This is a genomic window from Pseudomonas sp. CF161, assembly GCF_000416215.1.
Lineage (GTDB): Bacteria > Pseudomonadota > Gammaproteobacteria > Pseudomonadales > Pseudomonadaceae > Aquipseudomonas.
In genome coordinates this window covers 229,606-285,077 of the sequence record NZ_ATLP01000089.1, presented here as the reverse complement: position 1 = coordinate 285,077, position 55,472 = coordinate 229,606, and the positions used below count along the sequence as shown (strand labels likewise).

Below are 55,472 nucleotides of genomic sequence, written 5' to 3'. Positions count from 1 at the left end.
CAGGTACACCTGCTCGTCGGCCTGTTCGGAGAACGTGGTGAGCATGGTGTTGCGCTTGGTCATGGTCTGCTGGTTGGTGATCCAGTAGGTCTTGTAGCCAGCCTGTTTCATCACGCTGACCACCGACGGCGTGGTCAGGTACAGCTCGGGGTTCTCTTCGTCGGCGAAGGTCAGCACCTGTTGCAAGGCTTCAATGGTGTACGGCCGGGGCGTGATCACGTTGTCGAACACCGCCAGCTGATCCTTGAGCTTGTCCAGCTCCGGAGTGGTCTGGCGCGGGTAGCCGTAGAGACTCATGCGTTGGCGGTTGGTCGACTCACCGATGACCAGCACCAGGGTCGCGGGCAGGTCGGCCGAGGCGTCCTTGAGGTTTTTCAGTGGCGCGATCTTGCTGGCGCTGGCGAGCATGCCTTGCATGTTGTCCAGTTGTTCCAGGTAACGGCGATAGGCAACCACCATCTGCCACGGCACGGCGGGTTCGATGCGGGTTTCGAATCGCTCCAGGCCGCCGCGCAGGCTGTCGGAACGGGCGATCTGCTTGACCAGCGGGTAGCCGACCACCGCCACCAGCAGCGCCGTGGTCGCGACCAGGGCCCGGCCACGGGGCATGTACACCGGGCGCAGGCGGGTCCAGAGGAAGATGGAGAACGCGGTGTGGGCGATAAAGGCGAGGACGATCCACCAGGCAAAGTATTGCGTCATGTACTCGCCGGCTTCCGACGGGTTGGACTCGAACATGATGAAAATGACGCTTTGCGAGAATTCCTGCTGGTAGATGAAGAAGTAGCCGAGGCTGGCCATGGAGCAGGCCCAGAGCACGATGCCGATCAGGGCGGCGAGCAGGCGGGTGCGTGCGGGGAACAGCAGCACCGGCGCCAGCCAGATCGAGCTCATGATGAAAGCCTGGCGGAAGCCGGCGAACCCGGAGGTGTCGGTCAGCAGGATCAGCAGTTGGGTGATGCCGGAAAAGTACCAGAAGAACAGGAAGAGCCAACCCAGACCGGCCCAATCAAAACCTTTCGCAGACGTGTCGCCGCGTTTAAACAATGCCATGGAGCGCTCCAACCGGTTGATCACTGCTATCGCGGACGCGCGGGGAGCGGTCCGTGAGCGAGGGCGGCTCTGAACCGAGCGGCCACAATGGCCGGAGTATCGCCACTCAGGTGTGAAAAGTTTGTGAGCTGAAAGCGTGCCGCGCTCCGATGAACGGTCGGGCTGGAAGGGCTGAGGCGGGGGATGCAGTCATTGCCGGCATCATCCCCGCAAGGGATAACGCCGGCGATGTGGCGCGCAGGGCTGCGCCAGGTTGAATGCTGGGTCCGCTGGCGGGACTCAGTTCGGCGAGGGGGCGTGCAGGCTGGTGATCTGGGCGGTCTGGCCCTGGCCTTGAAGCAATAGACGCAGTTGCGAGAGTTCCTGCTGCAGTTGATCGCGTTCTGCTTTCAATTGACGCAATTCATCACGACGGATCGTGACATACAGGGTTTGTGCAGGTCGTGCCGGTAGTACTGTGCCCATTGCTCACCTCGCAAATGGCGTGTCTCAACTGTGTTTGTGCCGCTCGATTTCGAGGGTCAAAACACTATCGGCGCCGATTTTGATTTCTTTTACCGGCAAAGGGAACTTTTTTATTTTTCAATGTCGTTGTGTCTTCGAGGCGATTTGCGTCGTTATCCACTGTCTGCATGGGAAACTAAGTCCGGGCGCTCTGGACTAACCCTCATTGGCCCCATTGGGCTATAACCTTTTGACACAAATCTATTCGTAGTAAGGAGCATCAGCACATGCAACTGGGGATTATCGGACTGGGCCGCATGGGCGGCAACATTGCACGGCGCCTGATGCTCAACGGGCATGAAACCGTGGTGTATGACCGCAACGCCGAGTTTGTCAGCACCCTGAGCGGTGAAGGCGCCAAGGGCGTGGCCGATCTGCCGGCCCTGGTGGCAGGCCTGGAAAAACCGCGCGCGGTCTGGGTCATGCTGCCGGCCGGCGCACCCACCGAAGACACCATCGAGACCTTGAGCCAACTGCTGGAAGCGGGCGATGTGATCATCGATGGCGGCAACACCTACTATAAGGACGACATCCGCCGCGCCCACAGCCTGGCGCAAAAAGGCCTGACCTATATCGATGTCGGCACCTCCGGCGGCGTCTGGGGCCTGGAGCGTGGCTACTGCATGATGATCGGCGGCGATGCCGACGAGGTTAAGCGCCTGGACCCGCTGTTCGCCGCCCTGGCGCCGGGTTATGGCGACATCCCGCGGACCAAGGACCGGGTTGCCGAAGATGACCGCGCCGAACGTGGCTACATTCATGCCGGCCCTGCGGGCTCTGGGCATTTCGTCAAGATGATCCACAACGGCATCGAGTACGGAATGATGCAGGCCTTTGCCGAAGGCTTCGACATTCTCAAGACCAAGGCTTCGGAAAACCTGCCTGAAGATCAGCGTTTCGACCTCAACGTCGCCGATATCGCGGAAGTCTGGCGTCGCGGCAGCGTGGTTTCCTCGTGGCTGCTGGACCTGACTGCCGACGCCCTGGCCACCGATCCCAAGCTCGACGGTTACTCCGGTTCGGTCGCGGACAGTGGAGAGGGGCGCTGGACCATCGAGGCGGCCATGGAGCAGTCGGTGCCGGTACCGGTGCTGTCCAACTCGCTGTTCGCCCGATTCCGTTCGCGTCAGCAGAGCACCTACGGCGACAAACTGTTGTCGGCCATGCGCTTCGGCTTCGGCGGCCACGTGGAGACTTCGAAAAAATGACCACTGTGCGCAGGAAGTCCAAGGCTGAACCCGCACCGCCCACCACCCTGTTTCTGTTTGGCGCCCATGGCGACCTGGTCAAGCGCCTGTTGATGCCGGCGCTGTACAACCTCAGTCGCGATGGCTTGCTGAACGAGGGCTTGCGGATTGTCGGGGTCGATCACAACGCCATCAGCGATGTGGACTTTGCCAAGAAGCTGGAAGACTTCCTGCGCACCGAAGTGGCGAACAAGGTCGGCGACGGCGCGACCCTGGACCCGCAGCTCTGGGCCAAGCTGGCCCGGGGTATCAGCTACGTCCAGGGCGACTTCCTCGACGATTCGACCTACAGCGCCCTGGCCGCCAAGATCGCAGCCAGCGGCACCGGCAATGCGGTGTTCTACCTGGCCACCGCGCCGCGCTTCTTCAGTGAAGTGGTGCAGCGCCTGGGTGCGGCCGGGTTGCTGGAGGAGAACCCCGAGGCCTTTCGCCGGGTGGTGATCGAGAAGCCCTTCGGCTCCGACCTGCAATCTGCCGAAGCCCTGAACGGTTGCCTGCTCAAGGTCATGAGCGAAAAGCAGATCTACCGCATCGACCATTACCTGGGCAAGGAGACGGTGCAGAACATTCTGGTCAGCCGCTTCTCCAACAGCCTGTTCGAAGCGTTCTGGAACAACCATTACATCGACCACGTGCAGATCACCGCGGCAGAAACCGTCGGTGTGGAAACCCGTGGCAGCTTTTATGAACACACCGGTGCCTTGCGCGACATGGTGCCCAACCACCTGTTCCAGCTCCTGGCCATGGTGGCCATGGAGCCGCCCGCGGCCTTCGGCGCCGATGCCGTGCGCGGCGAAAAGGCCAAGGTGGTCGGCGCCATCCGGCCCTGGACGACAGAGGAGGCTCGCGCCAACTCGGTCCGTGGCCAGTACGTGGCCGGAGAGGCCGGTGGCAAGGCGCTGCCGGGTTATCGCGAGGAGCCCAATGTGGCGCCGGACAGCAACACCGAAACCTACGTGGCGCTCAAGGTCATGATCGACAACTGGCGCTGGGTCGGGGTGCCGTTCTACCTGCGCACCGGCAAGCGCATGAGCGTGCGCGACACCGAGATCGTCATCTGCTTCAAGCCGGCACCCTATGCCCAGTTCCGTGACACCGAGGTCGACAAGTTGCAACCGACCTACCTGCGGATCCAGATCCAGCCCAATGAGGGCATGTGGTTCGACCTGCTGGCGAAAAAGCCCGGGCCGACCCTGGACATGGCCAATATCGAGTTGGGGTTCGCCTACAAGGACTTCTTCGAAATGCAGCCGTCCACCGGGTACGAAACCCTGATCTACGATTGCCTGACCGGCGACCAGACCCTGTTCCAGCGTGCCGACAATATCGAGAATGGCTGGCGTGCGGTGCAGCCGTTCCTCGACGCCTGGAAGGAAGACGCCAGCGTGCAGGCCTACCAGGCCGGTGCAGATGGCCCAGAAGCTGGAGCCCAGCTGCTGGCCCGCGACGGTCGCGAATGGCACAGCCTCGGATGAGTGACGCCACGCAACAGCCCATCCGCTTCCTGCTCAGCGACATGGACGGCACCTTGTTGCTGCCCGATCACAGCCTCAGCACGCGCACCGTCGAGGCCGTACGCGCGCTGCGCGAGGCGGGGGTTTACTTCAGCCTCGCCACCGGGCGCCCACCCAGGGCCATGCTGGCGCAGATCAAGACCCTGGGCGTCGACCTGCCCACGGCGGCCTTCAATGGCGGCACCATCGTCCACCCCGATGGCCGCTTTCTGGCTCGCCATCACCTGCCGGTAGACGTGGCGGTGACCACCATTGAGCTGTTTTCGACGCAGCCCGAGGTGGAAGTCTGGGTGTTTGCCGACGGTGACTGGTTGTTACGCGACCCCCACGGGCCGATGGTGCCGCGCGAGCAACACGGGCTTGGCTACCCGCCGGTGGTGGTCAAGGGCTTCGAGGAGTACCTGCCGCGCATCGACAAGATTGTGGCCGCGAGCAACAACGCCTCGTTGCTGGTGGCGCTGGAGGCGCAATTGCAGGCCCGGGTCGAAGGTCAGGCCCAGGTGTCGCGCTCGCAGCCGGTGTACCTGGATGTCACGGCGATGGAGGCCAACAAGGGCCAGGCCCTGGTGACCCTGGCCGCCTTTCTCGGGGTGGACCTGGCGCACACGGCGGCACTGGGCGATGGCGGCAATGACCCGGCGATGTTTCACCGGGCCGGGTTGTCGATTGCCATGGGCCAGGCGCAGGAGGAGGTCAGGCGCCAGGCGGACCGGGTCACGGCGAGCAACCTTGATGACGGTGCGGCGCAGGCCATCGAGCGCTATATCCTGGCGCGCTGATCGCTCGCGCCAGCCGGCTGCCGGCGCCAGGCCCTCGAGCCCGGTGCCGGCCCATCGCTACAGCCAGTAACTCACTGCGTACCAGCCCAGCAGCCCCATCACCACGGTGTAGGGCAGGGCCATCCACACCATGCGCCCGTACGACAGGCGCACCAGCGGGGCAATCGCCGAGGTCAGCAAAAACAGGAATGCCGCCTGGCCATTGGGCGTGGCGACGCTGGGCAGGTTGGTGCCGGTGTTGATGGCGATGGCCAGGGTTTCGAAGTGTTCGCGGCTCATGTGCCCGTTGAGGAAGGCCTGCTTCACCTCGGTGATGTAAATGGTGGCCACGAACACGTTATCGCTGATGGCCGACAGCAGGCCGTTGGCGATAAACAGCATGCCCGGCTGTTGCTCCGGCGGCAGGGCCAGCACCCACTGGATCAGCGGCGTGAACAGCTGCTGATCGTGAATCACCGCCACCACCGCAAAAAACACCACCAGCAATGCGGTGAACGGCATGGCGTCCTTGAACGCATTGCCGATGCGGTGCTCTTCGGTAATGCCGGTGAAGGCGGTGATCAGCACGATCACCATCAGCCCGATCAACCCCACTTCGGCGATATGCAAGGCCAGGCCGGCAATCAGAATCAGCGCTGCCAGGCCCTGCACCAGCAATGCCGCGCGCTGGCGCGGGGTGCGCTCGGCATCATCGACCGCGGCGTAATCGGCCAGTACGGCGCGCACATTGTCCGGCAACAGGGTGCCGTAGCCGAACCAGCGCAGTTTCTCCAGGAGCACGCAGGTCAGCAGCCCGGCGGCCAGCACCGGCAGCGACACCGGGGCGATCTTCAGCAGGAACTCGGCGAAGTGCCAGCCCATTTCATGGCCGATCAGCAGGTTCTGCGGTTCGCCCACCAGGGTGCACACGCCGCCCAGGGCAGTGCCGACCGCGCCGTGCATCAGCAGGCTGCGCAGGAAGGCGCGGAACTGCTCCAGGTCTTCGTGGTGCAGCTTGGGCAGCCGCTGGTCGTCGCTGAAATCGCCTTCCTGACGTGGGTCGTTGCCCGAGGCCACGCGGTGATACACCGAATAGAAACCCACGGCGGCGCTGATAATCACCGCCGTCACGGTCAAGGCATCGAGGAACGCCGAAAGAAAGGCCGAGAGGAAACAGAACAGCAGGCTCAGCAGCACCTTGGAGCGCACCCCCAGCAACAGCCGGGAGAACAGGAACAGCAGCAGCTCCTTCATGAAGTAGATGCCGGCCACCATAAACATCAGCAGCAGGATCACCGGGAAGTTGTGCAGCAGCTCTTCATACAGCGCTTGAGGCGTGGTCATGCCCAGCAGCAGGGCTTGCACCAGCAACAGGCCGCCGGGCATCAGCGGGTAGCACTTGAGCGCCATGGCCAGGGTGAAGATGAATTCCAGCACCAGCAGCCAGCCCGCCGCTGCCGGGCTGACCAGCCAGAACAGCAACGGATTGAGGATCAGGAACGCGACAATACTGGCCTTGTACCAGCGGGGTGATTGACCGAGAAAGTTATGGGCAAACGCCTGGGCCATTGAACCGGACATCGGCGGCTCCTTTTATTGAGAAGCGCGCAAAGTGCCGCATGCCGCATTGAAGAGCAAGGATCGATGAAATCTTTTGTCACAATCCGTAGCCGCTGCTGCCAGGCTCGGGCCGCGTTCGGACGCTGGCCCTGAAGTACCACCTATTCCTCTGGGTGCACTCCAGGGCCCATCCCGGCCAGCGCAGCCTCGCCCAGCTCGGCAGCGGCTACAGGGTCGCGGCGGATTAGCCTTCGCGTTTGACGACGAGGGTCAGGATGTCGTAGCTGGCCACCAGTTCGCCCAGTTGGTTGGTCACTTCCACGTCCCAGGCCACCACGCCTTGGGGGATGCCCTGGGGGCTGAGTTTGCCCTGGTCGATCTTGCGTTTGCAGGTCAGGCGCGCCTGGATGGTGTCGCCGATGCCCACCGGGTTGATAAAGCGCAGGGTGTCCAGGCCGTAGTTGGCCAGTACCGGGCCCGGTGCCGGGGAGACGAACAGCCCGGCCGCCGCCGACAGCACGAAGTAGCCATGGGCGATGCGCTTGCCGAATTGCGATTCCTTGGCGGCGATCTCGTCGAAGTGCATATAGAAATGGTCGCCGGACAAGCAGCCAAAGTTCACCAGATCCGCCTCGGTCACCGTGCGGCGATGGGTCAGCAGCGACTCGCCGATCTGCAGGTCCTGGAAGAAGCGGCGGAACGGGTGCACCTCGGTCTCGATCACCTTGGCCCCGCGCACGTATTCACCGGTGACCGCCGCCAGCATGCTCGGCGAGCCCTGGACGGCGGCCCGTTGCAGGTAATGCTTCACGGCCCGCAGGCCCCCCAGTTCTTCGCCACCGCCAGCGCGGCCCGGGCCGCCGTGTTTCAGTTGGGGCAAGGGTGAGCCGTGGCCGGTGGATTCGCCGGCGCATTCGCGGTCCAGCACCAGCAAGCGGCCGTGCCAGGCAGCCGCCACCGGAATCGCCTTGGCGGCAATCTGCGGATCGCGGGTCACCAGGCTGCCCACCAGGCTGCCTTTGCCGCGCGCCGCCAGGGCCAGGGCTTCGTCCAGGTCGTCATAGGCCATCAGCGTGCTGACCGGGCCGAAGGCTTCGATATCGTGGGCACCCGCCGCATGCGGGTCGCGGGCCAGCAGCAGGGTCGGGGCGAAGAATGCCCCCTGGCTGACGTTTTCGCCGCGGGGCTCGAAGCCGTCGCGGGCACCGAACAGCAGGTCGCTGCTGTGCAACAGACTTGCCACACGCTCGGCCACATCCCGTTGCTGGTCGTGGGAGGCCAGGGCGCCCATGCGCACGCCTTCCACTGACGGATCACCGACCACCACCTTGGCCAGGCGCTCGCGCAAACGGCTGGCCACGGCGTCGATGTGCTTGGCCGGGACGATGGCACGGCGGATGGCGGTGCACTTCTGTCCAGCCTTGGTGGTCATTTCCCGGGCGACTTCCTTGATGAACAGTTCGAACTCTTCATCGTCCGGGGTTACGTCCGGGGCCAGGATCGCGCAGTTCAGCGAGTCGGCTTCGGCGTTGAACGGCACCGAATTGCGGATCAGGTTCGGGTTGACCCGCAGCTTGGCCGCGGTGTCGGCGGAGCCGGTAAAGGTCACCACATCCTGGCCTTCGAGGCGGTCCAGCAGGTCGCCGGTGCTGCCGATCACCAGTTGCAGGCTGCCGCTGGGCAGCAGGCCCGACTCGTCCATCAGGCGCACCACGGCCTCGGTCAGGTAGCTGGTGGCGCTGGCTGGCTTGACGATGCACGGCATGCCAGCGAGGAAGCATGGGGCGAATTTTTCCAACATGCCCCAGATCGGAAAGTTGAAGGCATTGATGTGCACCGCCAGGCCGCCACGGGGCACCAGGATATGGGTGCCGGCAAAGCTCCCGAGCTTGCTCAGTTGCAGCGCCGGGCCTTCATGCACGACGTTGCCCGAGGGCAGTTCGCGGGCGCCGAGGCTGGCATAGGTGAACAGCGTGCTGTTGCCGCCTTCGATGTCGATCCAGCTGTCGGCGCGGGTGGCGCCGCTGTGGTGGGACAGGGCGTACAGCTGTTCCTTGCGTTCGCTGAGGTACAGCGCCAGGGCCTTGAGGCGCTGGGCCCGTTGCTGGAAATCCAGGGCCATCAGCGCGGCGTTGCCCGCGCGGCGACCATGCTCGACGGCTTCGGCGAAGTCCGGGCGTTCTTCATGGGTGCGTGCCAGTTCATGGCCGTCAAGGGCGCTGCGCAGCACCTGGGCACCGTGTTGGCCGATCCAGCGGCCGGCGATGAAGCTTTGCAGGGTAGGGGCGTGAGGCATCACGATTGCTCCGGGTGAAAAATGAGGCCGACGCGGCGAACCGCGCCGGAGGGGGGTTACCAAAGCGCCAGGGTGTAACCGAGGATCAGTCGGTTTTCATCGATGGCGGTGCTCAAGCCATTGCCGGAGCGGAATGTCAGGTTGCGCCAGCGAATGCTCACGTCCTTGAACACGCCGCTCTGGATGACGTAGGTGATATCGGTGTCGCGTTCCCACTCGCGGCCGTTGTCGACGGCGCCGGCCTTGACGTGGCGGCCATCGGTGTAGCGGCTCATGAAGGTCAGGCCGGGAATGCCCTGGGCGGCGAAGTCGTAGTCGTAGCGCAGTTGCCAGGAGTCTTCTTCGGCGCGGGTGTAGGTGTTGTAGGTCACCAGGTTGACCACGTACGGATCGCCGCCGTTGAGGAACGGGAAGGCGCTGTCACCCGACAGCTGCTGCCAGGTGGCGCTGACTTTGTGCGCGCCGTGGGCCAGGGTGAACATGCTGTTGAAGTTGCGGTTGTCGATGCGCCCGGCGCGTTCGGCGCCGTCGCCGCGACTGTCGAAGTAGCGCAGGTCGCTGCGCAGGCTGAAGCCGTTGCCCAGGGGCTGGCTGTGCACCAGGCCGAGGAATTGCTGGTGATAGATCTGATCGAGCTTGCCGTAGTAATAGCTCAGGCTCAGTTGCGGGTTGAAGGCATAGCTGCCGCCTGCGAAGTCGAAGTGGTCGCTGCGGACGGCGCCGTAGCCGATGTCGTCGTTGCTGGAGGAATCCCGCAGGTTGGTCTTGGTCAGGCGCCCGGTATTGAGGGTCAGGCCGCTGATTTCCTGGCTGGTGAGCAGGCCGCCCTGGAAGGTCGAGCCCAGCAGCCGGGTGTCGTTGTAGGTGGCCACCGGTAGCAACGGCTGCAAGGTGCCGAGCTTGAGCACGCTTTTGGACAGGCGCAGCTTGCCGGTCAGCCCCAGTTCGCTGAACTCGTCCGCCGGCTCATGGCTGTTGGGGCCATAGGGCAGCAGGCCGGTGCCACGGCGGTCGGGGCTGGAGTCGAGCTTCAATCCCAGCTCGCCCAGGGCATCCAGGCCAAAGCCCAGGGTGCCCTCGGTAAAGCCGGACTCGATGCGGGCGGTAAAGCCCTGAGCCCATTCCTCGGCCTTGGATTGCGCGGCGTTGTCCTGGCGGAAATCACGGTTCAGGTAATGGTTGCGCAGCTCCAGCCGCGCCTTGCTGTCGCCGATGAAGTCGGCCAGGGCACTGGGGGCGAACAGCGGTAGGCTGAGGGCCGCCATGATCGACAGCAAAGCCTTGGGTGGAGCGATGTGAGCGGGGTTCATTGTTGTTATTCCCTGTCATCCGATCGGTCGTGGTGGGTTCAGTGGTTGCTGGCGCTGGAGGCGCCGATGCCGGTCATCGAGCGGATGAACTGCGCCAGGTAGCGCCCGCGCTCCAGTTCGGCCCGGGGCGAGCGATCGGTCACCGAGAACAGCCACGCGCTGAGAAACGCCAGGCTCATGGAGAACAGCGCCGGGTTGGAGTAGGGGAACAGCGCCTGCTCGTGGTGCAGGACGTTGACCCAGACCGCCGGGCTCAACACCAGCAGGACAATCGCCGAGATCAGGCCAGCCAGGCTGCCGGTGACCGCGCCACGGGTGGTCAGGCCTTTCCAGTACATGGAGAGGAACAGCACCGGGAAGTTGACCGAGGCCGCAATCGCCAGCACCAGGCCGGAAAGGAAGGCGATGTTCTGCGACTCGAACAACAGGCCAAGGATGATCGCCAGCACGCCGATGCACAGGGTGGCGATGCGCGACACGCGGATTTCCTGCTTCTCGGTGGCCTGGCCCTTGCGGATCACGCAGGCATACAGGTCATGGGACACCGCCGAGGCACCGGACAGCGCCAGCCCGGCCACCACCGCGAGAATGGTGGCGAAGGCCACCGCCGAAATGAAACCGAGGAACAGGTTGCCGCCCACGGCCTGGGCCAGGTGCACGGCGATCATGTTGCCGCCGCCGATGATCGCGCCGTTGGCATCGCGGAAGGCCGGGTCGGTGCCGACCATGACGATGGCGCCGAAGCCGACGATGATCAGCAGCAGGTAGAAATAGCCGATGAAGCCGGTGGCGTAGAACACGCTTTTACGCGCTTCCTTGGCGTCACTGACGGTGAAGAAACGCATCAGGATATGGGGCAGGCCGGCGGTGCCGAACATCATGCCCAGGCCCAGGGAGATGGCGTCGATCGGGTTCGACAGCAGGCCGCCCGGGGCCATGATCGCGCTGCCCTTGGCGTGCACCGCACTGGCGCCGGCGAACATGGCTTCGGTGCTGAAACCGAAATGCTTGAGCACCATAAAGGCCATGAAACTGGTGCCGAACAGCAGCATCACCGCCTTGATGATCTGCACCCAGGTGGTGGCGAGCATGCCGCCGAAGGTCACGTAAAACACCATCAGCACGCCCACCAGCATCACCGCGTACAGGTAGCTGATGCCAAACAGCAGTTCGATCAGCTTGCCGGCACCGACCATCTGCGCCACCAGGTACATCAGGGCCACGGTCAGGGTGCCGAAGGCCGAGGTCAGGCGCACCGGGGTTTGTTCCAGGCGATAGGACACCACATCGGCAAAGGTGTACTTGCCCAGGTTGCGCAGGCGCTCGGCGATCAGGAACAGGATGATCGGCCAGCCGGCCAGTACCCCCAGGGCGTACAACAGGCCGTCGTAGCCGTTGAGGAACATCATGGCCGAGATGCCGAGGAAGGACGCCGCGGAGATCATGTCGCCGGCAATCGCCAGGCCGTTCTGGAAACCGGTCATGCCGCCACCGGCGGTGTAGAAGTCACTGGCCGAACGGGTGCGCAGGGCCGCCCAACGGGTGACGCCGAGGGTGAACAGGACGAACACCAGGAACATGCCGATGGCGTTCCAGTTCAGCGGCCGGGCGCTGCCCTCGGCGGCCAGCGCAACGTCGGTGGCGAAGGCACAGGGCAGCAGGAACAGGGTCAGGAGGCGCTTCATTGGGCGCACTCCTGCTTGAGTTTTTCGTTCAGCGGGTCGATCACGTGGTTGGCGCGGTACACATAGAAACCGGTCAGGGCAAAGGCCAGCAGCACGATCACCACGCCCACCAGCATGCCGACCGTGGTCACGCCGCCGCTCAGGGATTGGCCCAAGGTGCTGGGGGAAAACGCCACCAGCAGCACAAAGCCGTAATAGATCACCAGCATCGCCAGGCTCAGCGACCAGTAGAGGTTCTGCTTGCGGCGCACCAGCTGGATAAAGTCCGGGTGCTGACTGATCTGTTGTATCTCTTGCGGGGTCATGGCGGCGCTCTCTGGGTTGTTGTTTTTGTTTTGGGTGAAACAGGTTGCGGGCACGGCGTCAGGCATCGCGCCTGGACGGTGGCAGGCGCTGCTGGGGTGACGGCTGGGATCAGAGCTGGTCGAAGTCCAGCACCACCTTGGCGCTGACCGGGAACGACTGGCACGACAGCACGTAGCCGGCCGCCACTTCGTAGTCCTCGAGGGCGTGGTTGCTGTCCATTTCCACCTCGCCTTCGATCACCTTGCATTTGCAGGTGGAGCAGACCCCGGCCTTGCACGAATAAGGCAGCTCGGCGCCCTGGATGTTGCCGGCGTCGAGGATGCTCAAGGTGTTGCGCGGCAGGTCGAAGGCCAGGGCGCGGCCATCGCTGATCACGGTGATCTGGCTGGTGGCGGCGTCGATCTGCCGTGCAGCTTCGCGGGCCTCGCGTTTTTGCTGGCTGCCGGCGGCGGCGAACAGTTCGAAGTGAATGCGCTCGGCCGGCATGCCCTTGGCCTTGAGGCTGTCGCGCACGGTTTCGGTCATCTCCTGGGGGCCGCAGATAAACGCCGCGTCCAGGGCCTTGACGTCGAGCCAGCGGGAAAACAGCTGCTCGCATTTTTCAGCGTTGATCCGGCCGTTATAGAGGTCGACATCCTGCTGCTCGCGGCTGAAGACGAAGATCAGGTTCAGGCGCTGCAGGTAGCGGTTCTTCAGGTCCTCGAGCTGTTCACGAAACAGCGCCCCGGAGCTGGAACGGTTGCCGTAGAGCAGGGTGACCTGGCTGTGGGGTTCGGTTTCCAGGGTGCTCTTGATGATCGACAGGATCGGTGTGATACCGCTGCCGGCAGCCACCGCCAGGTAGCGCCCGTGTCGCGCCGGGTCCAGTTCGACATGAAAATGCCCGGCGGGCGGCATCACTTCCAGGCGGTGCCCGGCCTTGAGCTGTTCGTTGGCAAAGGCCGAGAAACGTCCGCCGGCCACGCGCTTGATAGCGATGCGCAGTTCGCCGTCATTGACCCCGGTGCAAATCGAATAGGAGCGGCGTACTTCTTCACCGTCCAGTTGGGTGCGCATCACCAGGTGCTGGCCCTGGGTGAAATGAAAGCTGTCCTGCAGGTGCTGTGGAATCTCGAAGGCGATGGACACGGCGTCACGGGTTTCGCTGCGCACATCCTTGATCACCAGGCTGTGGAATTTGCTCATTGTGGGTCTCCCACTGACACGGCAAGCGGCCGCTCAGATGCACTTGAAGTAGTCGAACGGTTCCAGGCAGTCACGGCAGCGATACAGCGCCTTGCAGGCGGTCGAGCCGAACTCGCTGAGCAGCTCGGTATGGGCGCTGCCGCATTGCGGGCAGAGAATGTCCTGGCGTTCCCCCAGCAGGCTGCGCTTGCTGGTGCTGCCCGGGCGCGGCGGCGCGATGCCGTAGGCCCGCAGGCGTTCGCGGCCGTCGTCGGTGATCCAGTCGCTGCTCCAGGCCGGGGTCAACTTGCGTTGCAGTTGCGGCGCCCGGAAACCGGCGAGTTCCAGGGCGTCGCGGATGTCGCTTTCGATCACCTCGGTGGCCGGGCAGCCGGAGTAGGTCGGGGTCACTACCACGTGCAGGTGGCCGTCGCGCCAGTCGAGGTCGCGGACGATCCCCAGGTCGACCACGCTGACCACCGGCACTTCCGGGTCCATGACCTGGGTCAGGGTCGCCCAGGCCGCGTCCAGGTCGCCCGGCTGTACCGCCCGGGCGCCCTGGTCGCTGGTGATCAGCTCACCAGGTCGCATCGGGGTACGCTCGGGGCAGGAACTGCATTTCCGCCAGCAGGGTGCCCAGGTGTTCGCTGTGCAGGCCGCGACGGGCATCGAGGTAGAAGTAGCTCGGCGCCGCCGGCAGGGGCAGGGTGGCGCGGGTGAAGACCTGCTCGACCCGGGCCTGCCAGGCGCTGGCGATCTGCGCGGCATCCGGCACCAGGCCGGCGGCGTGCAGGCGGGTTTCGCTGTCGTCACCGCTGATCAGCTCGATGGTGAAGCGCCACAGCAGGGGGATGGCATCGAGCATGCGCTGATGGCTCTCTTCAGTGCCATCGCCCAGCCGCTCGACCCATTCGCTGGAGCGGCGCAGGTGATAAGTGGCTTCCTTGACCGCCTTGGCGGCGATCCCGGCGATGCGCTCGTCGCTGGACTGGCTCAGGCCCTGGAGCACTTCCAGGTGCCAGGCGTCATAGAAAAACTGCTTGAGCATGGTCACCGCGTAGTCGCCGTTGGGCTGCTCCACCAGCAACAGGTTGCGGTAGGCGCGCTCGTCACGGCGGAACGCCAGGTGGTCGGCGTCGCGGCCGTCGTCCAGCAGCTCGGCGGCGTAGTCCAGCCAGTTGCGGGCCTGGCCCACCAGGTCGAGGCCAACGTTCATCAGCGCCAGCTCTTCTTCCAGCGCCGGCGCGCGGCCGCACCATTGGCACAGGCGCTGGCCCTGGATCAGGGCGCTGTCGCCGAGGCGCAGCAGGTATTGGATCAGATCGGTTTGAGTGGTCATGGTCGGCCTCACATGTGTCCGACTTCAGGCGGCAGCTCGTAGAAGCTGGCGTGGCGATAGACCTTGTCGTCGGCCGGGTCGAACAGCGGGTCCTTCTCGTCCGGGGACGAGGCGACGATCAGATTGGATGGCACCACCCACAGGCTCACGCCCTCGCTGCGGCGGGTGTACAGCTCGCGGGCGTTCTCGATGGCCATGACGCTGTCGGCGGCATGCACGCTGCCGACGTGCTTGTGGTTGAGGCCGTGCTTGCTGCGCACGAAAACTTCGAAGAGGGTCCATTCAGACATCGGGGTGACTCCACATCAGGCGGTTGATCGACGGGCGATCAGGCGGCGTTTTTATTGGTTTTCTTGCGGGCGTGGGCGACAGCGGCCTGGCGCACCCAGGCGCCGTCTTCAATGGCCTTGCGCCGGGTCGCGACGCGTTCCTGGTTGCACGGGCCATTGCCCTTGAGCACTTCGTAGAATTCGTCCCACTGGATCTCGCCGAAATCGTAGTGGCCGCGTTCGGCGTTCCACGCAAGGTCCGGGTCGGGGCAGGTGCAGCCCAGCAGTTCCAGTTGCGGGATGGTCTGGTCGATAAAGCGCTGGCGCAGTTCGTCGTTGCTCTGGCGCTTGATCTTCCAGGCCATGGACTGGGCGCTGTTGGGCGAGTGTTCGTCGCTGGGGCCGAACATCATCAGCGCCGGCCACCAGAGGCGGTTGATGGCGTCCTGGACCATGTCTTTCTGCGCCTGGTTGCCCTCGCGCATCATGGTCAGCAGCACCTCGTAGCCCTGGCGCTGGTGGAAGCTCTCTTCCTTGCAGATGCGCACCATGGCCCGGGAATAGGGGCCGTAGGAGGTGCGTTGCAACACCACCTGATTGACGATGGCCGCGCCGTCCACCAGCCAGCCCACCGCGCCCATGTCGGCCCAGTTCAGGGTCGGGTAATTGAAGATGCTCGAGTACTTGGCGCGGCCGCTGTGCAGCTTGGCGATCTCCTCGTCGCGGTCGGCGCCCAGGGTCTCCATGGCGCTGTACAGGTACAGGCCGTGACCGGCTTCGTCCTGGATCTTGGCCATCAGTTGCAGCTTGCGCTTGAGGGTCGGTGCGCGAGCCACCCAGTTGCCCTCGGGCAACATGCCGACGATTTCCGAGTGGGCGTGTTGGGAAATCTGCCGGATCAGCGTCTGGCGATAGGCATCGGGCATCCAGTTCTTGGCTTCGATCTTGATTTCCGAATCGATTTTTTCCTGGAACGCGCGCTCCTGTTCGGACATCTCCGACAGGCTCTTGATGCTCTTGACCCCGGTTTCTACCAGCTGTGCATACATGACGTGTCTCCCGCCGTGAAGGTGTGCGTGGGCATGGAGAACTTTATATGTGATACATAAATAAATATCAAACACAAAATAACGTGTCGTATATTTTTTTGTATCGCATTGGGATGGATATGGCTCCGGATCAGCGCAAGGAGGCAGGGGAAGCAGGTGCTTTTTTGTGGCGAGGGAGCTTGCTCCCGCTGGGGTGCGTAGCGGCCCCTGAACTGGGCGTTGCGGTGTATCAGGGAGATGGAGTTGGGGTGATTGCGGCTGCTGTGCAGCCGAGCGGGAGCGAGCTCCCTCGCCACAGGGGGATCGGGGGTGTGCAGAAATGTTTCTGGCTGCAACAAAGGTTTTTCAGGTTTGTCAGGCGAGCGGTGTCGGGCCTTTGTGGCGAGGGAGCTTGCTCCCGCTGGGGCGCGTAGCGGCCCATGAACCTGGCACTGCGGTGCATCAGGGAGATGGAATTGGGGCGATTGCGGCTGCTGCGCAGCCGAGCGGGAGCGAGCTGCCTCGCCACAGGGGGATCGGGGGGGCTGGGATGTTTCTGGCTGCAACGAAGGGTTTTTTCAGGGCTGTCAGGTGGGCGGTGTCGGGCCTTTGTGGTGAGGGAGCTTGCTCCCGCTGGGGCGCGTAGCGGCCCATGAACCTGGCACTGCGGTGCATCAGGGAGATGGAATTGGGGCGATTGCGGCTGCTGCGCAGCCGAGCGGGAGCGAGCTCCCTCGCCACAGGGGGATCGGGGGTGTGCAGAAATGTTTCTGGCTGCAACAAAGGTTTTTCAGGTTTGTCAGGCGAGCGGTGTCGGGCCTTTGTGGCGAGGGAGCTTGCTCCCGCTGGGGCGCATAGCGACCCGTGAACCGGGCACTGCGGTGCATCAGGGAGATGGAATTGGGGCGATTGCGGCTGCTGCGCAGCCGAGCGGGAGCGAGCTGCCTCGCCACAGGGGGATCGGGGGGGCTGGGATGTTTCTGGCTGCAACGAAGGGTTTTTTCAGGGCTGTCAGGTGGGCGGTGTCGGGCCTTTGTGGTGAGGGAGCTTGCTCCCGCTGGGGCGCATAGCGACCCGTGAACCGGGCACTGCGGTGCATCAGGGAGATGGAATTGGGGCGATTGCGGCTGCTGCGCAGCCGAGCGGGAGCGAGCTCCCTCGCCACAGGGAATCAGGGGTGTGCTGGGATGTTTCTGGCTGCAACGAAGGGGTTTTCAGGGTTGTCAGGCGAGGGGTGTCGGGCCTTTGTGGTGAGGGAGCTTGCTCCCGCTGGGGCGCGTAGCGGCCCCTGAACTGGGCGTTGCGGTGTATCAGGGAGATGGCGTTCGGATGATTGCGGCTGCTGTGCAGCCGAGCGGGAGCGAGCTCCCTCGCCACAGGGGATCGGGGGTGTGCTGGGATGTTTCTGGCTGCAACGAAGGGTTTTTTCAGGGCTGTCAGGCGAGGGGTGTCAGGTCTTTGTGGCGAGGGAGCTTGCTCCCGCTGGGGCGCGTAGCGGCCCCTGAGCCGGGCGTTGCGGTGTATCAGGGAGATGGACTTGGGGCGATTGCGGCTGCTGTGCAGCCGAGCGGGAGCGAGCTCCCTCGCCACAGGGGATCGGGGGTGTGCTGGGATGTTTCTGGCTGCAACGAAGGGTTTTTTCAGGGCTGTCAGGCGAGGGGTGTCAGGTCTTTGTGGCGAGGGAGCTTGCTCCCGCTGGGGCGCGTAGCGGCCCCTGAGCCGGGCGTTGCGGTGTATCAGGGAGATGGACTTGGGGCGATTGCGGCTGCTGTGCAGCCGAGCGGGAGCGAGCTCCCTCGCCACAGGGGCGGTTACCATTCAGGGGCTTGAAGCTGAGAGGCGCCCCGGCATCGGGTGATGCGGGGCGGGGCGGGGCAGGGGTGGTTATTTGCGGTTGTCGATCACATGGCAGGCCTTGCCTTCGGAGCGCTTGATGGAGAACGCCGGTTGCAAAACGATACGGGAACTGATGCCAATGTTGGTTTTGATGTGCCGGCTCAGTTCGCTGCAGATGGTTTTCTGCTGCTCTTCAGGCAGGTGCTGGTGCTCGCTCTTGAGTTCGACGTGTACGTCGACGCTGTCGAGGTTGCCATTGCGATAGAGATGGATCTCATAGCTCTCGCACAGCTGCCGGACCTTGAGCACCTGTTCCTCGACCTGGGTCGGGAACACATTGACGCCGCGAATGATCAGCATGTCATCGCTGCGCCCGGTGATCTTGTCGATACGGCGCATGGGGCGGGCGGTGCCGGGCAGGAGCCGGGTCAGGTCGCGGGTGCGGTAACGGATCATCGGCAAGGCTTCCTTGCTCAACGAGGTGAAGACCAGTTCCCCCATCTGCCCGTCGGGCAGCACCTCGCCGGTGATGGGGTCGATGATCTCGGGGTAGAAGTGGTCTTCCCAGAGGGTCGGGCCGTCCTTGGTTTCAGCGCACTCCATGGCCACCCCCGGCCCCATGATTTCCGAAAGACCATAGATATCGAGGGCGGTGATCCCCAGCCGTTGCTCGATGGCGCTGCGCAGTTCGGCGGTCCAGGGTTCGGCGCCGAAGATGCCCAGGCGCAGCGCGAGCTTTTGCGGGTCGATGCCCTGGCGCTCGATTTCATCGGCGATGTTGAGCATGTAGGAGGGCGTGACCATGATGATGTCCGGCTGGAAATCCTTGATCAGTTGCACCTGCTTCTCGGTCTGCCCACCAGACATCGGGATCACGGTGCAGCCCAGGCGCTCGGCGCCGTAGTGCGCCCCCAGGCCGCCGGTAAACAGACCGTAGCCGTAGGAGATATGCACCTTGTCGCCACGCCGCCCGCCACCGGCGCGGATCGAGCGCGCCACCACGTTGGCCCAGGTGTCGATGTCGTTCTGGGTGTACCCGACCACCGTCGGTTTGCCGGTGGTGCCGCTGGAGGCGTGCAGGCGCACCACGTCCTGCATCGGTACGGCGAACATGCCGTAGGGGTAGTTGTCCCGCAGGTCGGACTTGGTGGTAAAGGGGAATTTTGCCAGGTCATCGAGGCTGCGCACGTCGTCGGGGTGCACCCCCAGTTCGTCGAAACGCTGGCGATAGAGCGGTACGTTGTTGTAGGCGTGGTTCAGGCTCCAGCGCAGCCGGTCAAGCTGATGCTGGCGCAGTTGGTCGATGCTGGCGGTCTCCAGCGGGTCCAGCACGGGGTCAAGCACGGCTTTGGCAATTGGCATGTTCATGACTTCACTCGAATTGTTTTTGTGTTGCGACCCGCCGGCAAGCGGGTCTTGAGTGCATGCGCCAAGGATACCTGGCGGCACCCTGGGTCTTGCGTTGTTTCTACTAGAGCTTTTCGATAATCAGGGCGATGCCCTGGCCGACGCCGATGCACATGGTGCACAAGGCATAGCGGCCCTGGCGTTGTTCCAGTTCGTGCAGGGCCGTGGTCACCAGGCGCGCGCCGCTCATGCCCAGTGGGTGGCCCAGGGCGATCGCACCGCCATTGGGGTTGACCCGTGGATCGTCATCCCCCAGCCCCAGTTCGCGCAGCACGGCCAGACCCTGGGCAGCGAAGGCTTCGTTGAGTTCGATCACGTCCATGTCTGCCAGGCTGAGGTTGGCCAGCTCCAGGACCTTGCGCGTCGCCGGCACCGGGCCGATGCCCATGATCCGCGGCTCGACCCCGGCGGTGGCCATGGCCACCACCCGGCCCCGGGCCTTGAGCCCGTAACGCTGGGCGGTGGTGGCATTGGCCAGCAGCAGCGCACAGGCGCCGTCATTGACCCCGGAGGCGTTGCCGGCGGTGACGGTGCCGTCCTTGCGAAAGGGCGTGCCGAGCTTTTGCAGTTGTTCCAGGGTGGTGTCGCCCCGTGGGTGCTCGTCGTGTTCGACGACGATGGCCGGGCCTTTGCGCTGGGGGATCTGCACCGCGACTATTTCCCGGGCCAGGCGCCCGCTGGCCTGGGCGGCAGAGGCACGTTGCTGACTGCGCAGGGCAAAGGCGTCCTGGTCGGCGCGGGAGATATTGAACTGCGCGGCGACGTTTTCGGCGGTCTCCGGCATCGAGTCGATGCCATATTGCTGCTCCATCAGCGGGTTGACGAAGCGCCAGCCGATGGTGGTGTCGAACAGCTGCGCCTGGCGTGAAAACGCGGTCTCGGCCTTGCCCATCACCAGCGGTGCGCGGGACATCGACTCGACGCCTCCCACCAGCATCAGCGAAGCCTCGCCGCAGCGAATGGCACGCGCCGCGCTGCCGATGGCGTCCAGGCCGGAGCCGCACAGGCGGTTGAGGGTGGTCCCGGGTACGCTGACCGGCAGCCCGGCCAGCAGGGCCGACATGCGCGCCACGTTGCGGTTGTCTTCGCCGGCCTGGTTGGCGCAACCGTAGAGCACGTCGTCGACCGTGCTCCAGTCCACTTGCGGGTGGCGGCGCAGCAATTCGCGCAGGGGGATCGCGCCAAGGTCGTCGGCGCGCACGCTGCTCAGGGCGCCGGCATAGCGGCCGATGGGGGTGCGGACTGCATCGATGATCAGGGCATCATTCATTGGGGGTCTCCTGCGTCAGCACCGGGCCGCGCACTTTGTAGGATTTGCCATGGAACAGGGCAATCAACTGCCCGTTCTGGTTTTCAATGCGGACGTCGTAGTTGCCGGTGCGCCCGCTGCGGCTTTGCTCGGTGCAGTCGGCGGTCAGGGTATCGCCCAGGTGGGCCGGGGCGATGTAGTCGATGCTGCAGCCGATGGCCACGGTGGCCTCGTTGTAACTGTTGCAGGCAAAGGCAAAGGCCGAATCCGCCAGGGCGAACAGGTAGCCGCCGTGGCAGGTGCCGTGGCCCTGAAGCATATGGGCGCCGACGCTCATGCCCAGCCGCGCGACCCCCGGCGCTACCGACAGCAGGCGCATGCCCATGGCCTGGCTGGCCTGGTCGCGTTCGAACAGGCTTTGTGCGCATTGGCTGGCCAGGTTCATGGCGTGGTGGTTAGTCATGGAAGTTGCTCCCTTCGGCGACCTTGCGCCGCAGCAGCAGGGACGGCCGGTAACGTTCTTCGCCATAGGCGGCTTGCAGGTTTTCCAGGACCTGCAGCAGCGGCGCCAGGCCGATGCGGTCGGCCCAGGCCAGCGGGCCCTGGGGGTAATTGACCCCGGCGCGCATCGCCAGGTCGATGTCGGCGGCGCTGGCCACTCCGTGCAGCAGGGCATCGGCGGCCTCGTTGGCGAGCATCGCCACGCTGCGCAGCACCACCAGTGCCGGGCTGTCAGTGACTTGGCTGACCTTGAGCCCGGCGCGCTGCAACAGCGCTACGGCCTGCTCCAGGGCCTGGGGCGAGGTGTCGGCGCTGCAACTGATGGCGATGCGCCCGGCGCTGGAAAAATCCCCCACCAGGTCCAGCAGGATCAGGTTGCGCAGGCCGCTGGTACGGGCGCGTTGGCTGGCCGAGCGCCCATCGCTGAGGGCCAGCACCGCGTCGCCGACCCGCAGCAGGCCGCTGCCGTCGCGAAGGGTGAGGTGAATACCAGCCTGGCGCAGGCGCGGCAGCAGCTCGCGGGCGATGCCGAGGTCGCCCTCGACTTCGCAGCAGTCAATGCTGGCCTGGCTTTCGAGCTGGGCAGGGGCTGGGCGTGCGGCGCCTTCGGCATAGCTGTAGAAGCCCTGGCCGCTCTTGCGGCCCAAATGGCCGGCGTCCACCAGTTCTTTCTGGATCAGCGACGGTTGGTAGCGCATGTCGCCGTAGTAGGCATGGAACACCGAGCAGGTCACGGCGTAGTTGACGTCGTGGCCAATCAGGTCGGTGAGTTCGAAGGCGCCCATGGCGAAGCCGCCGCCCTCGCGCAGCAAGGCATCGAGGGTGGCGCAGTCGGCGGCGCCTTCCTGTAGCAGGCGCAGGCTTTCGGCATAAAACGGCCGGGCCACGCGGTTGACGATAAAGCCCGGAGTGGAGCGGGCGTGCACCGGTTTTTTTCCCCAGGCGGCCGCCGTGTCATACAGGCAGCGGGCCAGGGCGGGGTCGCTGGCCAGGCCCGAGATCACCTCGACCAGGGCCATTACCGGCGCCGGGTTGAAGAAGTGCAGCCCCAACAGGCGCTCGGGCCGTGTCAGGCCGGCGGCGATGCTGGTGATCGACAGCGATGAGGTGTTGCTGGCGAGGATGCAGCTGTCCTGGCACAGGCTTTCAAGCTGACGAAACAGCTGCTGCTTGACCTCGAGGTTTTCGACAATGGCTTCGATGATCAGGTCGCTGTCGGCCAGGCTGTCGATGGATTCGGCCACGTGCAGGCGGTCCAGGGTGGCGTGATGGGCCTGGGCCTCGAGCTTGCCGTTCTGCACTCGCTTGCCGAGCTGGCGGTCGATGCCGGCGATGGCCTGGGCGGCCGCGCCGGGACGGCTGTCGAGCAGTTGCACCCGGTGCCCGGCCTGGGCCGCGACCTGGGCGATGCCGGCTCCCATGGCGCCGGCGCCGATCACTGCGATGCGGGCGTTTGTAGTCAATGCGCTCATGGTCAGCGGCCCTTGAAGGTCGGTGTGCGTTTTTCCATAAAGGCGCTGACGCCTTCGCGGTAATCCTCGCTGCGCCCGGCCAGGCGTTGCAGGTCTTTTTCCAGCTCCAGTTGCTCGTCGAAGCTGTTGTGCAGACTGGCGTTGAGGCTGCGCTTGATCAGGGCCAGGCCGTAGGTGGGCTGGGTCGCCAGGTGCCGCGCGAGCTTCAAGGCTTCGTCGCGCAGATCGGCATCGTCGACGCAGCGGTAGATCAGCCCCCATTGCTCGGCTTGCTCGGCGCCCAGGCGGTTGCCCAGCAGCGCCAGGGCCTTGGCCCGGGCCATGCCGACCAGGCGCGGCAGGGTCCAGGTGCCGCCGGAGTCGGGTATCAGGCCGATCTTGCAGAACGCCTGGATAAAGCTCGCCGAGCGCGCCGCCAGGACCAGGTCACAGGCCAGCGGGATATTGGCCCCGGCCCCGGCTGCGACACCGTTGACCGCGCAGATCACCGGCAGCGGCAGGTCGCGCAGTTGGCGGATCAGCGGGTTGTAGAACTTCTCGATGGATTCGCCCAGGTCCGGCACCGCGCTGCCGGGTGCCACGTTGCGGTCGCTGAGGTCTTGGCCGGCGCAGAAGCCGCGGCCTTCGCCGGTCAGCAACAGCACCCGGACTTGCGGGTCATTGCGCAGCAACTTCAGCGCCTGTTTGACTTCACTGTGCATCTGCGCGTTGAAGCTGTTGAGTTGCTCGGGGCGGTTGAGGCTGAGCAGGGCGACGCCGGCCTCGATGGAAAACAGGATGTGTTCGAAGTTCATGGTCATGGCGCTCTCTGCGAGGTCGTTCGAATAAGGGGGCCTGGGCCGGGTCATTGCCCGCTGAAGTGCGCCGGGCGCTTGTCCTGGAAGGCGCGTATGCCTTCGTCGCGGTCACGGGTGCCGGCCAGCAGGGTGAAGGCCTGGCGCTCGAAGCGCAGGCCCGTGGCGAGGTCGGTGTCCATGGCCTTGAGCAGCGCTTCCTTGGCCAGGCGCAGCGCCAGCGGGGCCTTGCCAGCAATCAGCGTAGCCAGTTGCAGGGCGCGCTCGACGGTGAATTCGGGCTGGGTGACTTCGCTCACCAGGCCGGCGCGCAGGGCGTGCCGGGCGTCGATCGACTCGCCGCCAAGGACCATCTGCATCGCCATGGACTTGCCGACAGCGCGCAACAGGCGTTGGGTGCCGCCGGCGCCGGGCATGATCCCGAGGTTGATTTCCGGCTGGCCGAAGCGGGCGTCTTCGCCGGCAATAATGATGTCGGCGTGCATCGCCAGTTCGCAGCCACCGCCCAGGGCGAAGCCGTTGACGGCGGCGATCAATGGTTTGCTGAAGCGGGTGATGGCGTGCCACGACGCCTGGCGCGGGTCATTGAGGATGCCCACCAGGTCGCGCTCGGCCATTTCCTTGATGTCGGCGCCAGCGGCGAACGCCTTGGCGCTGCCGGTCAGGACCACCACCCGGGCATCGGGGTCGGCTTCAGCCTCGGCCAGGGCGCTGGCCAGTTCCGCCAGCAGCTCGGTGTTCAGGGCGTTCAAGGCCTGGGGGCGTTGCAGGGTAATCAGGCGTACGCCGTGCTCGAAGCATTCGACGGCAAGGGTTTGAGGCATGGCGGATGCCCTCGGGTGCACGCTCGGCCTGGGGCCGGCTCATTATTGGATCGGCTGGGGAGCCGGTTTTCGCCGAGTATATCGCCAATGCGATACACGATTGCAATACTAAAATTGATTTAATGTGTCTTATTGTTAGTCGTTAAATGGCCAATGGCTACAGGTTCAAGGGTGTATTCAATCCTATTACCCCCTGTTTCATTGGTTATAAAGCCTGTTTGTTAGTCGGCGCAGGGCTGTCTTGTGCCTTCATCATGAAGCGATACGCTTTTAATCGCTTTGTTCGATTAAAGCGATGTGATACAAGATGCAAACATTACGGCATCGCTTTGCGCAGTGCTTCCTGCAGCGCCTTATCAGGAGTGTTTCATGACCTGCTACAGCCTCGATGGCCTGACCCCGGTGGTCGATCCCAGCGCTTATGTGCATCCGTCCGCCGTGCTGATCGGCGATGTGATTATCGGGCCTCATTGTTATGTCGGGCCGCTGGCCAGTTTGCGCGGTGATTTCGGCCGGATCGTGCTGGAGGAGGGGGCCAACCTGCAGGACACCTGTGTGATGCATGGTTTTCCCGACAGCGACACGGTGGTCGAGCGCAACGGGCACATTGGTCATGGCGCGGTGTTGCACGGCTGCCGGATCGGCGCCGATGTGCTGGTGGGGATGAATGCGGTGGTGATGGATAACGCCCGCATCGGGCCGCGTTCGTTTGTGTCCGCCGCCGCCTTCGTGCGGGCCGGGTTCGAATGCCCGGAGCAATCGCTGGTGATGGGCACGCCGGCCAGCGTCAAGCGCCGCCTGAGTGACGACGAAGTGGCCTGGAAGCAGGCCGGAACCCGCGAATACCAGGTGTTGACCCGGCGTTGTCTGGAAAACATGCAGGTCTGCGAGCCCCTGGCCGCGCCCGAAACCGATCGTCCTCGTCACAGCGACAGCGGCTTTCGAACCAAAGGCGCGGAATAATGCCGCAGCCGGGTCGAGCGTTATGAAACCCGGTATATTTATTCCTTTTTTCTCGGTACGCCCATGTCGTCCCTCGCACCTTTGAATCAACTTATTACCCGTTTCCAGGAGCAGACGCCGATTCGCGCCAGCTCGCTGATCATTACCCTGTACGGCGACGCCATCGAGCCCCACGGCGGTACGGTGTGGCTGGGCAGCCTGATTCAATTGCTGGAGCCGATCGGCATCAATGAGCGGCTGATCCGCACCTCGATCTTCCGCTTGAGCAAGGAAGGTTGGCTGACCGCGGAAAAGGTCGGTCGCCGCAGTTATTACAGCCTGACCGGCACGGGTCGTCGTCGTTTCGACAAGGCCTTCAAGCGTGTGTACAACGCCAGCGTGCCGGCCTGGGACGGTTCCTGGAGCCTGGTGATGCTGTCCCAGCTCAATCAGGACAAGCGCAAGCAGGTGCGCGAAGAATTGGAGTGGCAAGGGTTTGGTGCGATCTCGCCGGTGGTACTGGCTTGCCCACGCAGCGATCGCGCCGACATCAACGCCACGCTGCTCGACCTGGGGGTGCAGGAAGACACCATCGTCTTTGAAACCACCGCCCAGGATGTGATGGCCTCCAAGGCCTTGCGCCTGCAGGTGCGCGAGAGCTGGAACATCGACGAGCTGGCGGCTCACTACAGCGAGTTTATCCAGCTGTTCCGACCGCTCTGGCAGGCGCTTCGCGAGCAGGAGCACCTGCAGCCGGCGGATTGTTTCCTGGCGCGTCTCCTGCTTATTCACGAGTACCGCAAGTTGCTGCTGCGCGACCCGCAGCTGCCGGACGAATTGCTTCCCGGCGACTGGGAAGGCCGGGCGGCGCGCCAGTTGTGCCGCAACATCTATCGACTGATCTATGCCCGGGCCGAGGAGTGGCTGAACCATGCCCTGGAAAATGCCGATGGGCCGCTGCCGGATGTCGGGGAAAGTTTTTATCGGCGTTTTGGCGGGTTGAAGTAAGCAGCACCACGGAGCAGCAGCGTTCAGGAGAACAGCCATCACCCCGGTCGCCACAGACGGCCGGGCAGAATAAAAATAATGCCTGGTGAGGTTCGACATGAAAGCGTGCAACGCACAACAGCGTGAAGGGTTTGATCAGTGGCTGAACCAGATCAACCAGATCTGTGGCGCCTTCGATGCCCAGGCCCTGGGGCCGGCGTTTTCCGGGGCTATCCGCGAGTTCCGGAGCGGGGCGCTCAAGCTCAGTTTCGTCGATGCCTGCCAGGCGCGCCTGTACCGCACGGCGCGCGAGGTGGCGGCCAATGAGGGCAACAAGTATTTCGCGGTGTTCCAACTGGAAGGCACGGCCGGCATGGCCCAGGGCGATAGCCGGGTCACGCTGTCAGCGGGCGATATCACCTTGATCGACGCGTCACGCCCCAGTGATTTCACCTACAGCGACAACTCGCGGCAGTTGTCGCTGATCTTGCCCCACCAACAGGTGGAGCAAGCCTTGCGCTTCAACCAGGTCCAGTGCGGGCGGCGGATCCCGGCGACTTCGCCGATTGCCATGCTGTCCCATCGGCTGATTCTCGAAACCACCTGCCAGCCCCAGCTCAACCAGGTGGAAAGCGAAGCGACCCTGGACGCGATGATCAGCCTGCTGCGACCGGCCATCAGCGCCAGCGAAGACAGCGTCGACCCGCACCAGCGCATCCTGTGCAAGAGCTTTGCCTTTATTGACGAGCATATTCGTTGCGAGGAATTGTGCCCCGAGTGGCTGGCTCGCGAGGTGGGGGTTTCGGTGCGTGGGCTGTACCGGCTGTTCGCCAAGAAAGGCCTGGTGGTGGCGCAGTACATCAAGAACCGGCGTCTGGATTTCTGCGCCGAATCATTGCGCCAGCCCGGGGCGGAGCAGAAGCTGTCGGCGCTGGGGTATTCCTGGGGCTTCAGCGATTCCAGCCATTTTTCCACCGCGTTCAAGGCGCGGTTCGGTGTGTCCCCCGGCGAGTACCGCAAGCGTTACGCCTGATTCTCGTCGCCGCTGGCCCTTGAAAGTCCCCTTGATCTGGCTGAAGCACTCGCAGTGTTCATACCGGCCAGCGCAGCCATCGGCAGCGGCGACAGGGACCCTGTTGATACAGCCTGGCAGTCTCACCAATACGTCTGGCATACAAAGCAAACCCCGCAGGTTTCCCAGCAGCAACACTTCAATCTCTCTCACCACGGGCCGCAAGGCCGTTCCTTATCAGGAGTCCGCATGAGCAAGGTTGAAGTTCTGCCCCAGGTCACCGCGTTTCTACAGCGCCAGCATGGTTGTTTTATCGATGGCCGCTGGCACCTCGACGACGGCCCGAGCACCCCGGTCCTGAACCCGGCCACCGGCCAGGAGATTGCCCGGGTAGCGGATGTCGGGCTGGAGGTCCTCGATCAGGCCGTGACCTCGGCTCACCGGGCCTACACCTCCGGCATCTGGTCTGGCCTGCGACCGGCTGATCGCGAGCGCATCCTGTTGAACTTCACCGCGCTGGTGGAGCAGCACGCCGAGGAGCTGGCCCAGTTGGAAACCCTCAGCCAGGGCAAGTCGATCAACATCGCGCGGATGCTCGATGTCGGCGCCACGGTGGAGTTCATGCGCTACATGTCTGGCTGGGCGACCAAGATCGAAGGCCAGACCCTGGACGTATCGATCCCGATTCCCGAAGGCACGCGCTTTACCGCCTTTGCCCGGCGTGAACCGGTGGGCGTGGTGGCGGGCATTGTGCCGTGGAATTTCCCGTTGATGATCAGCGCCTGGAAGCTGATGCCGGCCCTGGCCTGTGGCTGCACGGTGGTGATCAAGCCCGCCAGTGAGACCCCGCTGACCGCCTTGCGCCTGGCTGAGCTGGCATTCGAGGCCGGGATTCCCGCCGGGGTATTCAACGTGGTTACCGGGCGCGGCAGCACGGTGGGCAATGCCCTGGCGTCGCACCCGCTGATCAGCAAGGTGTCGTTCACCGGCTCCACCGAAGTCGGCAAAGGCGTGGGCGTGGCGGCGTTGCAGAACATGACCCGTTTTGCTCTGGAGCTGGGGGGCAAGAACCCGATGATCGTGCTGGCCGACGCCGACATTCCCAAGGCGATCCAGGGCGCGCTGCTTGGTGGCCTGCTGAACCAGGGGCAGGTGTGCGCCGCCGCATCGCGGTTCTATGTACAACGCTCGCGTTATCAGGAGTTTGTCGACGGCCTGGCGGCGGCGGTGGCCGGGATGAGTATCGGCGCCGGCATGGACCCTTCGGCAGCGATCAATCCGCTGGTCTCGCGCAAGCAGCAACAGAGCGTGCTCAAGCATATCGAGCTGGCAAGGGAGCAGGGTGCGCGCCTGGTGGCGGGCGGCGAGGCGCTGAACCTGGACGGTTTTTTTGTGCAGCCGACGGTGCTGGCGGACGTTGACCACAGCATGGCCGTGGCCCACGAGGAAGTGTTCGGCCCGGTGCTGTCGGTAATCCCGTTCGATGATGAAGACAGCGCCATTGCCCTGGCCAATGACAGCCCTTACGGCCTGGCGGCCAGCCTGTGGACCAATGACCTGACCAAGGCCATGAACCTGGTGCCACGGATCCAGGCCGGTACGGTGTGGGTCAATGCCCACGTGCTGCTGGACCCGAACATGCCGTTCGGTGGGGTCAAGCAGTCGGGGATGGGCCGTGAATTCGGGCGTGCGGTGATCGAGGCCTACACCGAGTTGAAATCGGTGTGCATTGCGCATTGATCCCTGAGGCAACAGCCAGCCCCCTCACCCTGGTGCCCTCCACTTAAGGGATACACACCGCACTTGTGGCGAGGGAGCAAGCCCCTCGCCACAGATGACTTCAGCTAACTCTGTCGTTTAAGTGAACAGCAGCAGCCCCGTTTGCCGGGGCTGCTGTTGAAGGGACGGGACTTGTTCGCGGCCTTGCTGGCCAGGCCCTTGCCGCATCACTGCGGCAGAGGCCGTGTTCTGTCTGACGCTACTTATCCGCCCGGGCGTGCCCACGGCCTAACGCGGCATCCCGTCCTCGATCACAATCCCCTGCGCCTGCATCGCCTTGATCAACCCGGACCGGGTGTCGGGCAGGTTGAGGATGGAGACGCTGCGGATCGCGCTGACTTCTTCGGCAGTGTAGGGCCGGACCTGCTGCGGCAGGCTGTCACCGGCCATGCCGTCACGGGTCAGCAGCCAGTTCAGCATGTCGGCCAGTTGCGCGTTGTTGAGGGCGGATTGGGAGATGCCGGGGACCCGGGCCAGAAACTCCCGGCCGCCGGCGACTTTGAGAAAGTTGCCGACAAAGCCGCGCATGCGCGGCGTGTCATTGGCCGGCGAGCCCTGGCCGCTGGCCTGGTGGCAGCCGGCGCATTGCAACTGGTAATTGACCGCGGTGCTGTAGCCGGCCTCGGCGATGGGCACCTGGGGCCGCTCGTTACCGGGCGCCGGCCGTTGCTGCGGGTCGGGAATGGCCCGGGCCAGGGTCAGCGGGGCGGCGATCAGGCACAGCAGTCCGAGCAGCAACCGGGTGCGCAAGGCGCCGCCCACCTTAGACCGCCACGCCACGGATGACCGCGATGGTGCAGTTGTAGACGTGGGATTTGGCGCCCAGGCACCAGTTCACGTCGTTGTTGTTGAACGGGCGGTACAGCGGTTCCTCGCTGTCGTTGCGGGTGCAGGCGCACTGGGCGCAGCTGTGTTTTCCGCAGCAATCGTTGTAGGAAATGATGTAGTCCTTGCCATCTCCCGGGTTGCGGCAGGTGCCGATCCAGGTGATTTGCGAGACTTCGGCCCCTGGCGGGCAGGCCGTCACGGTGCCGCCGCAGCAACTGCAGAGAAAGCCGTCGATCGAGCAATAGCGCCAGTAGTCGCAACTGGTGGGGTCGCCCGGGTCGCCGGCTTTCGGTGCTTCGGCGGCCAGGGCCTTGGAGGTGCGGTCGATCGGCAGGAGCAGGGGCAGGGCGGCGCCCACCACCATCAGCGAGCCCAGGCGCGACAGCAGTTTGCGCCGTGAAGTGGTGTCGGCGACCCGCCGGGTGGAGCGCTCGAACAGAAGGTCGAGTAATTTCATGGGGGACTCCTTGGCTTAGGGTTGTGGCGCGTGCGTGTGGGCGTGATCGCGGTGCAGGTAGTCCTGCAGCGTCGCGCTGCCCAGATGCTCGACTTCGAACAGGCTGTCCAGGTGCTCGCGGGAGTTGACCAGGCCCTTGGCGCGCAAGGTGCCGCTGCTGTCGATCAGGGCCGCGTAGGGCAATTTTCCGATCTGGTAGGTCATCCCGACTTCCGGGCCGACCACATAGCGCGCGCCTTCGAGCTTGAACTCGCTGATCAGCTTGCGCTGGGCCTCCAGGTCGCCATCGCTGACATAGATCACCTCCAGGCGTTCGGCCTGTTCCCTGGCAATGGATTTGATGGCCGGCAGCAGCGATTTGCAGATCGGGCAGGTCGGCGACAGGAAAAACAGCAGTTGGCCTTTGTCGCCGGCGTAACCGAAGTTCACCGGGCGCCCGTCACGGTCGGCGGCGGTGACTTTCGGCGCGGGTTCGTTGACCGCCACGCCCTTGTCCAGCATCAAGGCACCGGCCGGCGCGATGCGACCGTGCAGGATGCCGATCTGCCGTACCAGCCCCATCACGGCGAACGCCAGGGCAATCAGCAGGCACCAGAGCAATACGTTGGAAACAATCAGAGCTTGCATCATTCACCTTCCAATCAATTTGAGGAGGCCTGGGCTGTTGGCCAGAAGGCCATCGGCTGCGGCATAAATCAGTAACGCCACCGCGCTGGCGGCGAGCACCACGAAGGCGTCGAACAGGCCCAGTGCACGGGCCTCGGGCTGCCAGGCGGCAAGCAGTGCCACGGCGACCAGCAGGCCGTTGCGGATCAACAGCAGCGGGCGGATCGGCTGGCGCTGGTGCGGCCCGGCGCAGCCGCAATCGATGTCCTTGCGCCCGCGCCAGAGGTTGATGGCCATCGCCGCGGCGTACAGCGCCAGCAAGGTCGCTGCCGCCCATGCGGCACCGGTGCGGCTGACCGGCAGCAGCAGGGCGAAAGCCAGGGCCAGCTCCAGCCAGGGCAGGCCACGGGCAATCGGGCGCAGCAGGGCGCTGGGCAGCAGTTGATAGGCTTGCAGCTGGGCGCTGAAGCGGGCCGGTGCACGGACTTTATGGGTCGCGGCGCTGGCCAGAATCACCGCCGTGCACAGGGCGCCGGTCAAGGTGAACAGTGGATCAGGTTGCATGGGGTGCCTCCTGGTGTGGAACGTGGGTTAGTGGCTCAGGACCTGGATCGGGGTCTTGGCGATCTTGTCCATCGTCCCGTTGAACGTGCCGCTCTTGAGGTCGAAGATTTCCAGGCCGCCGCTGACGTTGGTGCCGATCAGCAGGGGGTTTGCGTCCTGGGTGGCGTGCAGGCTCCAGACCGGGTTCGGCGCTTCGAGGGTGCCGATCTTCTTGCCGGTCTTCAGGTCGAACACCCAGATATAGGGGCTCGGGTCTTCCCACTTCATGGCCTGGTGATCGGCATGCATGATCGCGTACAGGCGGTTGAGCCCGGGCGCCACCGCCAGCAGCTGCCAGCCGCCGGGCGCCCAGCCGGCCTGTTGTTCCTTGGCGTCGACCAGGGACCAGGCAGGAAGGAACTTGGGCGTGTCGCCGGAAAAGTCCACGCCGCGTACGGTGCCGGTGGTGCTGGTGAAGTAATAGAGGTTGCCTACGGCGATCCCGCGTTCGTTGAGCTTCTCTTTATTGGGGTCGAAAAACGGCGTCTGGCTGCGGGAGGCTTCCTTGCCTTGTTCATCGAGCTTGACCACCTGCAACTGCCCGTCGCCACACAACGAGGCGAAGCTGCGTTTGCCCACCGGGTAGCTGAGCACACAGCCGCTGATGGCGATTTCGCTGGCCACGCTCCTGCTTTGGGTGTCGACCACGGTGACCGAGGTCGCGGGGGTGAAGTTATAGACGTAGGCAAAGCGGCTGTCGGAACTGACCCCAAGGGCATAGCGCTGGGTCAGGATCGACGCGCGCTTGGAGGGGATTACCACTTCCCAGTCGGGTGACAGGGTCGAGGTGTTCCAGGCCGTCAATACATCGGTGCGGGTGCCGCGGGTGCCGCGTGAGTAGAAGGCGTCGGCGCTGTAGAGGTACTTCTGGTCCGGGCTCAGGGTGGCCGGAGCGGCAAAGCCGGTGCTGACCATGCCGAGCATGCGCTTGGCGTCCGCATCGATCACCGTGACCCGGCCGGTGACGAAGTTTTCGAACTCCACATCCACCACGTAGGCGCGGTGCGGCTCGGGTGGCACCGCCAGGGTGACCTGGCCGATGGTGTCGGCGGGCAAATCTGCCCAGGCGGGCAACCCGCCCAGGCAGATGCCCAGGGCCAGGGTTGTCTGAAAGAGGATCCTGTTTATTCGCATCGGGGGGCTCCCTGAATTATTAGGCTGCGGATCGTGCATGCAGGGGCAGGGGTCTGCAGGCCCAGTCTGCCTTAGCCATTCAGGGGGAGAGTTGTTGTGGCTGCCAATCGCTTGTGTGCCAGTGCCACGGGCGATGACGCGCAACAGTCAGGGCGCAGGCTTTTCGCGGGCAACGAAAAAAGCCTCATTAAAGAGGAGAGAAGTGCAGTTCGAGTTTGAGGGTCGGAACGACGAAGGGGCAACTAACGCGGTTTAAACGTCAGTCCTGGAACTTGAATAAAAAAGCCGACCGCTCAACTGAAGTCAGGAGCGGTCGGCGAAAAAAACATTACTTGGGCATGGCCCAGGATTGCAGTGTGTAACCTTCCTGGCTCAACTCGGCGCGGGCTTGTTTGAGCAGGTTTTCCAGTTGTGCCGGATCGGAATAGGCACTGCTGGGGATCTGTTTGCGGCCAATGCGGGTATTGGTGCGATCGATGACGGTCAGGCTCAGTTCGCCGTTACCGTCTTGTGGGGCCCAGGCTACGCATTGAAATGGCTGGAATGCGCGGTCGGCGATCAAGAGTGCTTCGTTGATACGGAGCGGGGCGTTCATGGGGTCTTCTCTCTAAAGGTGCCCAATCAAATGATGTGCCGTCGGTTGGGCTTACCGTTCGGCTGGTACTTGTACTGATGCCCCGCTGTGAAGACGGGTCACACATTTAATCGATAAATTTCGTGTTTCTTTCAAACAAGGGGCCCAGGTCAATAAAGTTGAAAGTTAATTGAAAGGTTGGGGAGTTAGCCGAGTACACAAGCCGATAAAAGCGCGGCTGGTTAGTCGGTTTGGCTATTAGCGCTATAAACAAACGGTACAAGACGCTGTCAAGTTCTTGCTAACGTTACACCCAGGTTTGCCAAAGTATTGTTTCTAATAACTTTTCCTCTATTTGGCGCCAAGGATCAGTCATGCTCGAAGCCCCTGTGCAACGTCGACTGTTGGTGGTTGATCCGTGTGACGATTGTCATCGCCTGCTGCCCGGCTTGCGCTCTGTTGGCTGGAATGTCGACAGCTGTGGCCTGGAGGCGGCCGCCGACCGCTCCTGCGATGTTGGCCTGCTGCGTTTGCAACCCTTTCATCTGGAACGCCCCGAAGCGGTCAAGGACCTGATCACCCGCAGCGGCACCGAGTGGATCGCGGTGCTGAGCCCCGATGTGCTGCGGTTGCAGAAGGTCGGGGACTTTGTCTGCGAGTGGTTTTTTGACTTTCATACCCTGCCGTTCGATGTCTCGCGGGTCCAGGTCACCCTGGGTCGGGCCTTCGGCATGGCGCGTCTGCGCGGGCAGGGCGCCATGCATATCGAGCAGCCCGAACATGAACTGCTGGGCGACAGCCGGCCGATCCGCGATCTGCGCAAACTCTTGAGCAAGCTGGCGCCCACCGAGTCACCGGTACTGATCCGTGGCGAAAGCGGGACCGGCAAGGAGCTGGTGGCCAGGACCCTGCACCGGCAGTCCCAGCGGCACAGCAAACCCTTCGTGGCGATCAACTGCGGGGCGATTCCCGAGCACTTGATCCAGTCCGAGCTGTTCGGCCATGAAAAGGGCGCCTTCACCGGGGCCCACCAGCGCAAGGTCGGGCGCATCGAGGCGGCGCATGGCGGCACGCTGTTTCTGGATGAAATCGGCGACCTGCCCCTGGAGCTGCAAGCCAACCTGCTGCGCTTTCTCCAGGAAAAGCACATCGAGCGGGTTGGCGGCAGCCAGCCGATCCCGGTGGATGTGCGGGTGTTGGCCGCAACCCACGTCGACCTGGAGTCGGCGATTGGCAAGGGCCGTTTTCGCGAGGATCTGTATTACCGGCTCAATGTCCTGCAAGTGATCACCGCGCCGTTGCGCGAGCGCCACGGCGACCTGGGCATGCTGGCCAACCACTTTTCCCACTTCTACAGCCAGGAAACCGGACGCCGCCCGCGCAGCTTCAGCGAGGACGCCCTGGTGGCCATGGGCAAACATGATTGGCCGGGCAATGTGCGTGAGCTGGCCAACCGGGTGCGGCGCGGCCTGGTGCTGGCCGAGGGGCGGCAGATCGAAGCCCGGGACCTGGGACTGCTCAGCCAGCAAGCCATCAGCGCGCCCATGGGCACCCTCGAAGACTACAAGCACCGTGCCGAGCGCCAGGCGTTGTGCGATGTGCTCAATCGCCACAGTGACAACCTCAGTGTCGCCGCCCGGGTCCTGGGGGTGTCGCGCCCGACCTTCTACCGTTTGCTGCACAAGCATCAGATTCGCTAATCTCACGCGCACTAAAAAGGCCCGCTGCGATTGATCTCGCAGCGGGCCTTTTTTAGCGGTTGGCGGGCGGTTAGAAGTAGTACGGGAATTTCAGGCTGAAGGTGAAGTCCGGGGCATCTTCGGTCATGCCGAGGGACAGGTTGGGCACGATGGTCAGGTTGTCGGTGGCGGCGATAGTCATGCCTACGTTGAAGTAACCGGCGTTGGCATCGCTGGAGACCACCGATTGCCAGTCGCCGCCGTTGGGCTTGAGCTTGCTTTTACGCTGTATCAGGTCCGAAACCGAGAACGACATACTCATTTTCTCGTTGAGGGCGAAGGCTACGCCCGCACCGATCTGATAACTGTCGCCCAGTTGTACCTTGCCGGGTGTCTTGCTACCGACTGTGGAGCTGATGTCGCCAAAAGACTCTTCCAGGTTATGGGTGTAGGACAGGGTCCCGAACAGCACGGCGGGGTCGAAAGTCTTGACCAGGGAGATGCCGGGAGTGATCGACCAGACGCCGTTACCGGTTGGCAGGCTTTCAGGTACGTAGAGGTTGTTGTTGGCGCTCGATTGAACCAGCTTGATACCGAACGGCTCCTTGCCGGTCGGTGCCTTGACGCGCAGTGTCGCCACCGCGTCAGGCCAGAAATCCGATTCGTCGAGGAACTTATAGGCCACACCGAAATTGACGTCGCCCAGTGTCGGGTCGCGTGTAACCGACTGTTCGGTGGTGGTGGTCCCGGCGCCCCCGCCGCCCCCAGATTGATAAGTTGATTCGCGGTAGACCACAGGTGCGTTGATATCGAACTGCCAACGGTTGTTGAGGTTATAGCGAGCGGTCAGGTCCAGGGTCCAGTTATCGGCCTTGATCCGGTCCAGGTTGATGTTGCCGAGAAAAATCGAGTCCAGTGCCAGAAAACCGTTAACCGTCAATTGCCGCGCATCGTAGCGGGCATAGCTGATACCGGTTTCAAAGCTGAATTTGCCGCCGCCGAAGAAGCCGCTGGCCTCGTCATACAGGTTGCTGACACTTTGGGCGGGCGCCGAATCGTCCCTGAGGGACTGACCATAGGACGCTCCACCCGCAGCACCTCCGGATGCAGCCGCAGCGCCGGTGCCGGTACTGGCTCCGGCAACCTGGGTGTTTCCTCGCAAGTCGGCAGGGGACTTGGCCAAGCGCTTGGGTGGAGGCGCGGCGGGTTGATCTTCAACCTGACGCACCCTTTGTTCCAGTACAGCCAACGCTTTCTGCTGAACTTCGTAACGTTGCTTCAGCTCCAGAAGCTCTTGTTTCAGGGTCTCTACGTCCGTATTGGGCGCTGCCTGCAGCAGCGTTGCAGGAAATAGAGTGCTCAAACATACAACTGCGCGCAGTGACACCGATCGATACATGAAATAAGCCGTCCCTTTTAGCCCAATGGTCGGACTCAGCGTAGTTCAATAACCCAAGTTGCGTAGTCCCTTGAGGGTGTTCAAATTACAGTCCAATGCGCCCGCGCTGGGGCCGTTATTGTTGAGCACCACATTGAGCTGTGTCAGGTTGCTGACCATGTTGCTATTGCCGAGCAGGCGGGTGTTTTGCAGCAGGCCGCCCTGGGCCACTTGCTGCAAGGTGCTGCCCTGGTTGTTGTTGGCCAGAATGGCCATCTGGATCCCGCCGTTGACGGCCGAGACGCTGACGCTACCGGCGCCGTTGCTGCCGCTGATGGTCTGTCCGGCCAGCAGTGCCTGGCCCTGGCCTGGGACCAGTGCCGGAGCCTGAGAGCCCTCGGTTACGTTGATGCTGATGTCGTTGTAGGCGCTGTTGCCGTCGCCGGCCGCCCTGACGCTCTGGGTAATGCCTTGGGTGGTGCCAAGGCCTGCGCCACCGACAACGTTGCCGGAGCCCTGAGTCGGCGTGGTGCCGTTACCGGTCTGGGTGATGGTTGAGACATAGAATTCGGGTTTGACAGTTGCTTGCTGGATCTGCATCGACGTGGTTGCGCCTACCAGGTCCCCACTGGCGTTGCGCCAGGTGCTGCTCATGACGATGCCGAAGCTGATGATGCGCCCCGGCATTACATAACGGCCCCGCAATTGCGAGAGTTCTTGGTCCTGGACTTCGATCGGTTTGAAGCCAGCGTGTGCTGGAAGAGCCGCTACCAGGCAGGCAGCGGCCAGCCAGTATGAGGTTTTCATCTGCTGCTCCCGGAGCGTCCTGCCCCAATTATCATTATTGGGCTTCTAGAAGAAGTCGCTCTGTATGAAGCCAAAATCCATCAGTTCTGCGTCTTTGACCGGACTGAAGCTATCGAGCTTGTTTTTTGCAGTCAGCGGCATAGGCGGATCGAGCAGGGCGTTGGCCTTGTCGTAACCGGGACCGATGATGGCGAAGACAATGCCGTTCCAGCCTTTGACGAAGTCTTCATGGGAGTAGCGTTTGTGCCCCAGTACTGGGTCGGCGATATACACCCAGTCTTTCTGTGCCCGCTGCATCACCACGAAGTGCTTGTAGCCGCGAATTTCCATCAGCACCACTACCGGAATGGTCACTGCCTCGAGTTTTTCAGGAGGGATCCGGTAGCCCCGTGCCCGCATGCCGATGCTTTCTACGTAGCGCTTCATATCGAGCATGGAGAAACCCTGGGTGCGTACCAGGTCCTGGTCGGAGTTGACCAGCATGCCTTTTATGATGTGCTCCTCATCGACGTCGAGCCAATAGGCCTGGCGCAGGACCGTTGCCAGAGCGGCAGCGCCGCAGCTGAAATCGGTTTTTTGTTCGACTATGTCGCTGAATTTGCGCTCCCGCAGACTTTGCACCTGTTTGTACACCAGATTGCCGCCGGGCAAGACAGCGACGGCCATTTGGGCAGCCTGAGTCAGACCTGACAGGCATAGCAGCAGAGTGAGGGTCGCAATACGCATGATCGATACGCCTTTTGAGACTGTGGAAAAGCCCCGTTGCCGGGGCTTTTGTTTCGATCGCGATTACATGCAGGCTTTGCAGCCAGCAGCGATGGACAGCGAGTTGCTTTGTTGGTTGCCTACACCGGCCGAGACGTTGGCGCCGCCGTTGCCGGAGAAGCCGTTCATCGAGTTGCTCATGGTGGCGTTGTTGACCACTGGGTTTTTCCAGCCGTCTTTGGTCAGCACTTGCTGGGTCCAGTAGCCAGCCAGTTCGATCGTGCCTTGTTCTTTGAAGGTGAATTTTTGATCGTCGTTGCCATGGCCTTTGTTGTCGCCGTAGCCATGACCGCTGCCATGACCGTCGTCGCCTTCGATTTTGCCGCTGCCGGTACCTTTGTAGGTGCCCGAGGCTACGAAGCCACCGCTGAGGGTGTCTTTTTTGTAGGCCTGTACGCCTTTGTTATCCACGACCAGGTTGGTCGACTGTTGGTTGGCCGAAGCAGCCGCAGTCGCTACGCGACCACCGGATACGGCGATGGCCAGGTTGTTTTTCTGTTGGTTGAAGTCGCCGGCGGTGACGTTGATGCCCAGGTTGCCCGAGCCGTTGTTGCCGGAGTTGTTCAACGTAGCGTTGTTTTGAGTCGAAGAGTTTTTCACGTAGTTATTGTTGTTGTACTGAGTGGCACTCGAGGCGGCCACGGCGGAACCGAAGATGAAGCTTTCGTCAGCGGTTGCCAGGGCTACAGCGTTGTCTTGTTGGTTGCCATCGCCTGCCGCAACGTTGGCGCCCATGTTGCCGTTGGAGTTGTTGAGCGAGTTGTCGGCCTTGGCGTTGTTATTGGTGCCTTGGTTTTTCACCACGTTGGTGTTGCTGTTTTGCACGTCGATCACTGCTGCGCCGGCCCCGGCGGTGATTTGCAGCAGAGTGTTCAGGTCAGGACCCTGATTGTGATCGTTGTGGCCATTACCATGACCGTTGCCATTACCTTGTCCGCCGCCCGCTTGTGCAGCCATTGCCATTACTGCAGCCAGTGCGAAAACCAGTGGTTTGAGAGCCATTGTAGGTTTCATGGTGTTTCTCCGGTGCTTATTAGTTGGTTAAGTGTTGGTACTTTCTAATTGCACTGCGTTTGGGTCAGTCAGCGACCCGGATGCTCAGGGTGTTAGCCATTCGGTTCCCCACCCCGGCACTCTGGTTCACCTGAATCACTCCACGGCTGCCGGTGAAGGCCTGGTCGCTGGTAACGACCTGGCGGCTGCCTTGATGAGTGTCAGTTGCTCCTGAGCTTGGTAACAGCGCCACGTTCTGTTGGGACAGGACGCTGTCGTCGATGCCTTGCGGATTGGCACTGATGCTGATCCGCATGGCGTTGAGCATTTGGTTGTTGGCCCCGGCCGACTGGTTCACGCCCAGTACCCCGTTGCCGTTACTGAAAGAGTTGCCGCTAATGGTGCTGCTGGCATTGACCGAGCGTTCGGCAGGCGTGTCCAGACGCTGTTTCACGCTGGTGCTGGCGCTGGCATTGGTGCCAATCGCAATGGCCCGCACGTTGGCTTGCTGTTGCTGGTCGCCGGCGGCCTGGTTGACGTTGAAGTTGCCGGTGTAGCCGCTGCCGGAATTCTGGATGATCGAGGTGTCTGCGACTTGGCTCGCCGAATCGGCCATGGCGGCGGTGCAGGTGAACAGGGCGATAAACAACAGGGACCGATTCATCTCACTTGCCCCCCAGGTTGTTTAGCGGCGTCATACCGGTGCTGATCGAGCGGTTGATCGACCCCGAGATCGAGTTGCCCGACCCACCGCCGTGGCTGGCGGCCATGCCTGGCAGGCCGTTGGGATTGGTCACCACATTCATTCCGGCCATACCCGTGCCGCCAGGCATGACGGTGGTCCGAATCAAGGCACCGCTGCTGATCCCGGCGAATTCGCCATCGCTCATTTCGTTACCGCTAATGATGTGGGTGATGCGAGCGGCCGGGTTGGTATTGACGGTGGTCGGGTTTGGGTCTGGCTGCAGAGCTTTGCGGCCCAGGGGCTGAGCCTGGACGGTACGTTGCAGCACAATCACGCCGTCGCCGGCGGCCTGTACCGGAAGGCAATACGCCGCGCTGACGGCACAACCGATCAGCAAGAGGCGGGTCAAACCTTGATTGATATTCCCCACGGCGGCATTCCTTCTTCTGAGCGCTGGCCCTAACCAGAGCGTTGACAGGAAGAGAGCAGGAGCTGTGCCGCTTTTTAATTCTTTCGAAAATTCAAGGCCTTGGATTTTTTTGCCGGGGGCGGCGATCGCGAGTGTTTCAACCCTGAGACAGGTGGCAGGACCGGCACATGGCCATAGGCGGGCCGATGCTCTAGATCAGGGGTTCGCAGGAGGCTGTATCAGTGGCTTAACAGATCCGCGAGCAATCACGGCGAGCCTTGGCGCAGGCTGATATGGGGGCGGGCACCTGTTTCAGGAATGGACACTTGGGCCCTGTTCGGCGGGAAAATGCGCGGGTTCGGGCTTCAACCGGCGAGCAATTGGCCGACCTGAGCCAGGGCCAGTTGCCGGCGTTGCTCCCAATCACCGCCGACCACCGTAAACGGCTGGTGGTGCTGCACCAGCCAGTCCCGCGAAGCCTGGAAAAACCCCAGCCGCTGCTCCAGCTGCGGCTGGCAGCGCTGGCCGTCGTCGACCCAGCCCACCTGCTCCGGTGACAGCAGCAGGTGCAGGTCGTAGCGCCGGGCCAGCAGTTCGGGTTCGAGCCAGGGCGGGCAGTCGCCAAACAGGGTCTGGCTCCAGAGCATATTGCTCAGCAAATGAGTGTCGAGGATCAACAGTTCAGGGTTGCGCGCCCGGGCGGCGTCCTCCCAGGCCAGTTGGCCCCGGGCGATCTGCGGGATATCGGCGAAGCAGGTGTCGCGGCCTTGCTGGTCGATGAAGTGGCGCACGTACTCGCCGACCTGGATGCCCCCCAGGCGCGCCTGCAACTCGTTGGCCAGCCAGCTCTTGCCGCTGGACTCGGGGCCGGTCAGCACCACCACCTTCATGCTCGGGAGACCGCAGTGGCGCGCCCATTTGCCCGCCCGCCGGCGTTGGCCCTGAGCCAGGCGGCAACGGCGCCGAGCGCAACGGCAAACAGTTCAAGCCCGGGCATGGACAGTCCTTGGGAAAATGGAGGAGGGCGCGGATTGTAACCAGAGTGCGACGCTGCGCGTTAGTCCGCGAGCGCGGCGAAGGTGGCGGGCAGGGCCCGCCACCGTGGCGGGCTAGACGCGGAACTGGCGCAACAGGCCGTTGAGCTGCTCGCTGAGCTCCTTGAGGTGGCGGCTGGCGGCGCTGGACTGTTCGGCCGCCATCGCCGTGCTGTGGGACAGGCCGGCGGCCTGGGTCACGTTCTGGTTGATGTCTTCGACCACATGGGCCTGCTGCAGGGTGGCGCTGGCGATGGAGGCGTTGAGCCCATTGAGGTTGCGCAGCGCCTGGCCGATGGCATTCAGGCTCTGGCCGGCCAGGCCGGCCTGTTCGATGGTCATCTGCGAAGCACGGCTGCTGTCGCCAATCACCTTGACCGCGGCTTCGGAGTGGTTCTGCAGGCGCTCGATCATCGACTGGATCTCGGCCGTGGATTTCTGCGTGCGTTGTGCCAGCAACCGCACCTCATCGGCCACCACCGCAAAGCCGCGACCCTGTTCACCGGCGCGGGCCGCCTCGATGGCCGCATTCAAGGCCAACAGGTTGGTCTGCTCGGCGATCGAGCGGATCACCTCCAGCACACTGCCGATCTGGGTACTTTCCGCGGCCAGGGTGCGAATGACTTCAACCGCCTGGTCGATGGTGCTCGACAGCCGGTCGATCTGTTGCAGGCTGCCGTCGATATTGACCTGGCCCTGTTGCGCCTGGGCCTCGGCATCGCGCATTTCACTGGCGGCATGCTCGGCGTTTTTTGCCACATCCTGCACGCCGTAGGTCACCTCGTTGATGGCGGTGGCCACCAGCTCCATCTGCTGCGATTGCTGCTGGCTGCGTTCCTGGGCCTGGCTGGCGTTGCTGCCCAGGTCTGCCGAGGACTGTTCCAGGGCTCCAGCGGACACCTGCAGCTGACTGACCACCAGGCGCAACTTGGCGGTAAAGCCGTTGAAGTGCCGCGCCAGTTCCGTGACTTCATCCTGGCCGTGGGTATCGAGGGTACGGGTCAGGTCGCTTTCGCCGCTGGCGATATTGGCCATGGCGTGCACTGTTTCCTGCAGGGGGCGCACGATGCTGCGGGCGATCAGCGCCACCAGCAGGCCCATCAGCAGCGCAATGCCCAGGCCGATAAACGACGCCTGACGGACCTGGGTGTAGAACTCGGCCTGCATGTCATCGATATACACCCCTGAACCGATGATCCAGCCCCAGGGCTGGAACAGCTGGACATAGGAGGTTTTCTGCACCGGCGCGTCCGCCCCGGGCTTCGGCCAGCGGTAGTCGACCATGCCGGCGCCCTTGGTCTTGGCGATGTTGACCATCTCGTTGAACAGGGCAAAGCCATCCGGGTCCTTGATCGCCGAGAGGTTCTGGCCTTCAAGCTTGGGGTTGGCCGGGTGCATGACCATCACTGGGGTCAGGTCGTTGATCCAGAAGTAGTCGTTCTGGTCATAGCGCAAGCCGCGAATCACGCTCAGGGCCTGTTTCTGCGCGGCCTCGCGGCTCAGGGTGCCGGCGGTTTCAAGGCTCTGGTAGTAGGCCAGCACGCCGTTGGCGGTCTGCACCACATGTTGGGTTTTCTGCGCCTTGGCCTGATACAGATCGTTGTGGATCTGCTTGAGCATCAACATGCCCAGGGTCAATAGCATGAGCACCGCGACTATCAGGATCAGCCACAGCCGGCGGCTGATCGATACATTGCGCAAGCTATTCATCATTGCGTCACTCCGATTTGTTGTTCTTGTCATCAATAGTCGCGAGTATTCAGGCACCTTGTCGGGCCGGGGCGCCGAGCCTGTCGGCCAGACAAGGTCGAAGCGTTATTCATGCATGTCTGATAGGATTTCGGCCCCGCAGCGGAAAACCTGAATCCGTCTTGATTTTTCACGGATTTTTCATCGGTTGTTGTTAATTCTATTGCGCGCGGACCACCGCTACGCTCATCGCAGTGAACACTAAAAAAACGATCAGGGCCTGCTGCAGCACGGCCTTATGGGGGATTGATGGATCTTTGGACCGCCGCTCAGGCGTTGATACTTGGGGTTGTCGAGGGGCTGACAGAGTTTTTGCCCATCAGCAGCACCGGCCACCAGATTATTGTGGCGGACCTGCTCGACTTTGGCGGTGAGCGCGCCATGGCGTTCAACATCATCATCCAGCTCGGCGCGATCCTGGCCGTGGTCTGGGAGTTTCGGCGCAAGATCTTCGACGTGGTGGTGGGCCTGCCCAGGCAACGCAGCGCCCAGCGGTTTACCGTCAACCTGCTGATCGCATTTTTCCCGGCCGTGGTGCTGGGGGTGATTTTTGCCGACCTGATCCATCAATACCTGTTCAACCCGATCACGGTGGCCACGGCCCTGGTGGTCGGCGGGGTGATCATGCTCTGGGCCGAGCGCCGCGAGCACGAGGTGCATGCCCACAGCGTTGATGACATCACCTGGCAGGACGCGCTGAAAGTCGGTTTCGCCCAATGCCTGGCGATGATTCCCGGCACCTCGCGCTCCGGATCGACCATCATCGGCGGCCTGCTGTTCGGCCTGTCGCGCAAGACCGCTACCGAGTTTTCGTTCTTCCTGGCCATGCCGACCATGGTCGGAGCGGCGGTGTATTCCGGCTACAAATACCGTCATCTGTTCCAGCCCGATGACATGCCGGTGTTCGCCATCGGCTTCGTGACCGCGTTTATCTTCGCCATGATCGCGGTCAAGGGCCTGCTCAAATTCATCGCCAGTCACAGTTACGCCGCGTTTGCCTGGTACCGGATCGTGTTCGGCCTGCTGATCCTCGCCACCTGGCAGTTCGGCTGGGTGGACTGGGCGGCGGCCAAGTCTTGAGCGAACCACGGAGCAGTGCTCGCCCCGGGCGCAACAGCGGGACGGTGGTTGCGCACCCACGCCTGAAGTGGCTGGCATTCGTCCTGCTGTGTGGGCTGCCGTTGTTCGGCTCGCTGTCCCTATGGCAGCAGGGGGTGTCGCTGCTGCCCCTGGTCGGTTATGGGGTCGTCAGCGGCCTGACCTTTGTGCTCTACGGCTACGACAAGCGCCAGGCCCGCAACAACGGCCAGCGCACACCGGAAAAGGTCCTGCACGCCCTGGAACTGGCCGGTGGCTGGCCGGGTGCCTTGCTGGCGCAGCAAGTGTTCCGGCACAAGACGCGCAAGGTCTCGTACCAGGTGCTGTTCTGGCTGATCGTGGCGTTGCACCAGGTGTTCTGGATCGACCGCCTGTTTCTCGACGCCGGGCTGTCGAACCTGCTCTAAAGCAGCAGGCCCACTTGCAGCCGCTTCGGCAATTTGGCCACCACCAATTGATGGGAGCGCCGCAGCAGCTCTTGCAGTTCGCCGGCGGCCAGCGGGTAGGGCGTGTCCATGATCACCCAATGGGCTCGCGCCAGATAAGGCGCGGGATGGATGCCCGGGCGGTCGACATGGCCGAGGAATAACTCCTTGTCGACCTTGAACGCCAGGGAGTCGCCCCGCAGGCCTTGCAGGGCGAACATCTTGTTGCCGGCAATGGAAAACACCCGCACGCCGCCCCACTTGTAGTCTTCCCGGGCGCCGGGCAGGGCCAGGCAGAATTGCGCCACGTCGTCTTCGCTCATGGGTTTGGCTTTCACAGGGTTCGGTCTCCGCAGCTCTTGAAGGATTCGGTCAGGTGGTCGATCCAGGCCCGTACGGCCGGCAATAACCCGCGGCGATGGGGATAAACCGCCTGCAGCCAGCCACCCGGCAGCGACCACTGGGGCAGCAGTTGCACCAGCTGCCCGGTTTGCAGTTCTTCCTCGCAGTACATCATCGGCAGCACGGTGAAGCCCAATCCTGAAAGGGTGCAGGCCTTGCGCACGATAAAGTCGTCGATGCCCAGCCGCGCCTCCAGCGCCAGATCAAACTGAGTGCCCTGTTCGTCGAACATGCGCAAATGCACCTGGCGATCGGCCTCCAGGGCTCCGAGCACCGGCACCTGGTGCAGGTCTTGCGGGTGGCTGATGCTGCGCTCGCGCAGAAAGTCCGGGCTGGCGACCATCACCGTCTGCGCCTGGCGCAGGCGGCGGGTGACCAGCAGCGGGTCTTCATCCCCCAGTTCGCGCACACGCAGGGCCACGTCGATGCCCTCGGTCACCAGGTCGACACGGCGATTTAGCAGCATCATCTCCAACTGCACATGGGGGTGTTTGCCGAGAAAGGTGCTGATGACCTGTGGCAGGAACTGGTGCGCCAGGCCCACCGGGCAGGACACCCGCAGGCGCCCGCGGGGCTCGCTGGACATGCTGGCCACGGCTTCATCGGCCATTTCCGCCTCCAGCAGCATGGCCTGGCAATGGCGCAAATAGCGTTCGCCGACCGCGGTCAGCTTCAATTGCCGCGTGGTGCGTTGCAGCAGGCGCGCGTTGAGGCGTTCTTCAAGCTGGGCAATGCGCCGCGACAGGCGGGACTTGGGGATGCCCAAAAGGCGCCCGGCGGCGGCGAAACCACCGGCTTCCACCACTTTGACGAAGTAATAAAGATCGTTGAGGTCTTGCATGACGGGCTCGACTGTTCCACTGGTGAGACGAACTATCGCATTTATGCCGACTAATCAGCTATTGGTTTCATCTGTAGGATCACCCCCACTTGATCGCCCGGTGGCGATCCTCACTTGGAGATCCCACATGAAACTGTTGCATATCGATTCGAGCATCCTTGGCGACCACTCGGCCTCCCGTCAGTTGAGCCACAACGTGGTTGCCGCCTGGCAAGCCGCCGATCCATCGGTGGTGGTCACCTACCGCGACCTGGCCAGCGATGCCATCAGCCACTTTTCCGCCGCCACGTTGCTTGCCGCCGGCACCTCGGCCGAATTGCGCGACGCCGCGCTGCAACACGAAGCCGAGCTCAGTGCCTCGACCCTGGCCGAGTTCCTGGCGGCTGACGCTGTGGTAATTGCCGCGCCGATGTACAACTTCAGCATTCCGACCCAGCTCAAGGCCTGGATCGACCGCATTGCGGTGGCCGGCCAGACGTTCCGTTACACCGAAGCCGGCCCTGAAGGCCTGTGCGGCAACAAGAAAGTGGTGGTGGTTTCTACCTCCGGCGGCCTGCATGTGGGCCAGGCAACCGGCGTTGGCCACGAAGACTACCTCAAGGTCATGCTGGGTTTTATCGGCATCACCGATCTGGAGTTCGTCCGCGCCCACGGCCTGGCGTACGGTGAAGAAGTACGCAGCAAAGCCTTGAACGACGCCCAGGCGCAGATCGAAGAGCAATTCGCCGCCGCGTAAGACTTGTGTAAAGACTTAATCCGAGTGCGGTAACGCGCACTAAACTCTGTATTCTGATCAGTGTCGAAAATGATCAGAGTACGGAGTTTTTTTGTTTTTGCCTTTCACGCCTTCTGGCCCAGGTTATGCAGATAGAAGTTCATCGGTCTTTTACCTGTCCCCCTGCCAGCGTTCGCCAGATGTGTTGCAAGGCCTTGGCTGCAAGGGAGGGCAGGGGCAAAGGGTTTCTCGATCCAGTCGCAAAGGTGGGCGTCCCATGAAACGTCTCAGTGCACTGTTACTGATCTGCCTGCTCAGCAGCCTGATTTCGGTGCAAGCCGCGCCTGCACCGCACCCGCACTGGAGCGTCGGTTATCACGAGATGACCTTTCTCGACCCGCTCGATCTGCAACCCATGCGCGCCATCGCCTTTTACCCGTCCACCGGTTACGAGCACAACAGCACGCTTGAGGGTTACCAGGTGGCGGCGACCCAGGATGCCAAGGTCGCCATTGGCCGCTTCCCGATGCTGATGCTGTCCCATGGCAATACCGGCACCCCGCTGGCCCTGCACGATCTGGCCACCTCCCTGGCTCGCAAGGGGTTCGTGGTGGTGGCGGTGATCCATCCCGGCGACAACTCCAAGGACCACAGCCGCCTCGGGACCTTGAGCAACCTTTATGGACGGCCGATCCAGATCTCCGAAGCCATTACCGCGACCCTGGCCGACCCGATGCTGTCACCTTTCGTCAACGCCGATCAGGTGGGCGTGATCGGCTATTCCGCCGGTGGCGAAACCGCGCTGATTCTCTCGGGCGCCACCCCGGACCTGGATCGCCTGCGGCGCTATTGCCAGGAACGTCCCGATGACCGGGATGCCTGCAATACCCAGGGCGAACTGATTGTCGATCGCGATGATTTGCAGCCGGTGGCGGATGCCCGGGTGCACGCCTTGATGCTGATGGCGCCGCTGAGTCTCAAGTTCGGTCGCCACACCCTGGCGGGCGTGCATGTACCGGTGCTGCTCTACAGTGGCGACGGCGACAAGCTGGTGGCCCTGGACAAGAACGCCGCAGCCCTGGCACGCAAGCTGCCGGTGGCCCCGGACTTCAAGTTGCTGGCTGGCGCCGGGCATTTCGTATTCATGGCCCCGTGCAGCGAAGCGCAATTGGCTGCGATGCCGGCGCTGTGCACCGATGCCGATGGTGTCGACCGTGAAGACATTCACCGTAACCTGATTGCCGAGGCCGGCAAATTCTTCGCCCACACCCTGGGCAAATCCAGCCGCGCCGGGATGCAGACCGCGGATCAGTGAGTCAGGCGTTGGACCGGCGCTGCAACAGCAGCGTCAGGCCCAGCGCGGTGACGGACAGCAGCGCCGCGCAGAAGAAGATCCACGAATACCCCAGGTTCAGCGCCACCGCCCCCATCAACGGCCCGGCAATCGCCAGCGCCAGATCGAAAAACACCGCATACGCACTCAGGCCCGCACCGCGACTGCTGTTGGGCACCTGCCTGATCGCCTCGACGCCCAGCGCCGGGTACACCAGCGACAAGCCAAAACCGGTCAGCCCGGCGCCGATCAGGGCGTAGGCGGTGGAGGGCGCGAGCCACAGCAGAACCAGGCCCAGGGTCTCGATGCTCATGCAGGCGATAGCGGCCCTGAAGCCGCCGAAGCGGCTGATGGCGGAGATGAACAACAGTCGCGACACAATGAAGCACACGCCAAATACGGTCAGGCAGTAGGCGGCGCCGGTCCAGCCGCGATTCAGGTAAAACAGGGTGATAAAGGTGGTCAGGGTGCCGTAGCCGATGGAGGCCAGGCTCAGGCTGGCGCCGTAGGGGGCGATGCGCCCGAACACTGCCCAGAACGGCAGGCGCTCGCCACGCACCACCGGCACCGAGGCTTTATTGCGGATCAGCACCAGAGCCAGGGCCGCCAACAGTGACAAGGCGATGCCAAGGCTGGCGAAACCGTACTGGTCGACCATCACCACCCCCAGCGGTGCCCCAATGGCAATCGCCCCATAGGAGGCAATGCCGTTCCACGAGATCGAGCGAGCGGTGTGTTCGGCGCCAACCTGGCCCATGCACCAACTGATGGTGCCGACCCCGATCAGGCCCTGGGCCACCCCCAGCAGCAGGCGCCCGCCGAGCAGGATGGTCAGGCTCAACAGCGGATAGCTTTGCAGCAGGGTCGAGAGCAGCGTCAGGCCGCCGCTCAAAAGAATCCCGATCAAACCGTAGACAATCGCGCGTTTGGTGCCGACGTTATCCGACATCCGCCCGGCCATGGGCCGGCTGAGCAACGTTGCCAAATACTGTGAACCAATGGTCAGCCCGGCCACCACGGCGCTGAAACCCAGCTGTTCATGGACATAACCCGGCAACACGGCAATCGGCAGGCCGATGCAGAGGAAGGCAATAAAGGTATAGAAAACGATGGAAACGATCTGCAGGGTGATCGTCGTGGAGCTGGGGGCAGGCGGCTGTTGCGCAGACATGAGGGCTCGTTCGCGGGCGGGCGGTTGGAGAACCGCATCATGGCGTGGCTGGATAATAAAAGAAAGCAGGCTATCTATTTCTTCGCGCTGGCGTACCACCGTGGGGGAAAAACAAAAAGCCCCGTCACCAGGACAGGGCTTTTTCTTGCAGCATGCAGCTTATTGCGGCTCTGGGCTTAGATCGCTACACCCTGGCTGCGCAGGTAGTCGTCGTAGGTGCCGCTGAAGTCGGTCACGCCGCTTGGGCTGAGTTCGATGATGCGGGTGGCCAGGGACGAGACGAACTCACGGTCATGGCTGACGAAAATCAGCGTGCCCGGGTAGTTTTCCAGCGCCAGGTTCAGCGCTTCGATGGATTCCATGTCCAAGTGGTTGGTCGGTTCGTCCATGATCAGCACGTTCGGCTTTTGTAGAATCAGCTTGCCGAACAGCATGCGACCTTGCTCGCCACCGGAGATGACCTTGACCGACTTGAGGATCTCATCGTTGGAGAACAGCATGCGGCCCAGGGTGCCACGAACCATTTGTTCGCCTTCCTTGGTCCAGCGGCCCATCCAGTCGAACAGGTTGGATTCGTCTTCGAAGTCCGACGCGTGGTCCTGGGCGTAGTAGCCCAGCTCAGCGGCTTCGGTCCATTTCACGGTGCCGGCGTCCGGGGTCAGTTCGTTGACCAGGGTGCGCAGCAGGGTGGTCTTGCCGATACCGTTCGGGCCGATGATCGCCACGCGTTCGCCGGCTTCGACCTGGAAGCTGAAGTCCTTGAACAGGGTTTTGCCGTCGAAGCCTTTGGCCATGCGCTCGACAATCACGGCTTGGCGGTGCAGCTTCTTGGTTTGTTCGAAGCGGATGAACGGGCTCACGCGGCTCGAAGGCTTGACCTCGGCCAGTTGGATCTTGTCGATCGCCTTGGCCCGGGAAGTGGCCTGCTTGGCTTTCGAGGCGTTGGCCGAGAAGCGGCTGACGAACGATTGCAGTTCGGAAATCTGCGCTTTCTTCTTGGCGTTGTCCGACAGCAGTTGCTCGCGGGACTGGGTCGCCACGGTCATGTATTCGTCGTAGTTGCCCGGGAACAGACGCAGTTCGCCGTAGTCCAGGTCAGCCATGTGGGTGCACACGCTGTTCAGGAAGTGACGGTCGTGGGAGATGATGATCATCAGGCTGTTGCGCTGGGTCAGGATGTTTTCCAGCCAGCGAATGGTGTTGATGTCCAGGTGGTTGGTCGGTTCGTCGAGCAACAGCACTTCAGGATCGGAGAACAACGCCTGGGCCAGCAATACTCGCAGTTTCCAGCCTGGGGAAACTTCGCTCATCGGGCCATTGTGCTGCTCGATGCCGATACCCAGGCCCAGTAGCAGTTCGCCAGCGCGGGATTCGGCGGTGTAGCCGTCCATTTCGGCGAAGTCTGTTTCCAGCTCGGCCACGGCCATGCCGTCTTCTTCGGTCATTTCTGGCAGCGAATAGATGCGATCGCGCTCAGCCTTGACCTTCCACAGCTCTTCGTGACCCATGATCACGGTGTCGATCACGGTGAATTCTTCGTAGGCGAACTGATCCTGGCGCAGCTTACCCAGACGCACGTTCGGTTCCAGCATCACCTGGCCGCCGGATGGATCCAGGTCGCCGCCGAGGATCTTCATGAAGGTCGACTTACCGCAACCGTTGGCACCGATCAGGCCATAACGGTTGCCGGCGCCGAATTTGACCGAAACGTTTTCGAACAACGGCTTGGCGCCGAATTGCATCGTGATGTTAGCTGTGGAGATCAATTACTTTACCTATCAATAGCTTAGAGTGCGCTTGTTTCGGCTGGGACCAATTTTGGACCGATAGGGAGCGATTCGATTTCGCTCCAATCCGTACGTTGAGTTGATCCATCGCGCATAAGTCGAGAGCAGCATCTGCACGTTATGGCCGAGCTGCTGGGAGATGAATGCGGGGGTTCATGCCAGACATGGCGCGCATTGTCGCATAGGTGTGACGACAGTTGTATGGCGGTCTGCACCCCCCAGTCTCTTGACCACCTCCTGGGCCCATGAAAGCATCCGCGGTCTTTGAGCCACTACCCATCGCCACGGAACGGACTGCCAGCCATGAAAATCACCTCCCTCGCCATGACCCTGGCTGCACTTCTGCTGGGTGCGAACGTGCAGACGGCCCACGCGGCCTCGGAACTGATCGGCAAGCGGGTGCAGAACACCTATGACGTGACGCTCTACCTTGATCCGGAAAAAGGCCTGGCCTACGCGATGAAGGACTGGAAGTTCCTGCGTTATCACTACAACCCTCGGCAACTGAAAATCAGCTACGCGATGCAGAACGTAGAGGCGCAGCCAACCTCCACGTCGGCGGAACCGGTGGTGGTCGAGATGGCCGTCAAGAGCGAGCGTGACTTGGCCAAGCTGAAGCTGAGTGAAGAAGACCAGTGCTACGAAGCCTTCACCGAAGTGCTGGGGCGCCTGGTGTACGCTGCGGCCGAAGCCAAGAATCTGCGGGACAAGCAATACTTCCACCTCGCCGAGGTGATCACCCTGGACGACAAGAAGGTGCCCGGGGCACCGGGTGTGATCACCTGCAAGATCCCCGACCACGGTTCCATCTTTATGTACGCCCGGGGTCAGGTCAGCGTTAAGTGACGGTTCAGGCTGCGCGGCCTCTTCAGCAAAGCCCCCGATAAAGGAAGATGCATATGGATAGTGGATTGGCTCACGAGATCGAAGCCGCAGAACGGCAGTACTTGTGTGCACGGGTCGAGAACCTGCTGAGGATCGAGGGCAACCCCTACGGGGCCCGGATTTTCTCCAACGGCGACGCGGCGTGCTTTTACGTGAAGGGCACGCCGAGCCCGATGTTCAATCGCATCTACGGCGACCATCCGGGCGAATCCCAGGCCGTCTTGAGTTTGCTCAAGGCGTCGGCAGCCTATTCGACCGTCACCCCGCTGATCGGCAAAGCCCCCGCAATGCAGCCTTACGCCGAGCTAGCCGGCGCACGCCTGGAGAAGTTGAAGGGCTGGACGCATTTGCAATTCGCCTGCGCCATCGACAACGGGGTCGCGAACCGTCACCCCTTTGAAATCGAAGAGGTTACGCCGCAGACGCTGGCCGAATTCGCCGAGGTTCATGCCGGCGGTTTTCGCACCAAACCTGAGCTGCGGGAGCTGTCTCAAGCCTCTTTTGCGGGGCATGGGCCGGATGAGCGCATGAAAATCTACGTGCTCAAGGCCCAAGGCCAGGTGGTGGCGGGTGCCTTGATGTACCTCGCCGACCATGGCGTTGCCTACCTGGGCACGGCCGCCACCCGTAAATCAGCCAGGGGCGCTGGCTATCACGGCGCCCTGATTTCCCATCGGATAGAGCAGGCCAGGGCCCATGGCTGCCGTATCATCGCCGCGACGGCGCTGGCCAGCTCGCAAAGCCGGCGCAATCTGCAACGCGCCGGCCTGATGCCGTCCCATGCGCAAGCGCTGTACCGCCTGGCTGATACCTGAGAGTGGTCGCGAGCTGAAGTGGAGGGCTTCGCCCGCCATTCAAGGCCTTGTCACCCCACCGGGACGATTCATTGGTTGCTGATGTATTGCCTTTTCTGGCCGTCGTAGACATAGGTCAGGTTGTCGGCGGCAGCCAGGGGGCGGGTGCTGTCCGGGCCATCGAAGGTGGTACCGCTGACCGTGACTTTCACCTGCGGCATAGCGCCCTGGCCGTCGACAAAGCTCAGTTCGCCCTTGCTGAAGGTGCAAGGCATCACGGCGCCCTCGTCGCACGCAGCCGAGTTGTCCTCGCCGGTGTGCACCTGGCCGATAAAGGTCCAGATCCAGCCGTTGTCATCCTCGGTTTTTTTCGGATTGAATACGAACAGCGTGTAGCCGTTGAAGATGACGCCGCTGTCGAAGGTCGAGGTCGGCACGGCCAGCAGCAGGCGGCCATCGGCTGTGCGGTGTTCCAGGGCAGGGCGAGCGGGGTCGACGTCCTCCGGTTTTTCCCGGGCGCCGAAGAAACCGATCTTGCGTTCGATGTAGCGCAAGGTATAGGCCTGAGTCTGGCCCGGATGAGTGCGCTCGAATGTCGCCTCTGCCAGCCTGACCTGGACCTCGGGTGCGGCGAAGTCCTCGCCCTGGCGGGCGGCGCTGTCCCGGGTATGCCAGACAAACGCGGTGTAGTAGTGCTTGCCGTCGAGGTCGAGCTCATGGCCGTACCAGAAGGTCGCAACAGCGCCGTCCTCCAGTTCCCCGGTGTCGGCCTGATCGTCGAACTGGATGTTTTCCATCACGCTGAGCACTGCGCCCGGGGGAATCGGCGCGTCCTTGGCCTGAACCAGCGCAGGCGCTGCCAGGGTCACCGCGGCCAGGACCCAAGCGGCCACTACCTGGCCCAGGCCAGCGTCCTTGCGCGACTGTGGCGCCATCTTGATTTTCATCGTTTCAACATCCTTGTAGAGCCTGCGAAAAAGCCTGGAGCAGCATCAGGCGCTGGACCAAAGCCGGTGCCTATTGACTGAGGCGCGATCATATAGGCAGGGTTTTATAACCGACAAGATGCTGGCAAATGGCAATTGTGCGGTTGTTGCGGGCTGAGGGGGGAGGGACTCTAATGAGCAGGTCTAGGATCTGGTCACGTGGCCGAGGGCATCGGTTCGGCGACACGCAATGGGGTGTTCGGCGATGAGGTTCGGCGCCTGCCATTGGATGTGTATACGGCCTATTTCACCGTGCCCGGCAGCCAAACGACGGTCAGGTCACGCGCTGTCAGTCCTGAGGATGGCGACCGCCCCTGGATTCAAGACATTGCTCGGCAAGTTGCTTTCACCCAAGGCGGACGCCATCGACTTGCCAAACGATGACGTGCAACAGCGAACATAAGTCCTTTGGTTAGCCTGTGGCCGGCCGGTGGTGCAACTGGATTTACCTCTATGCCTGATAGGTAGCGATCGATGATGGATGAAGTGTTGATAGTGGATCTCTTTGAAGCCGGCGACGCCCTGGTTAACGGCGATACAGGGGCAATGGAGCGCTTGCTACCACGTCTGAAACGCAGCGAGTCCTATAACGATCTGCCCATGTTGTTTTATGTGGCTGACTCTATCGAGTGCCTTGAGTTTCTGGCGGCGAATAAAGTTGATCTGTTTCAAAGAAGTCATCTTGGAGGAGGCAATCTGCTGCATCGCGTGGCGTTGGAACATGACGATTCGGTGTTTGAATGGGTACTGGCCTGGTACAGAAAACACAACAGTGTCGATCAAGCGGATGACCATGGAATAACCGTGCTCTCAATGCTGCTGAAGTTCGGGCACATCGAGCGTGTAAAACGATTGATCGACAATGGGGCCAGTCTTTCATCTGCCGCCCGCAACGGGCTGACCCCTGCACGACAAGCGGTTATTTGTATGGGGCAAGAGCGGGATGCAATGGCTGGGCTTGAACTGATCCTGAGCCATGGACTCATCTTGGGCAGTGAGGAACTGGAATATTTAGCGCAAACCGCGCGAGCTATCAATCGGCCCACACTGGCGCGGTGGATTGAAGAAGATCTACTTCCAGCGGCGGCGCTTCAATTGCGCAAGTAGCGAGAGGAACATGGCCAAATACAGTCCTCTAATGCACCTTCGGTACTACGACTATTTGCCCGGGTGCACGCTCTTTGGTCTCGTTCGGCCTGAATACATTGGACGTCGTTAATTGCGGCTGTAATTCTGCGATTCTGCCCTTCGGGGGTGATCTTCAACGATAAGGAATCTCGGGATGCTCGGTTATTACGCGCAATACAGTCAGCATTACATCACCACCTTGATGATCGTCACTACGCTGTTTTTTGCCCTGCCGATCTTTATCGCGCCCATCGCCTGGGCCCGGGCGATGCGCTGGACCATTCCTGAACACCAGCATCTGGCCATTTACTTTGGCCGCTGCCTGGGGGCTTTTATTCTGGTGGTGGAAGTTGCCATGCTGCGTTCCGCGACCACTGGCACCAGTTTCAGTTATGCCTTCGATATTCTGTTTGTGGTCTTCGCCTTGATGTTTGTGGTGCATGTCTACGGTGCGCTGAAACGCATTCAGCCTATTACCGAAACCCTGGAAATCGGTTTCTGGATGATTCTTTTCGTGCTTAACACGCTGTTCTATCCGGCGACCTCCATTACCCTTTGAGAACAACTGATCAACCGTCCCTTGCTGATCCGTAAGAGTAGGGGCGCCCAGCCATTTTCAGCGGTTGATACTTCAGTCCAGCGCACTTTCAACCGATTCGGTGCGTTGGCAGAACAGTTCGAAGCTGGAGGCCAGACAGCGTGCGTCCTCGAAACCCAGATTGCCCGCAGAGGCCACGAGTACAGGGTATTCGGCGTGGGGAGCGGGTTCGCGCACATCCAGCACTGCAAAGTTGCCGGCCCCATCCAGCCCCAGGGGGATCGCCTGGGGCATGTACTCGGGGAACTGGTAAGCCAGCAGGAATTCGCGCACCTCTCGGGTCCCAAAAAAACAGAATTCCATTTCGCCCTGGGTGACCAGCCCGCCATTGGACCATGCCAGAAACGCCAGCCAGCTCGTTGCCTGGGCCGCGCCGGGCATGGGCCAGGCGCTGGGGTCGATCGGCGTCCAGCTTGGGTGCAGGGCGTGGCTCACGGGCCAGGGGTTACGCTGCGCGTCGAGGATCGAACGGCGCTCGTCGGCCTGGATCGGCCGGGACAAGTCAGCCAGCAATTGGTCGATATCGTCCTGCGTGGCTGCGGGCTCGCGCTTTAGGTTGGGCAATAGCGAGTGCCAATTGATGTCCATCGGGAAAGCTCCTGGGGCGGCCTGGGAATGGGGAGTCACGGCATGGGTCTGCGGCACCGCCTGTCGAGCGTACCCGTCGGACCGAATCAATCCGCGTATTAAACATGACAACCCAGCGAAAGTTCGCGGCGCTATCGTCGTCGGCTCGTTTCCGGGGCTGATCGGTGAGCAGCCCCAGAGCCTG

At 62.7% G+C, this 55,472-nt stretch carries 54 protein-coding genes and 1 pseudogene (1 of these 55 running past the window's edge); 16 read left to right on the top strand and 39 right to left on the bottom strand.

Annotated elements, in window-relative coordinates:
* Nucleotides 1-1,053, bottom strand: the 5' portion of a protein-coding gene (locus CF161_RS18520; protein WP_020298124.1) for a phosphoethanolamine transferase CptA. The gene continues 687 nt to the left of window position 1, outside the view; the window shows 1,053 of its 1,740 coding nt (coding positions 1-1,053); the start codon lies at nt 1,051-1,053; its stop codon lies beyond the left edge, outside the window.
* Between the two features lie 279 nt (nt 1,054-1,332).
* Nucleotides 1,333-1,518: a DUF6026 family protein gene (locus tag CF161_RS18515; protein ID WP_043229767.1), complete on the bottom strand. Its 186-nt coding sequence runs from the start codon at nt 1,516-1,518 to the stop codon at nt 1,333-1,335.
* A gap of 242 nt (nt 1,519-1,760) precedes the next feature.
* Here CF161_RS18515 and gnd point away from each other — a divergent pair, with 242 nt between their 5' ends.
* The 3 genes from gnd to CF161_RS18500 are packed head-to-tail and all read left to right on the top strand — an operon-like array spanning nt 1,761 to nt 5,097.
* Entirely contained in the window at nt 1,761-2,765 is a 1,005-nt protein-coding gene (gene gnd, locus CF161_RS18510) for a phosphogluconate dehydrogenase (NAD(+)-dependent, decarboxylating) (protein ID WP_338013629.1), read from the top strand.
* A complete protein-coding gene (gene zwf / locus CF161_RS18505) occupies nt 2,762-4,279 on the top strand; it encodes a glucose-6-phosphate dehydrogenase (RefSeq protein WP_020298121.1) in 1,518 nt (505 codons plus the stop codon). The genes gnd and zwf overlap by 4 nt, the downstream gene beginning before the upstream one ends.
* Nucleotides 4,276-5,097 carry a Cof-type HAD-IIB family hydrolase gene (locus CF161_RS18500; protein ID WP_020298120.1) on the top strand — a complete coding sequence of 274 codons (822 nt, stop codon included), beginning with the start codon at nt 4,276-4,278 and terminating at the stop codon, nt 5,095-5,097. The genes zwf and CF161_RS18500 overlap by 4 nt, the downstream gene beginning before the upstream one ends.
* Nucleotides 5,098-5,154: 57 nt before the next feature.
* On the opposite strand, the gene nhaB is transcribed toward CF161_RS18500, so the two are convergent.
* The 16 genes from nhaB to paaF all read right to left on the bottom strand — a co-directional run bounded on the left by nhaB (nt 5,155) and on the right by paaF (nt 24,116).
* Nucleotides 5,155-6,657, bottom strand: coding sequence for a sodium/proton antiporter NhaB (gene nhaB / locus CF161_RS18495; protein WP_020298119.1), 1,503 nt, complete (start codon nt 6,655-6,657; stop codon nt 5,155-5,157).
* Between the two features lie 223 nt (nt 6,658-6,880).
* Complete coding sequence (gene paaZ / locus CF161_RS18490) at nt 6,881-8,932, bottom strand: phenylacetic acid degradation bifunctional protein PaaZ (protein ID WP_020298118.1); 2,052 nt, start codon at nt 8,930-8,932, stop codon at nt 6,881-6,883.
* A gap of 56 nt (nt 8,933-8,988) precedes the next feature.
* Nucleotides 8,989-10,242, bottom strand: coding sequence for an OprD family porin (locus CF161_RS18485; RefSeq protein ID WP_020298117.1), 1,254 nt, complete (start codon nt 10,240-10,242; stop codon nt 8,989-8,991).
* Nucleotides 10,243-10,280: 38 nt separating this feature from the next.
* Nucleotides 10,281-11,927 carry a cation acetate symporter gene (locus CF161_RS18480; protein ID WP_020298116.1) on the bottom strand — a complete coding sequence of 549 codons (1,647 nt, stop codon included), beginning with the start codon at nt 11,925-11,927 and terminating at the stop codon, nt 10,281-10,283.
* The gene (locus CF161_RS18475; protein ID WP_043229807.1) at nt 11,924-12,232 is read right to left on the bottom strand and encodes a DUF485 domain-containing protein; all 309 of its coding nucleotides are present in this window, start codon (nt 12,230-12,232) and stop codon (nt 11,924-11,926) included. The genes CF161_RS18480 and CF161_RS18475 overlap by 4 nt, the downstream gene beginning before the upstream one ends.
* Nucleotides 12,233-12,341: 109 nt before the next feature.
* Nucleotides 12,342-13,418: a 1,2-phenylacetyl-CoA epoxidase subunit PaaE gene (gene paaE, locus CF161_RS18470; protein ID WP_020298114.1), complete on the bottom strand. Its 1,077-nt coding sequence runs from the start codon at nt 13,416-13,418 to the stop codon at nt 12,342-12,344.
* Between the two features lie 33 nt (nt 13,419-13,451).
* Nucleotides 13,452-13,988, bottom strand: a complete 537-nt coding sequence (gene paaD, locus CF161_RS18465) for a 1,2-phenylacetyl-CoA epoxidase subunit PaaD (protein WP_020298113.1) — start codon at nt 13,986-13,988, stop codon at nt 13,452-13,454.
* The gene (paaC, locus tag CF161_RS18460; protein ID WP_020298112.1) at nt 13,975-14,736 is read right to left on the bottom strand and encodes a 1,2-phenylacetyl-CoA epoxidase subunit PaaC; all 762 of its coding nucleotides are present in this window, start codon (nt 14,734-14,736) and stop codon (nt 13,975-13,977) included. The genes paaD and paaC overlap by 14 nt, the downstream gene beginning before the upstream one ends.
* A gap of 8 nt (nt 14,737-14,744) precedes the next feature.
* A complete protein-coding gene (gene paaB / locus CF161_RS18455) occupies nt 14,745-15,026 on the bottom strand; it encodes a 1,2-phenylacetyl-CoA epoxidase subunit PaaB (protein WP_020298111.1) in 282 nt (93 codons plus the stop codon).
* Nucleotides 15,027-15,064: 38 nt separating this feature from the next.
* A complete protein-coding gene (gene paaA / locus CF161_RS18450) occupies nt 15,065-16,054 on the bottom strand; it encodes a 1,2-phenylacetyl-CoA epoxidase subunit PaaA (RefSeq protein WP_020298110.1) in 990 nt (329 codons plus the stop codon).
* A 1,863-nt stretch (nt 16,055-17,917) separates the two neighbouring features.
* On the bottom strand, nt 17,918-19,237 hold the full coding sequence (gene paaK, locus CF161_RS18445; protein WP_020298109.1) for a phenylacetate--CoA ligase PaaK: 1,320 nt from the start codon (nt 19,235-19,237) through the stop codon (nt 17,918-17,920).
* Between the two features lie 103 nt (nt 19,238-19,340).
* On the bottom strand, nt 19,341-20,546 hold the full coding sequence (gene pcaF / locus CF161_RS18440; protein WP_020298108.1) for a 3-oxoadipyl-CoA thiolase: 1,206 nt from the start codon (nt 20,544-20,546) through the stop codon (nt 19,341-19,343).
* Complete coding sequence (gene paaI, locus CF161_RS18435) at nt 20,539-20,988, bottom strand: hydroxyphenylacetyl-CoA thioesterase PaaI (RefSeq protein ID WP_020298107.1); 450 nt, start codon at nt 20,986-20,988, stop codon at nt 20,539-20,541. The genes pcaF and paaI overlap by 8 nt, the downstream gene beginning before the upstream one ends.
* Entirely contained in the window at nt 20,981-22,498 is a 1,518-nt protein-coding gene (paaH, locus tag CF161_RS18430; protein WP_020298106.1) for a 3-hydroxyacyl-CoA dehydrogenase PaaH, read from the bottom strand. The genes paaI and paaH overlap by 8 nt, the downstream gene beginning before the upstream one ends.
* A gap of 2 nt (nt 22,499-22,500) precedes the next feature.
* On the bottom strand, nt 22,501-23,292 hold the full coding sequence (paaG, locus tag CF161_RS18425) for a 2-(1,2-epoxy-1,2-dihydrophenyl)acetyl-CoA isomerase PaaG (RefSeq protein ID WP_020298105.1): 792 nt from the start codon (nt 23,290-23,292) through the stop codon (nt 22,501-22,503).
* A 50-nt stretch (nt 23,293-23,342) separates the two neighbouring features.
* Complete coding sequence (paaF, locus tag CF161_RS18420) at nt 23,343-24,116, bottom strand: 2,3-dehydroadipyl-CoA hydratase PaaF (RefSeq protein ID WP_020298104.1); 774 nt, start codon at nt 24,114-24,116, stop codon at nt 23,343-23,345.
* A 369-nt stretch (nt 24,117-24,485) separates the two neighbouring features.
* On the opposite strand from paaF, the gene paaY reads away from it, so the two are divergent.
* From paaY to CF161_RS18400, 4 genes are all read left to right on the top strand, one after another.
* The gene (gene paaY, locus CF161_RS18415) at nt 24,486-25,079 is read left to right on the top strand and encodes a phenylacetic acid degradation protein PaaY (RefSeq protein WP_020298103.1); all 594 of its coding nucleotides are present in this window, start codon (nt 24,486-24,488) and stop codon (nt 25,077-25,079) included.
* Nucleotides 25,080-25,142: 63 nt separating this feature from the next.
* Complete coding sequence (gene paaX, locus CF161_RS18410; protein WP_043229763.1) at nt 25,143-26,066, top strand: phenylacetic acid degradation operon negative regulatory protein PaaX; 924 nt, start codon at nt 25,143-25,145, stop codon at nt 26,064-26,066.
* A 97-nt stretch (nt 26,067-26,163) separates the two neighbouring features.
* The gene (gene feaR, locus CF161_RS18405; RefSeq protein WP_020298101.1) at nt 26,164-27,078 is read left to right on the top strand and encodes a transcriptional regulator FeaR; all 915 of its coding nucleotides are present in this window, start codon (nt 26,164-26,166) and stop codon (nt 27,076-27,078) included.
* A 228-nt stretch (nt 27,079-27,306) separates the two neighbouring features.
* A complete protein-coding gene (locus CF161_RS18400; RefSeq protein ID WP_020298100.1) occupies nt 27,307-28,797 on the top strand; it encodes an aldehyde dehydrogenase family protein in 1,491 nt (496 codons plus the stop codon).
* 267 nt (nt 28,798-29,064) lie between these two features.
* On the opposite strand, the gene CF161_RS18395 is transcribed toward CF161_RS18400, so the two are convergent.
* From CF161_RS18395 to CF161_RS18370, 6 genes are all read right to left on the bottom strand, one after another.
* Entirely contained in the window at nt 29,065-29,586 is a 522-nt protein-coding gene (locus tag CF161_RS18395) for a cytochrome c (RefSeq protein ID WP_020298099.1), read from the bottom strand.
* A 13-nt stretch (nt 29,587-29,599) separates the two neighbouring features.
* Complete coding sequence (locus CF161_RS18390; RefSeq protein ID WP_020298098.1) at nt 29,600-30,121, bottom strand: methylamine dehydrogenase light chain; 522 nt, start codon at nt 30,119-30,121, stop codon at nt 29,600-29,602.
* A gap of 15 nt (nt 30,122-30,136) precedes the next feature.
* A complete protein-coding gene (gene mauD, locus CF161_RS18385) occupies nt 30,137-30,748 on the bottom strand; it encodes a methylamine dehydrogenase accessory protein MauD (protein ID WP_043229805.1) in 612 nt (203 codons plus the stop codon).
* A 3-nt stretch (nt 30,749-30,751) separates the two neighbouring features.
* The gene (locus tag CF161_RS18380) at nt 30,752-31,291 is read right to left on the bottom strand and encodes a MauE/DoxX family redox-associated membrane protein (RefSeq protein WP_020298096.1); all 540 of its coding nucleotides are present in this window, start codon (nt 31,289-31,291) and stop codon (nt 30,752-30,754) included.
* A gap of 27 nt (nt 31,292-31,318) precedes the next feature.
* A complete protein-coding gene (locus CF161_RS18375) occupies nt 31,319-32,464 on the bottom strand; it encodes an amine dehydrogenase large subunit (RefSeq protein WP_020298095.1) in 1,146 nt (381 codons plus the stop codon).
* 328 nt (nt 32,465-32,792) lie between these two features.
* Entirely contained in the window at nt 32,793-33,059 is a 267-nt protein-coding gene (locus CF161_RS18370) for a hypothetical protein (protein ID WP_020298094.1), read from the bottom strand.
* 353 nt (nt 33,060-33,412) lie between these two features.
* Between CF161_RS18370 and CF161_RS18365 the strand changes: the two genes are divergently transcribed.
* A complete protein-coding gene (locus tag CF161_RS18365) occupies nt 33,413-34,738 on the top strand; it encodes a sigma-54 dependent transcriptional regulator (RefSeq protein WP_020298093.1) in 1,326 nt (441 codons plus the stop codon).
* A gap of 70 nt (nt 34,739-34,808) precedes the next feature.
* On the opposite strand, the gene CF161_RS18360 is transcribed toward CF161_RS18365, so the two are convergent.
* The 8 genes from CF161_RS18360 to CF161_RS18325 all read right to left on the bottom strand — a co-directional run bounded on the left by CF161_RS18360 (nt 34,809) and on the right by CF161_RS18325 (nt 42,498).
* The gene (locus CF161_RS18360; protein ID WP_043229760.1) at nt 34,809-36,116 is read right to left on the bottom strand and encodes a hypothetical protein; all 1,308 of its coding nucleotides are present in this window, start codon (nt 36,114-36,116) and stop codon (nt 34,809-34,811) included.
* A gap of 45 nt (nt 36,117-36,161) precedes the next feature.
* A complete protein-coding gene (locus tag CF161_RS18355; RefSeq protein WP_020298090.1) occupies nt 36,162-36,902 on the bottom strand; it encodes a hypothetical protein in 741 nt (246 codons plus the stop codon).
* 45 nt (nt 36,903-36,947) lie between these two features.
* Nucleotides 36,948-37,628, bottom strand: coding sequence for a C39 family peptidase (locus tag CF161_RS18350; RefSeq protein ID WP_020298089.1), 681 nt, complete (start codon nt 37,626-37,628; stop codon nt 36,948-36,950).
* A 63-nt stretch (nt 37,629-37,691) separates the two neighbouring features.
* Nucleotides 37,692-38,681, bottom strand: a complete 990-nt coding sequence (locus CF161_RS18345; RefSeq protein WP_043229757.1) for a hypothetical protein — start codon at nt 38,679-38,681, stop codon at nt 37,692-37,694.
* A 64-nt stretch (nt 38,682-38,745) separates the two neighbouring features.
* The gene (locus tag CF161_RS18340) at nt 38,746-39,324 is read right to left on the bottom strand and encodes a hypothetical protein (RefSeq protein ID WP_020298087.1); all 579 of its coding nucleotides are present in this window, start codon (nt 39,322-39,324) and stop codon (nt 38,746-38,748) included.
* 1 nt (nt 39,325) lies between these two features.
* Complete coding sequence (locus CF161_RS18335) at nt 39,326-39,775, bottom strand: hypothetical protein (RefSeq protein ID WP_020298086.1); 450 nt, start codon at nt 39,773-39,775, stop codon at nt 39,326-39,328.
* A gap of 344 nt (nt 39,776-40,119) precedes the next feature.
* On the bottom strand, nt 40,120-40,644 hold the full coding sequence (locus CF161_RS18330) for an AAA family ATPase (RefSeq protein WP_020298085.1): 525 nt from the start codon (nt 40,642-40,644) through the stop codon (nt 40,120-40,122).
* A 219-nt stretch (nt 40,645-40,863) separates the two neighbouring features.
* On the bottom strand, nt 40,864-42,498 hold the full coding sequence (locus CF161_RS18325; protein WP_043229803.1) for a methyl-accepting chemotaxis protein: 1,635 nt from the start codon (nt 42,496-42,498) through the stop codon (nt 40,864-40,866).
* A gap of 288 nt (nt 42,499-42,786) precedes the next feature.
* Between CF161_RS18325 and CF161_RS18320 the strand changes: the two genes are divergently transcribed.
* On the top strand, nt 42,787-43,617 hold the full coding sequence (locus CF161_RS18320) for an undecaprenyl-diphosphate phosphatase (protein ID WP_020298083.1): 831 nt from the start codon (nt 42,787-42,789) through the stop codon (nt 43,615-43,617).
* On the top strand, nt 43,614-44,042 hold the full coding sequence (locus CF161_RS18315) for a DUF1294 domain-containing protein (RefSeq protein WP_043229753.1): 429 nt from the start codon (nt 43,614-43,616) through the stop codon (nt 44,040-44,042). Before CF161_RS18320 ends, CF161_RS18315 begins: the two co-directional genes overlap by 4 nt.
* Here CF161_RS18315 and CF161_RS18310 read toward each other — a convergent pair.
* Nucleotides 44,039-44,383: an MmcQ/YjbR family DNA-binding protein gene (locus tag CF161_RS18310; RefSeq protein ID WP_020298081.1), complete on the bottom strand. Its 345-nt coding sequence runs from the start codon at nt 44,381-44,383 to the stop codon at nt 44,039-44,041. The two genes, CF161_RS18315 and CF161_RS18310, sit on opposite strands and share 4 nt — an antisense overlap.
* An 11-nt stretch (nt 44,384-44,394) precedes the next feature.
* Nucleotides 44,395-45,303 carry a LysR substrate-binding domain-containing protein gene (locus CF161_RS18305; protein ID WP_020298080.1) on the bottom strand — a complete coding sequence of 303 codons (909 nt, stop codon included), beginning with the start codon at nt 45,301-45,303 and terminating at the stop codon, nt 44,395-44,397.
* 127 nt (nt 45,304-45,430) lie between these two features.
* Here CF161_RS18305 and CF161_RS18300 point away from each other — a divergent pair, with 127 nt between their 5' ends.
* Nucleotides 45,431-46,039 carry an FMN-dependent NADH-azoreductase gene (locus CF161_RS18300; RefSeq protein ID WP_020298079.1) on the top strand — a complete coding sequence of 203 codons (609 nt, stop codon included), beginning with the start codon at nt 45,431-45,433 and terminating at the stop codon, nt 46,037-46,039.
* Nucleotides 46,040-46,295: 256 nt separating this feature from the next.
* Nucleotides 46,296-47,333, top strand: coding sequence for a lipoprotein (locus CF161_RS18295; protein ID WP_020298078.1), 1,038 nt, complete (start codon nt 46,296-46,298; stop codon nt 47,331-47,333).
* A 1-nt stretch (nt 47,334) separates the two neighbouring features.
* Here the strand turns inward: CF161_RS18295 and CF161_RS18290 are convergent, their stop codons facing one another.
* The 3 genes and pseudogenes from CF161_RS18290 to CF161_RS33450 all read right to left on the bottom strand — a co-directional run.
* Nucleotides 47,335-48,522 (bottom strand): MFS transporter, encoded by a 1,188-nt coding sequence (locus CF161_RS18290; RefSeq protein WP_020298077.1) that lies wholly within the window; start codon nt 48,520-48,522, stop codon nt 47,335-47,337.
* A gap of 176 nt (nt 48,523-48,698) precedes the next feature.
* The gene (locus CF161_RS18285) at nt 48,699-50,288 is read right to left on the bottom strand and encodes an ABC-F family ATPase (RefSeq protein ID WP_078472206.1); all 1,590 of its coding nucleotides are present in this window, start codon (nt 50,286-50,288) and stop codon (nt 48,699-48,701) included.
* A gap of 20 nt (nt 50,289-50,308) precedes the next feature.
* Nucleotides 50,309-50,520 (bottom strand): annotated as a pseudogene (locus CF161_RS33450) (hypothetical protein); the annotation flags it as partial.
* Between the two features lie 92 nt (nt 50,521-50,612).
* Between CF161_RS33450 and CF161_RS18280 the strand changes: the two are divergent.
* Both CF161_RS18280 and CF161_RS18275 read left to right on the top strand, forming a co-directional pair.
* Nucleotides 50,613-51,155: a hypothetical protein gene (locus CF161_RS18280; RefSeq protein ID WP_020298075.1), complete on the top strand. Its 543-nt coding sequence runs from the start codon at nt 50,613-50,615 to the stop codon at nt 51,153-51,155.
* Nucleotides 51,156-51,208: 53 nt separating this feature from the next.
* Entirely contained in the window at nt 51,209-52,009 is an 801-nt protein-coding gene (locus tag CF161_RS18275; RefSeq protein ID WP_020298074.1) for a GNAT family N-acetyltransferase, read from the top strand.
* 68 nt (nt 52,010-52,077) lie between these two features.
* Here the strand turns inward: CF161_RS18275 and CF161_RS18270 are convergent, their stop codons facing one another.
* Nucleotides 52,078-52,935 (bottom strand): hypothetical protein, encoded by an 858-nt coding sequence (locus tag CF161_RS18270; RefSeq protein WP_020298073.1) that lies wholly within the window; start codon nt 52,933-52,935, stop codon nt 52,078-52,080.
* A gap of 513 nt (nt 52,936-53,448) precedes the next feature.
* Here CF161_RS18270 and CF161_RS18265 point away from each other — a divergent pair.
* Nucleotides 53,449-54,081 (top strand): ankyrin repeat domain-containing protein, encoded by a 633-nt coding sequence (locus CF161_RS18265; RefSeq protein WP_020298072.1) that lies wholly within the window; start codon nt 53,449-53,451, stop codon nt 54,079-54,081.
* 175 nt (nt 54,082-54,256) lie between these two features.
* Nucleotides 54,257-54,661 carry a hypothetical protein gene (locus tag CF161_RS18260; RefSeq protein WP_020298071.1) on the top strand — a complete coding sequence of 135 codons (405 nt, stop codon included), beginning with the start codon at nt 54,257-54,259 and terminating at the stop codon, nt 54,659-54,661.
* A gap of 72 nt (nt 54,662-54,733) precedes the next feature.
* On the opposite strand, the gene CF161_RS18255 is transcribed toward CF161_RS18260, so the two are convergent.
* Complete coding sequence (locus CF161_RS18255; protein ID WP_020298070.1) at nt 54,734-55,288, bottom strand: SMI1/KNR4 family protein; 555 nt, start codon at nt 55,286-55,288, stop codon at nt 54,734-54,736.
* Nucleotides 55,289-55,472: the final 184 nt, after the last annotated feature.

Excerpts from the sequence above, each read along its gene's own strand:
- CF161_RS18275 (WP_020298074.1), top strand. The coding sequence starts at position 51,209 with ATGGATAGTGGATTGGCTCACGAGATCGAAGCCGCAGAACGGCAGTAC.
- pcaF (WP_020298108.1), bottom strand. The coding sequence starts at position 20,546 with ATGAATGATGCCCTGATCATCGATGCAGTCCGCACCCCCATCGGCCGC.
- CF161_RS18380 (WP_020298096.1), bottom strand. The coding sequence starts at position 31,291 with ATGCAACCTGATCCACTGTTCACCTTGACCGGCGCCCTGTGCACGGCG.
- CF161_RS18270 (WP_020298073.1), bottom strand. The coding sequence starts at position 52,935 with ATGAAAATCAAGATGGCGCCACAGTCGCGCAAGGACGCTGGCCTGGGC.
- CF161_RS18355 (WP_020298090.1), bottom strand. The coding sequence starts at position 36,902 with ATGAAAACCTCATACTGGCTGGCCGCTGCCTGCCTGGTAGCGGCTCTT.
- paaH (WP_020298106.1), bottom strand. The coding sequence starts at position 22,498 with ATGAGCGCATTGACTACAAACGCCCGCATCGCAGTGATCGGCGCCGGC.
- CF161_RS18360 (WP_043229760.1), bottom strand. The coding sequence starts at position 36,116 with ATGTATCGATCGGTGTCACTGCGCGCAGTTGTATGTTTGAGCACTCTA.
- CF161_RS18280 (WP_020298075.1), top strand. The coding sequence starts at position 50,613 with ATGAAAATCACCTCCCTCGCCATGACCCTGGCTGCACTTCTGCTGGGT.
- CF161_RS18320 (WP_020298083.1), top strand. The coding sequence starts at position 42,787 with ATGGATCTTTGGACCGCCGCTCAGGCGTTGATACTTGGGGTTGTCGAG.
- paaY (WP_020298103.1), top strand. The coding sequence starts at position 24,486 with ATGACCTGCTACAGCCTCGATGGCCTGACCCCGGTGGTCGATCCCAGC.
- feaR (WP_020298101.1), top strand. The coding sequence starts at position 26,164 with ATGAAAGCGTGCAACGCACAACAGCGTGAAGGGTTTGATCAGTGGCTG.
- CF161_RS18400 (WP_020298100.1), top strand. The coding sequence starts at position 27,307 with ATGAGCAAGGTTGAAGTTCTGCCCCAGGTCACCGCGTTTCTACAGCGC.
- CF161_RS18330 (WP_020298085.1), bottom strand. The coding sequence starts at position 40,644 with ATGAAGGTGGTGGTGCTGACCGGCCCCGAGTCCAGCGGCAAGAGCTGG.
- paaX (WP_043229763.1), top strand. The coding sequence starts at position 25,143 with ATGTCGTCCCTCGCACCTTTGAATCAACTTATTACCCGTTTCCAGGAG.
- CF161_RS18340 (WP_020298087.1), bottom strand. The coding sequence starts at position 39,324 with ATGAATCGGTCCCTGTTGTTTATCGCCCTGTTCACCTGCACCGCCGCC.
- CF161_RS18370 (WP_020298094.1), bottom strand. The coding sequence starts at position 33,059 with ATGAACGCCCCGCTCCGTATCAACGAAGCACTCTTGATCGCCGACCGC.
- paaD (WP_020298113.1), bottom strand. The coding sequence starts at position 13,988 with ATGCGACCTGGTGAGCTGATCACCAGCGACCAGGGCGCCCGGGCGGTA.
- nhaB (WP_020298119.1), bottom strand. The coding sequence starts at position 6,657 with ATGTCCGGTTCAATGGCCCAGGCGTTTGCCCATAACTTTCTCGGTCAA.
- paaE (WP_020298114.1), bottom strand. The coding sequence starts at position 13,418 with ATGAGCAAATTCCACAGCCTGGTGATCAAGGATGTGCGCAGCGAAACC.
- zwf (WP_020298121.1), top strand. The coding sequence starts at position 2,762 with ATGACCACTGTGCGCAGGAAGTCCAAGGCTGAACCCGCACCGCCCACC.
- CF161_RS18500 (WP_020298120.1), top strand. The coding sequence starts at position 4,276 with ATGAGTGACGCCACGCAACAGCCCATCCGCTTCCTGCTCAGCGACATG.
- paaG (WP_020298105.1), bottom strand. The coding sequence starts at position 23,292 with ATGAACTTCGAACACATCCTGTTTTCCATCGAGGCCGGCGTCGCCCTG.
- CF161_RS18485 (WP_020298117.1), bottom strand. The coding sequence starts at position 10,242 with ATGAACCCCGCTCACATCGCTCCACCCAAGGCTTTGCTGTCGATCATG.
- CF161_RS18290 (WP_020298077.1), bottom strand. The coding sequence starts at position 48,522 with ATGTCTGCGCAACAGCCGCCTGCCCCCAGCTCCACGACGATCACCCTG.
- paaF (WP_020298104.1), bottom strand. The coding sequence starts at position 24,116 with ATGCCTCAAACCCTTGCCGTCGAATGCTTCGAGCACGGCGTACGCCTG.
- paaI (WP_020298107.1), bottom strand. The coding sequence starts at position 20,988 with ATGACTAACCACCACGCCATGAACCTGGCCAGCCAATGCGCACAAAGC.
- CF161_RS18265 (WP_020298072.1), top strand. The coding sequence starts at position 53,449 with ATGATGGATGAAGTGTTGATAGTGGATCTCTTTGAAGCCGGCGACGCC.
- CF161_RS18480 (WP_020298116.1), bottom strand. The coding sequence starts at position 11,927 with ATGAAGCGCCTCCTGACCCTGTTCCTGCTGCCCTGTGCCTTCGCCACC.
- CF161_RS18255 (WP_020298070.1), bottom strand. The coding sequence starts at position 55,288 with ATGGACATCAATTGGCACTCGCTATTGCCCAACCTAAAGCGCGAGCCC.
- paaA (WP_020298110.1), bottom strand. The coding sequence starts at position 16,054 with ATGTATGCACAGCTGGTAGAAACCGGGGTCAAGAGCATCAAGAGCCTG.
- mauD (WP_043229805.1), bottom strand. The coding sequence starts at position 30,748 with ATGCAAGCTCTGATTGTTTCCAACGTATTGCTCTGGTGCCTGCTGATT.
- CF161_RS18325 (WP_043229803.1), bottom strand. The coding sequence starts at position 42,498 with ATGAATAGCTTGCGCAATGTATCGATCAGCCGCCGGCTGTGGCTGATC.
- CF161_RS18260 (WP_020298071.1), top strand. The coding sequence starts at position 54,257 with ATGCTCGGTTATTACGCGCAATACAGTCAGCATTACATCACCACCTTG.
- CF161_RS18515 (WP_043229767.1), bottom strand. The coding sequence starts at position 1,518 with ATGGGCACAGTACTACCGGCACGACCTGCACAAACCCTGTATGTCACG.
- CF161_RS18345 (WP_043229757.1), bottom strand. The coding sequence starts at position 38,681 with ATGAAACCTACAATGGCTCTCAAACCACTGGTTTTCGCACTGGCTGCA.
- CF161_RS18305 (WP_020298080.1), bottom strand. The coding sequence starts at position 45,303 with ATGCAAGACCTCAACGATCTTTATTACTTCGTCAAAGTGGTGGAAGCC.
- CF161_RS18475 (WP_043229807.1), bottom strand. The coding sequence starts at position 12,232 with ATGACCCCGCAAGAGATACAACAGATCAGTCAGCACCCGGACTTTATC.
- CF161_RS18295 (WP_020298078.1), top strand. The coding sequence starts at position 46,296 with ATGAAACGTCTCAGTGCACTGTTACTGATCTGCCTGCTCAGCAGCCTG.
- paaZ (WP_020298118.1), bottom strand. The coding sequence starts at position 8,932 with ATGCCTCACGCCCCTACCCTGCAAAGCTTCATCGCCGGCCGCTGGATC.
- CF161_RS18350 (WP_020298089.1), bottom strand. The coding sequence starts at position 37,628 with ATGCGTATTGCGACCCTCACTCTGCTGCTATGCCTGTCAGGTCTGACT.
- paaB (WP_020298111.1), bottom strand. The coding sequence starts at position 15,026 with ATGTCTGAATGGACCCTCTTCGAAGTTTTCGTGCGCAGCAAGCACGGC.
- CF161_RS18365 (WP_020298093.1), top strand. The coding sequence starts at position 33,413 with ATGCTCGAAGCCCCTGTGCAACGTCGACTGTTGGTGGTTGATCCGTGT.
- CF161_RS18375 (WP_020298095.1), bottom strand. The coding sequence starts at position 32,464 with ATGCGAATAAACAGGATCCTCTTTCAGACAACCCTGGCCCTGGGCATC.
- CF161_RS18310 (WP_020298081.1), bottom strand. The coding sequence starts at position 44,383 with ATGAGCGAAGACGACGTGGCGCAATTCTGCCTGGCCCTGCCCGGCGCC.
- paaC (WP_020298112.1), bottom strand. The coding sequence starts at position 14,736 with ATGACCACTCAAACCGATCTGATCCAATACCTGCTGCGCCTCGGCGAC.
- CF161_RS18300 (WP_020298079.1), top strand. The coding sequence starts at position 45,431 with ATGAAACTGTTGCATATCGATTCGAGCATCCTTGGCGACCACTCGGCC.
- CF161_RS18390 (WP_020298098.1), bottom strand. The coding sequence starts at position 30,121 with ATGAAATTACTCGACCTTCTGTTCGAGCGCTCCACCCGGCGGGTCGCC.
- paaK (WP_020298109.1), bottom strand. The coding sequence starts at position 19,237 with ATGAACATGCCAATTGCCAAAGCCGTGCTTGACCCCGTGCTGGACCCG.